This window comes from Inquilinus sp. CAU 1745, assembly GCF_039839375.1.
GTDB lineage: Bacteria > Pseudomonadota > Alphaproteobacteria > DSM-16000 > Inquilinaceae > JBDOQU01.
Genome location: NZ_JBDOQU010000011.1, coordinates 1 through 55373, shown reverse-complemented (window position 1 = coordinate 55373; position 55373 = coordinate 1). Strand labels below are relative to the sequence as shown.

The 55373-nt window shown below is 67.2% G+C and carries 58 protein-coding genes and 1 other RNA gene (1 of these 59 running past the window's edge); 42 read left to right on the top strand and 17 right to left on the bottom strand.

The window, feature by feature from the left end; translation table 11 throughout:
* Positions 1-1344 carry the 5' portion of an acetate--CoA ligase gene (acs, locus tag AAFN89_RS13805; protein ID WP_347539651.1) on the bottom strand. The gene continues 597 nt to the left of window position 1, outside the view, so only the first 1344 of its 1941 coding nucleotides appear in the window; its start codon is at positions 1342-1344; its stop codon lies off the left edge, out of view.
* Between the two features lie 235 nt (positions 1345-1579).
* Between acs and AAFN89_RS13800 the strand changes: the two genes are divergently transcribed.
* From AAFN89_RS13800 to AAFN89_RS13790, 3 genes are all read left to right on the top strand, one after another.
* Positions 1580-1816, top strand: a complete 237-nt coding sequence (locus AAFN89_RS13800; RefSeq protein WP_347539650.1) for a hypothetical protein — start codon at positions 1580-1582, stop codon at positions 1814-1816.
* Positions 1817-1941: 125 nt separating this feature from the next.
* Entirely contained in the window at positions 1942-3615 is a 1674-nt protein-coding gene (locus tag AAFN89_RS13795) for a HAMP domain-containing methyl-accepting chemotaxis protein (RefSeq protein ID WP_347539649.1), read from the top strand.
* 101 nt (positions 3616-3716) lie between these two features.
* Positions 3717-4277 (top strand): T6SS effector amidase Tae4 family protein, encoded by a 561-nt coding sequence (locus AAFN89_RS13790; RefSeq protein WP_347539648.1) that lies wholly within the window; start codon positions 3717-3719, stop codon positions 4275-4277.
* A 345-nt stretch (positions 4278-4622) separates the two neighbouring features.
* On the opposite strand, the gene AAFN89_RS13785 is transcribed toward AAFN89_RS13790, so the two are convergent.
* From AAFN89_RS13785 to AAFN89_RS13745, 9 genes are all read right to left on the bottom strand, one after another.
* Positions 4623-4952: a type II toxin-antitoxin system HicB family antitoxin gene (locus AAFN89_RS13785; RefSeq protein WP_347539647.1), complete on the bottom strand. Its 330-nt coding sequence runs from the start codon at positions 4950-4952 to the stop codon at positions 4623-4625.
* A gap of 72 nt (positions 4953-5024) precedes the next feature.
* A complete protein-coding gene (locus tag AAFN89_RS13780; protein WP_347539646.1) occupies positions 5025-6806 on the bottom strand; it encodes an SLC13 family permease in 1782 nt (593 codons plus the stop codon).
* 93 nt (positions 6807-6899) lie between these two features.
* On the bottom strand, positions 6900-7316 hold the full coding sequence (locus AAFN89_RS13775; protein ID WP_347539645.1) for an EVE domain-containing protein: 417 nt from the start codon (positions 7314-7316) through the stop codon (positions 6900-6902).
* A gap of 11 nt (positions 7317-7327) precedes the next feature.
* Positions 7328-7615: a YciI family protein gene (locus AAFN89_RS13770; protein WP_347539644.1), complete on the bottom strand. Its 288-nt coding sequence runs from the start codon at positions 7613-7615 to the stop codon at positions 7328-7330.
* Between the two features lie 49 nt (positions 7616-7664).
* Complete coding sequence (locus AAFN89_RS13765; protein ID WP_347539643.1) at positions 7665-8693, bottom strand: NAD(P)H-dependent glycerol-3-phosphate dehydrogenase; 1029 nt, start codon at positions 8691-8693, stop codon at positions 7665-7667.
* A 25-nt stretch (positions 8694-8718) separates the two neighbouring features.
* Entirely contained in the window at positions 8719-9777 is a 1059-nt protein-coding gene (gene tsaD, locus AAFN89_RS13760) for a tRNA (adenosine(37)-N6)-threonylcarbamoyltransferase complex transferase subunit TsaD (protein ID WP_347539642.1), read from the bottom strand.
* Positions 9778-9869: 92 nt separating this feature from the next.
* A complete protein-coding gene (locus tag AAFN89_RS13755) occupies positions 9870-10631 on the bottom strand; it encodes a hypothetical protein (protein WP_347539641.1) in 762 nt (253 codons plus the stop codon).
* On the bottom strand, positions 10628-11635 hold the full coding sequence (locus AAFN89_RS13750; RefSeq protein WP_347539640.1) for a hypothetical protein: 1008 nt from the start codon (positions 11633-11635) through the stop codon (positions 10628-10630). Before AAFN89_RS13750 ends, AAFN89_RS13755 begins: the two co-directional genes overlap by 4 nt.
* Before the next feature lie 82 nt (positions 11636-11717).
* Positions 11718-12050, bottom strand: coding sequence for a hypothetical protein (locus AAFN89_RS13745; RefSeq protein ID WP_347539639.1), 333 nt, complete (start codon positions 12048-12050; stop codon positions 11718-11720).
* Positions 12051-12318: 268 nt separating this feature from the next.
* Between AAFN89_RS13745 and hemC the strand changes: the two genes are divergently transcribed.
* From hemC to AAFN89_RS13700, 9 genes are all read left to right on the top strand, one after another.
* Positions 12319-13251 (top strand): hydroxymethylbilane synthase, encoded by a 933-nt coding sequence (gene hemC, locus AAFN89_RS13740; protein ID WP_347539638.1) that lies wholly within the window; start codon positions 12319-12321, stop codon positions 13249-13251.
* The gene (locus AAFN89_RS13735) at positions 13248-13970 is read left to right on the top strand and encodes a uroporphyrinogen-III synthase (protein ID WP_347539637.1); all 723 of its coding nucleotides are present in this window, start codon (positions 13248-13250) and stop codon (positions 13968-13970) included. Before hemC ends, AAFN89_RS13735 begins: the two co-directional genes overlap by 4 nt.
* A gap of 21 nt (positions 13971-13991) precedes the next feature.
* Positions 13992-15518 carry a mitofilin family membrane protein gene (locus AAFN89_RS13730; protein WP_347539636.1) on the top strand — a complete coding sequence of 509 codons (1527 nt, stop codon included), beginning with the start codon at positions 13992-13994 and terminating at the stop codon, positions 15516-15518.
* Positions 15518-16909: a heme biosynthesis HemY N-terminal domain-containing protein gene (locus tag AAFN89_RS13725; protein WP_347539635.1), complete on the top strand. Its 1392-nt coding sequence runs from the start codon at positions 15518-15520 to the stop codon at positions 16907-16909. Before AAFN89_RS13730 ends, AAFN89_RS13725 begins: the two co-directional genes overlap by 1 nt.
* Positions 16910-16962: 53 nt before the next feature.
* A complete protein-coding gene (locus AAFN89_RS13720; RefSeq protein ID WP_347539634.1) occupies positions 16963-17160 on the top strand; it encodes a hypothetical protein in 198 nt (65 codons plus the stop codon).
* A gap of 2 nt (positions 17161-17162) precedes the next feature.
* A complete protein-coding gene (gene zapA / locus AAFN89_RS13715; RefSeq protein ID WP_347539633.1) occupies positions 17163-17477 on the top strand; it encodes a cell division protein ZapA in 315 nt (104 codons plus the stop codon).
* 8 nt (positions 17478-17485) lie between these two features.
* Positions 17486-17645, top strand: a non-coding RNA gene (ssrS, locus tag AAFN89_RS13710) — 6S RNA.
* 12 nt (positions 17646-17657) lie between these two features.
* Positions 17658-18245: a 5-formyltetrahydrofolate cyclo-ligase gene (locus AAFN89_RS13705; RefSeq protein ID WP_347539632.1), complete on the top strand. Its 588-nt coding sequence runs from the start codon at positions 17658-17660 to the stop codon at positions 18243-18245.
* 4 nt (positions 18246-18249) lie between these two features.
* Positions 18250-19068, top strand: coding sequence for a TIGR00282 family metallophosphoesterase (locus AAFN89_RS13700; RefSeq protein WP_347539631.1), 819 nt, complete (start codon positions 18250-18252; stop codon positions 19066-19068).
* A gap of 240 nt (positions 19069-19308) precedes the next feature.
* Here AAFN89_RS13700 and AAFN89_RS13695 read toward each other — a convergent pair whose 3' ends face one another.
* The 3 genes from AAFN89_RS13695 to AAFN89_RS13685 all read right to left on the bottom strand — a co-directional run bounded on the left by AAFN89_RS13695 (position 19309) and on the right by AAFN89_RS13685 (position 20712).
* Positions 19309-19743, bottom strand: coding sequence for a hypothetical protein (locus AAFN89_RS13695; protein WP_347539630.1), 435 nt, complete (start codon positions 19741-19743; stop codon positions 19309-19311).
* Positions 19744-19819: 76 nt separating this feature from the next.
* Complete coding sequence (locus tag AAFN89_RS13690; protein WP_347539629.1) at positions 19820-20224, bottom strand: hypothetical protein; 405 nt, start codon at positions 20222-20224, stop codon at positions 19820-19822.
* Entirely contained in the window at positions 20221-20712 is a 492-nt protein-coding gene (locus tag AAFN89_RS13685; protein WP_347539628.1) for a hypothetical protein, read from the bottom strand. The genes AAFN89_RS13690 and AAFN89_RS13685 overlap by 4 nt, the downstream gene beginning before the upstream one ends.
* Positions 20713-20907: 195 nt before the next feature.
* Here AAFN89_RS13685 and AAFN89_RS13680 point away from each other — a divergent pair, with 195 nt between their 5' ends.
* The 17 genes from AAFN89_RS13680 (at position 20908) to AAFN89_RS13600 (ending at position 37391) form a co-directional block, all read left to right on the top strand.
* Positions 20908-21657: a YebC/PmpR family DNA-binding transcriptional regulator gene (locus AAFN89_RS13680; RefSeq protein WP_347539627.1), complete on the top strand. Its 750-nt coding sequence runs from the start codon at positions 20908-20910 to the stop codon at positions 21655-21657.
* Between the two features lie 28 nt (positions 21658-21685).
* The gene (ruvC, locus tag AAFN89_RS13675) at positions 21686-22189 is read left to right on the top strand and encodes a crossover junction endodeoxyribonuclease RuvC (RefSeq protein ID WP_347539626.1); all 504 of its coding nucleotides are present in this window, start codon (positions 21686-21688) and stop codon (positions 22187-22189) included.
* A gap of 118 nt (positions 22190-22307) precedes the next feature.
* Positions 22308-22916 (top strand): Holliday junction branch migration protein RuvA, encoded by a 609-nt coding sequence (gene ruvA / locus AAFN89_RS13670; protein WP_347539625.1) that lies wholly within the window; start codon positions 22308-22310, stop codon positions 22914-22916.
* An 11-nt stretch (positions 22917-22927) separates the two neighbouring features.
* The gene (gene ruvB / locus AAFN89_RS13665) at positions 22928-23965 is read left to right on the top strand and encodes a Holliday junction branch migration DNA helicase RuvB (RefSeq protein WP_347539726.1); all 1038 of its coding nucleotides are present in this window, start codon (positions 22928-22930) and stop codon (positions 23963-23965) included.
* Positions 23958-24419: a tol-pal system-associated acyl-CoA thioesterase gene (ybgC, locus tag AAFN89_RS13660; RefSeq protein WP_347539624.1), complete on the top strand. Its 462-nt coding sequence runs from the start codon at positions 23958-23960 to the stop codon at positions 24417-24419. Before ruvB ends, ybgC begins: the two co-directional genes overlap by 8 nt.
* 6 nt (positions 24420-24425) lie before the next feature.
* Complete coding sequence (tolQ, locus tag AAFN89_RS13655) at positions 24426-25166, top strand: protein TolQ (RefSeq protein WP_347539623.1); 741 nt, start codon at positions 24426-24428, stop codon at positions 25164-25166.
* Positions 25167-25169: 3 nt separating this feature from the next.
* Positions 25170-25628: a protein TolR gene (tolR, locus tag AAFN89_RS13650; RefSeq protein WP_347539622.1), complete on the top strand. Its 459-nt coding sequence runs from the start codon at positions 25170-25172 to the stop codon at positions 25626-25628.
* A 9-nt stretch (positions 25629-25637) separates the two neighbouring features.
* Positions 25638-26711, top strand: a complete 1074-nt coding sequence (locus AAFN89_RS13645; RefSeq protein ID WP_347539621.1) for a hypothetical protein — start codon at positions 25638-25640, stop codon at positions 26709-26711.
* Between the two features lie 81 nt (positions 26712-26792).
* The gene (gene tolB, locus AAFN89_RS13640; protein ID WP_347539620.1) at positions 26793-28142 is read left to right on the top strand and encodes a Tol-Pal system beta propeller repeat protein TolB; all 1350 of its coding nucleotides are present in this window, start codon (positions 26793-26795) and stop codon (positions 28140-28142) included.
* 153 nt (positions 28143-28295) lie between these two features.
* Positions 28296-28787: a peptidoglycan-associated lipoprotein Pal gene (pal, locus tag AAFN89_RS13635; protein WP_347539619.1), complete on the top strand. Its 492-nt coding sequence runs from the start codon at positions 28296-28298 to the stop codon at positions 28785-28787.
* A 244-nt stretch (positions 28788-29031) separates the two neighbouring features.
* Positions 29032-30039, top strand: a complete 1008-nt coding sequence (ybgF, locus tag AAFN89_RS13630) for a tol-pal system protein YbgF (RefSeq protein ID WP_347539618.1) — start codon at positions 29032-29034, stop codon at positions 30037-30039.
* Positions 30036-31328, top strand: a complete 1293-nt coding sequence (tilS, locus tag AAFN89_RS13625; RefSeq protein ID WP_347539617.1) for a tRNA lysidine(34) synthetase TilS — start codon at positions 30036-30038, stop codon at positions 31326-31328. The genes ybgF and tilS overlap by 4 nt, the downstream gene beginning before the upstream one ends.
* A gap of 110 nt (positions 31329-31438) precedes the next feature.
* Positions 31439-33364, top strand: coding sequence for an ATP-dependent zinc metalloprotease FtsH (gene ftsH / locus AAFN89_RS13620; protein ID WP_347539616.1), 1926 nt, complete (start codon positions 31439-31441; stop codon positions 33362-33364).
* Positions 33365-33430: 66 nt separating this feature from the next.
* Positions 33431-34288 (top strand): dihydropteroate synthase, encoded by an 858-nt coding sequence (folP, locus tag AAFN89_RS13615; RefSeq protein ID WP_347539615.1) that lies wholly within the window; start codon positions 33431-33433, stop codon positions 34286-34288.
* 45 nt (positions 34289-34333) lie between these two features.
* Entirely contained in the window at positions 34334-35722 is a 1389-nt protein-coding gene (glmM, locus tag AAFN89_RS13610) for a phosphoglucosamine mutase (protein ID WP_347539614.1), read from the top strand.
* Positions 35719-36546, top strand: a complete 828-nt coding sequence (locus AAFN89_RS13605; RefSeq protein ID WP_347539613.1) for a hydroxymethylpyrimidine/phosphomethylpyrimidine kinase — start codon at positions 35719-35721, stop codon at positions 36544-36546. Before glmM ends, AAFN89_RS13605 begins: the two co-directional genes overlap by 4 nt.
* A 638-nt stretch (positions 36547-37184) precedes the next feature.
* Complete coding sequence (locus AAFN89_RS13600; RefSeq protein WP_347539612.1) at positions 37185-37391, top strand: hypothetical protein; 207 nt, start codon at positions 37185-37187, stop codon at positions 37389-37391.
* Between the two features lie 149 nt (positions 37392-37540).
* On the opposite strand, the gene AAFN89_RS13595 is transcribed toward AAFN89_RS13600, so the two are convergent.
* A complete protein-coding gene (locus tag AAFN89_RS13595; RefSeq protein WP_347539611.1) occupies positions 37541-37765 on the bottom strand; it encodes a hypothetical protein in 225 nt (74 codons plus the stop codon).
* A 120-nt stretch (positions 37766-37885) separates the two neighbouring features.
* Here AAFN89_RS13595 and AAFN89_RS13590 point away from each other — a divergent pair, with 120 nt between their 5' ends.
* The 6 genes from AAFN89_RS13590 (at position 37886) to AAFN89_RS13565 (ending at position 44970) form a co-directional block, all read left to right on the top strand.
* The gene (locus AAFN89_RS13590) at positions 37886-38812 is read left to right on the top strand and encodes a PhzF family phenazine biosynthesis protein (RefSeq protein ID WP_347539610.1); all 927 of its coding nucleotides are present in this window, start codon (positions 37886-37888) and stop codon (positions 38810-38812) included.
* Positions 38809-39258 (top strand): MaoC family dehydratase, encoded by a 450-nt coding sequence (locus tag AAFN89_RS13585; protein ID WP_347539609.1) that lies wholly within the window; start codon positions 38809-38811, stop codon positions 39256-39258. Before AAFN89_RS13590 ends, AAFN89_RS13585 begins: the two co-directional genes overlap by 4 nt.
* A gap of 203 nt (positions 39259-39461) precedes the next feature.
* A complete protein-coding gene (locus AAFN89_RS13580) occupies positions 39462-39998 on the top strand; it encodes a GNAT family N-acetyltransferase (protein ID WP_347539608.1) in 537 nt (178 codons plus the stop codon).
* Positions 39999-40140: 142 nt separating this feature from the next.
* Positions 40141-41322 (top strand): phosphoserine transaminase, encoded by a 1182-nt coding sequence (locus tag AAFN89_RS13575; RefSeq protein WP_347539607.1) that lies wholly within the window; start codon positions 40141-40143, stop codon positions 41320-41322.
* 136 nt (positions 41323-41458) lie between these two features.
* Complete coding sequence (serA, locus tag AAFN89_RS13570) at positions 41459-43036, top strand: phosphoglycerate dehydrogenase (RefSeq protein ID WP_347539606.1); 1578 nt, start codon at positions 41459-41461, stop codon at positions 43034-43036.
* A gap of 185 nt (positions 43037-43221) precedes the next feature.
* A complete protein-coding gene (locus tag AAFN89_RS13565) occupies positions 43222-44970 on the top strand; it encodes a histidine kinase dimerization/phosphoacceptor domain -containing protein (RefSeq protein WP_347539605.1) in 1749 nt (582 codons plus the stop codon).
* A gap of 32 nt (positions 44971-45002) precedes the next feature.
* On the opposite strand, the gene AAFN89_RS13560 is transcribed toward AAFN89_RS13565, so the two are convergent.
* The 3 genes from AAFN89_RS13560 to AAFN89_RS13550 all read right to left on the bottom strand — a co-directional run bounded on the left by AAFN89_RS13560 (position 45003) and on the right by AAFN89_RS13550 (position 47003).
* The gene (locus tag AAFN89_RS13560; protein ID WP_347539604.1) at positions 45003-46058 is read right to left on the bottom strand and encodes a hypothetical protein; all 1056 of its coding nucleotides are present in this window, start codon (positions 46056-46058) and stop codon (positions 45003-45005) included.
* 248 nt (positions 46059-46306) lie between these two features.
* Positions 46307-46738, bottom strand: a complete 432-nt coding sequence (locus AAFN89_RS13555) for a hypothetical protein (protein WP_347539603.1) — start codon at positions 46736-46738, stop codon at positions 46307-46309.
* 103 nt (positions 46739-46841) lie between these two features.
* Entirely contained in the window at positions 46842-47003 is a 162-nt protein-coding gene (locus tag AAFN89_RS13550; RefSeq protein ID WP_347539602.1) for a hypothetical protein, read from the bottom strand.
* Between the two features lie 176 nt (positions 47004-47179).
* Here AAFN89_RS13550 and AAFN89_RS13545 point away from each other — a divergent pair, with 176 nt between their 5' ends.
* The 7 genes from AAFN89_RS13545 to AAFN89_RS13515 all read left to right on the top strand — a co-directional run bounded on the left by AAFN89_RS13545 (position 47180) and on the right by AAFN89_RS13515 (position 55117).
* Positions 47180-47812 carry a glutathione S-transferase family protein gene (locus AAFN89_RS13545; protein ID WP_347539601.1) on the top strand — a complete coding sequence of 211 codons (633 nt, stop codon included), beginning with the start codon at positions 47180-47182 and terminating at the stop codon, positions 47810-47812.
* Between the two features lie 89 nt (positions 47813-47901).
* Positions 47902-48252, top strand: coding sequence for a helix-turn-helix transcriptional regulator (locus AAFN89_RS13540; RefSeq protein WP_347539600.1), 351 nt, complete (start codon positions 47902-47904; stop codon positions 48250-48252).
* Positions 48242-49558, top strand: coding sequence for a HipA domain-containing protein (locus AAFN89_RS13535; protein WP_347539599.1), 1317 nt, complete (start codon positions 48242-48244; stop codon positions 49556-49558). Before AAFN89_RS13540 ends, AAFN89_RS13535 begins: the two co-directional genes overlap by 11 nt.
* An 86-nt stretch (positions 49559-49644) precedes the next feature.
* The gene (locus AAFN89_RS13530) at positions 49645-50823 is read left to right on the top strand and encodes an ATP phosphoribosyltransferase regulatory subunit (protein ID WP_347539598.1); all 1179 of its coding nucleotides are present in this window, start codon (positions 49645-49647) and stop codon (positions 50821-50823) included.
* Positions 50824-50830: 7 nt separating this feature from the next.
* The gene (locus AAFN89_RS13525; protein WP_347539597.1) at positions 50831-52123 is read left to right on the top strand and encodes an adenylosuccinate synthase; all 1293 of its coding nucleotides are present in this window, start codon (positions 50831-50833) and stop codon (positions 52121-52123) included.
* A gap of 335 nt (positions 52124-52458) precedes the next feature.
* Positions 52459-54594 carry a serine/threonine protein kinase gene (locus AAFN89_RS13520; RefSeq protein WP_347539596.1) on the top strand — a complete coding sequence of 712 codons (2136 nt, stop codon included), beginning with the start codon at positions 52459-52461 and terminating at the stop codon, positions 54592-54594.
* A gap of 4 nt (positions 54595-54598) precedes the next feature.
* Positions 54599-55117, top strand: a complete 519-nt coding sequence (locus AAFN89_RS13515) for a hypothetical protein (RefSeq protein WP_347539595.1) — start codon at positions 54599-54601, stop codon at positions 55115-55117.
* Positions 55118-55373 lie beyond the last annotated feature (256 nt).

The following is a 55373-nucleotide window of genomic DNA, read 5'->3' as shown; positions in this document are numbered from 1 at the left end:
ATTGTCCACCATCACCGGCCTGACGCCGAAAAAGGGGCGGGTCGCAGATCCGGGCTTCGTCGCCGTCGCGCCGGGCAGCGGGGTGATCATGATGCCCCCCGTCTCGGTCTGCCACCAGGTGTCCACGATCGGGCAGCGGCCGTCTCCCACGACATTGTGGTACCACAGCCACGCCTCGGGATTGATCGGCTCGCCGACCGATCCCAGCAGGCGCAGGCTCTCCCGGCCGGCCTTCTTCACCGGCCCGTCGCCTTCCCGCATCAGCGCGCGGATCGCCGTGGGCGCGGTATAGAAGATGTTGACCTTGTGCTTGTCGACGACCTGCCAGAAGCGGGACGTATCGGGATAGTTCGGCACGCCCTCGAACATCAGGCTGATGGCGCCGTTGGCCATCGGGCCATAGACGATGTAGCTGTGGCCGGTCACCCAGCCGACATCGGCCGTGCACCAGTAGACGTCCCCGTCATGATAGTCGAAGACATACTGATGGGTCATGGCGGTGAAGACCATGTACCCGCCGGTCGTGTGCAGCACGCCCTTCGGCTTGCCCGTCGAGCCGGAGGTGTAGAGGATGAACATCGGGTCTTCCGCGTCCATCTCCTCGCACGGGCAGTCGGCGGAAACCCTGGCGCATTCCTCATGGTACCAGAGGTCGCGGCCCTCGCTCCACTCGACCTCGCCGCCCGTCCGCTTCACCACCACGACCGTCGTCACCGACGGGCAGTGCTTGAGCGCCTGGTCGGCGTTCTTCTTCAGCGGCACCTTCCGGCCGCCCCGCAGCCCCTCGTCGGCGGTGATCAGGCAGTTGGAATCGCAGTCGATGATGCGGTCCTTCAGGCTGTCGGGGGAAAACCCGCCGAACACCACCGAATGGATCGCGCCGATTCGCGCGCAGGCCAGCATGGCGTAGGCCGCCTCCGGGATCATCGGCATGTAGATCGTGACCCGGTCGCCCTTCCTGATCCCGCGCGCTTTCAGCACGTTGGCCAGCCGGCTGACCTCCTCATGCACCTCCCGATAGGTGATGTTCTTGCTGTCCTTGGGATCGTCGCCTTCCCAGATCAGCGCGGTCTGGTCCCCGCGCGTCTCTAGGTGGCGGTCGACGCAGTTGAAGCAGGCGTTCAGCGTCCCGTCATGGAACCATTTGATCGACACGTCGCCGGTGAAGTCGACATCCTTGACCTTGCTGTAGGGCTTGACCCAGTCCAGCCGCTTTCCCTGCTCGCCCCAGAACCCTTCGGGGTCCTTGATCGACGCCTCGTACATGGAACGGTATTTGGCGTCGTCTATCCAGGCGCGTTCGGCCCAGGCGGCTGGCACGGGAAACTGCGTTGCGGTGGTCATCTTCTGGACGTCTCCCAGGGGTTGATTGTTTCGCGCAGGGGCGCTGAAATCCGCCCTCATATGCCATGCGCGCGATCTTTGAAGCGGCGATTATCCACACGAAGGCCGGGCGAAACAACCATCGGCCCGGCGGGTGCGTTCATCGGTCCTTAACCTTGCCCCGGCGATCATCGGAATGGAAGCCGCCCGACCCTTCGGGATGCGGGCGCGCAACGGTCTTGAGCGGAGAGGCGACATGGCGACGGAAACCCTGACCCGCGAAACGGCGGAAGACACCGCCATGCTGGCCGGCCGACTCTGCGAGATGAGCCACCGCACCAGCATGATGGCGCTCGACGCGCTGCTGAGCGCCGTCTCCGTCGATGGCGGACGGTCCGCGCCGGGCCGGGCGGAAACGGCCCTGGTCTCCAAGGCGCTGGCCGACCGGATGGTGCGCAGCCTGAACGAGGTGCAGTCGGCGGTGGCCGAATAGGGCAAGCGGCTGTTTTCCCGAACAAAATCCACGTCATTAAAGCTCTATTAAATTCCCCGGCGTCTTCTTCCTCCAAAGCCCTTCAAAAGGGCATTGGGATTTGGCTTACGCTACGGGGATTATGAATGACCTCCTCTGAATCTGTTCCGGCCGGCAAGGCCGGCCGGCGCGCCTTCTGGACTCTCGGCCGCCGTTTCGCGGCGCTGTTCGCCGGGGCGATGATCCTCGGCTTCGTCGCGATGGTCGGCGTCTCGATTTACCAGCAGCGCGGACAGCTCATCGACATCTCGCTTTCCGACGCCGCGGTGAAGACGGAGATGCTGGCCGTCGCCACCCGAATCGGCTTCTCCAGCCAGGACGGGCCCAGCATCGAGGCGGAGTTCGCGAAGCTCGCCGAGGCCGAGGACACCCAGCTCGCCACGGTCGTCGCGTTCGACGATGCCGGCCAGACCTTCTATTCCTTCTCCAACGAGGCGCTGCCGACGGCGGAGCTGGCGATCGCCCCGGAAGAAATCCTGGCCGCGATGGCGGGGAACGCCACCGATGCCGTCGTCCGCGACGGCCACATGATCGTGCTGACGCCGGTCCACAATCTTCGGGGGACGGAGGTCGAAGGGGCGCTGGGGGTGGCCTGGAGCCTCGATCGCCAGAATGATTCGATCGCCGCGATGGCCGGCAGCCAGACGCTGGTCGCCGGCATCGTGCTGGTCGTCCTGCTGACAATCCTGGTGTGGCTGATGGGGCGCGTCGTCTCCCGTCCGGTGCGCGCCATGGCCGGCGCCATGGGACGGCTGGCGCGGGGAGAGACCGACCTGTCGGTGCCCGGCGTGAACCGACGGGACGAGATCGGGTCGATGGCCGCGGCGGTGGAGGTCTTCCGCGAGCACGCGCTGGCCGTCGACGGCCTGGAGGCCGAGCGGCGCTCGGAAGCTGAACGCGCGGAAGCCGGCAAGCGGCAGGCTCTGGTGGCGCTGGCCGACCGGTTCGAACGGAGCGTCAGCGCGCTGGTCACCGATATCCAGGGCGCGGCCGCGCATTTGTCGAAGGCGGCCGGCGGCCTCTCCGGCATGACGGATGAAGCCAGCGCGCAGTCCGCCACGGCGGCGGCGGGCGCCCGGCAGGCCGAAGCGAATGTCCAGACGGTGGCCTCCGCGGCCAGTGAGCTGACCCAGTCGATCCAGGAGATCGCGTCCCAGGTCGCGAACTCCACCGACATCGCCAACCGCGCGGCGCACGATGCGGACCAGACCAACACCACCGTCCGCGGCCTCGCCACGGCGGCCGAGAAGATCGGCGAGGTGGTGAAGCTGATCAACGACATCGCCGACCAGACCAACCTGCTGGCGCTGAACGCGACGATCGAAGCCGCCCGTGCCGGGGAAGCCGGAAAGGGCTTCGCCGTCGTGGCGTCGGAGGTCAAGAACCTCGCCAACCAGACCGCCAGGGCGACGGAGGAGATCGCCACCCAGATCAGCGCCATGCAGGGCGTGACGGATGAGGCGGTGACAGCGATCGGCGCCATCGGCGGCACGATCGTCCAGATCAGGGAGACCATCGCCACGATCGCCGCGGCGGTGGAGCAGCAGAACGCCGCGACGGGAGAAATCGCGCGCGCCGTCAACCAGGCGGCGACCGGCACCGGCGACGTCAGCCGCGCCATCGGCGGCGCGACCTCCGCCGCCCAGGCGGCCGGCCGCTCGGCGGAGGAGGTGGCTGGCGCGACCTCCGGCCTCGACGACCGGTCGGCGACCCTGGCGCGGGAGGTCGCGGCCTTCCTGACCTCCGTCCGCGCGGGCTGATCTTTCCGGCAGGCGCTGTCTCAAAGATGGTATGCTGCCCTTGGACCGGCGGCCGTGCGACGGTCGCCGGTCCTTTGCTTTCCGGACGGGGAGGGCGACCGATGGCCGATTTCACGACGATGCTGTCCAACCGGTGCATGGTGCGGCCGGTCTGGCAACAGATGTTCCGCGCCTATAACGATTATCACGACGACAAGGCACCTTGCAAAGTCCCGGCGATCAGCAACCAGTGTGCGGTGCGGATGAGCGTCGCGCTCGAACGCTGCGGCTTCAGCCTCTCGGCGTTCGGACATAACGGCAATCACGGCAATCATCGCCGCGTCCACCGGAACCGCCGGGCCTGCCAATTGCCGGTCCCCCATCTGGTCGGCGCGCATGAACTGGCGGTCTATCTGGAGGATATCTGGGGGGCACCGACCCGCTACAGGGGTCGCACGCTCGACGACGCGCCCTCGGCGCTCGGGGGCTTGCGCGGGATCATCTACTTCAACAACTGCTTCACCCGCGAAGACCAGGAAACCCGTCGCGGCGACCATATCGATCTCTGGGACGGGCGGGAGTTCTGGAACATAAAGCTCGGCATCAGCGCCGGCGGCGGCGTCGCCTCCAACGCCCCCCTCTTCAATCTCGCCGACCAGGTCTGGTTCTTCCCGCTGCTTTGAGCCGGGCTGCTGATTATCCAATGAACGTCATTCCGGACTTGATTCAGGAATCCATAGGTCCTTGCCGGTCCACCGGCGGCGAAGGGCCGAGCGCGGTCCCGGCAGCCACCGACACCATATGGATGCTGGATCAAGTCCAGCATGACCTTGTTTTTGTTGGTCATTCCTGACTTGATCAGGAATCCATAGGCCACCACCGCTTCACCGGCGGCGAAGGACCGGGTGCGGTCCCTGCTTCCATCGACACGGCATGGATGCTGGATTAGTTCAGCATGACGACGATGGCGCTACCGCGCCCTGCTCATCCAGGGATTGACTATCTTGACCTTCTCGAAGCGTTCGAAATCACGGACGTTCCGTGTCGCCAAGGCCAGATCGTGGGCTTCCGCGGTCGCGGCGATCAGCGCGTCGGCAAGGGGCGCGGTGGGGCCAACCGTCAGCCGCGACGCCATCGCGGAAATCGGCGCTTGTCATGATGATTTCCAGATTGGAGGGGGCGGGGATTGTCTCGCCATCCTCGGCCATGCCCTCGATGTGGAAGGCCAGCGCCTCCTCAGCCATGGCGCGGGCCTCGTCCAGCGTGCTTCCCGCCGTCACGCAGCCGGGAAAATCCGGAAAGGACACGCCGAAATCGCTGTCGGCGTCCTTGTGAATGATGGCGATATAGTGGGTCATGGCGTCACCCGCGTAAAAGTACGCAATGCCTGACGATCGGGTCAACGGGTTGGGCGGCATCGCCGCACCTGCTCAGAACGGGAAGAAGACCGGGATCAGGAAGGTGGCGGCGATCCAGAAGATCAGGTTCAGCGGCACGCCGATCCTGACGAAATCCATGTAGCGGTAGCCGCCGGCCGCGTAGACCAGCGTGTTCGTCTGGTAGCCGATGGGCGTCGCGAAATCGGCCGAGGCGCCGAACATCACCGCGACGATAAAGGGCCGCGCGTCCACGCCCAGGCTGTCGGCGATGCCGATGGCGATCGGCGTCATCAGCACCGCCACCGCCCCGTTCGACAAGAGGCTCGTGAGCACCGATGTCGTCAGGTAGAACAGCGACAGGATGACCTGCGGGGAGGCGTCGCCGCCGATGTCGGCGATGGCCCCGGTGATCAGCGCCACGGCGCCGGTCTTGTCCATCGCCGTGCCCAGCGTCAGCATGCCCAGGATGATCATCAGCACGCGCCAGTCGATCGACCGGCCGGCCTCGTCGCGGTCGATGCAGCGGGTCGACAGCACGATCATCGTGGCGATCAGCGCCGCCCCGGCGATCGGTATAATTTCCAGGGAGGCCAGGACCACCACCCCCAGCACGGCGGCGATGGCGATCGGGGCTTTGCGCAGCCGGAAGGGTTTCTCCTGCGGTTCAGTCAGGTTGATCAGGTCGCCGGCCTCAATCAGCCGGGAGATGCCCTCCGGCGGCCCCTCCAGCAGTAGCGAATCGCCCACCTCCAGCCGCACCCGGTCGAACGGGTCGCGCAGATTCTCGCCCTGCCGATAGATGGCGAGCTTGTAGACGCCGTAGCGCCGGCGGATGTTGAGGTCCCGCATGCGGTGCCCCAGATAGCGCGACCGGGGGCCAACCACCCCCTCGACCAGCACCGTGCTGCGGGTCGTCACCTCCCGCAGTTCCTCCTCCGGATCGAGGACGACCCCCGCGCGCTCCCTGAGCGCCAGCAGGCCGGCCACCGCCGCCTCCACTATCAGCCGGTCGCCGTCCTGGAGTTGCAGGGTCGACAGGCTCCAGCGCAGCGAATCATCGACGCGGATGACGTCGATTACGCGGGCGTCCCGCAGGTTGGTCAGCCGGGCGTCGGCCAGCGTCTTCCCCGACAGCTGGCTGCCGGCCGTGACCACCAGTTCCGTCAGATAGCGGCGCGACGCCTGCCCCGACAGGGCCGACGACACGGTCGGCCGGTCGGGCAGCAGCCGGTCGCCCAGCAGCAGGACATAGAGGATGCCGATGCCGGCCATCACGATCCCCAACCCGCTGATGGCGAAGATGCCGAACGGCTCCTGCCCGAACTGTCGCGCCACGCCGTCGACCAGGATGTTGGTCGAGGTGCCGATCAGCGTGCAGGTGCCGCCGAAGATCGCGGCGTAGGAGAGGGGGATCAGCAGCTTGGAGGGGGAGACGCTGAGCTTCTGCGCCAGCTTCAGCGCAACCGGCGTCAGGATCACCACGATCGGCGTGTTGTTGATAAAGGCCGAGGAGACGACCGCCAGCACGACCAGCAGCGCCAGCCCCATGGCCGGCCGGCTGCCCACCGCCCGCACCGCCGCCGCGCCCAGCGCGTCGATGCATCCCGTCCGCTCCAGCGCGGCGGCCAGCACGAACATGCAGCCGATGGTGAAGGGCGCGCTGTTGGACAGCGACGCCAGCACCTCCGGCACGGCAAGCACGCCGGTCGCCAGCAGGATCACCGGCGTGCCCAGCGCCACCATCTCCTGCGGCAGCCGCTCCGACGCAAAGGCGATGAAGACGACGATAAGAAGCCCGAAGACGATCAGGAGATCGATATCGACGCCGCCCACAACCTTCCCCCCGCGCCCCCGCTCGCCGACATGGCGGCCGAAGGGTCAGTATGACCGTGGCGGCCGGTTATTTCGCAAGCGCAAACTGAACGGTCAGGAGGGGTCGGTTTCGCCCAGCCGGCAGATATAGCGCCATTGCTCGTCCGTCACCGGCTGCACCGACAGGCGCGACTGGCGGACCAGCGCGATCTCCTCCAATGCGGGGTCGGCCTTCACCTGCTCCAGCGTCACCGGCTTCCCGAACGGCCGCACCGCCTCGAAATCGACCATGCCGAACCGGCCCTTGGGATCTGAGGGGTCGGGATAGTATTCCTTCACCACCGTCACGATCCCGACGATCTCCTTGCCCTCGTTGGAGTGATAGAAGAAGGCCTTGTCGCCGATCTTCATCGCCTTGAGGTTGTTCGACGCCTGATAGTTGCGTACCCCGTCCCAATGGGTGCGCTTGTTCTTCACCTGTTGCTGCCAGGACCATTTGAACGGTTCGGACTTCACCAGCCAGTAAGCCATCTCGCGCGACCTCACGACGCCTTGGGATAGACCTGCTTCCAGGGCGTGACCGTCACGCTCCGGAACAGCCCGGCCCTGGCGTAGGGATCGTCCTCGCAGAATCGCTCCGCCGCCGCACGGTCGTTGAAATCCATGATCAGCAGGCTGCCGATCATGGCGCTGCCGTCCTCGTTCTGCAGCGGGCCGGCGGCCAGGATCTTCCCCGCATGAACCGCCAGATGGTCCAGATGGGCGGCGCGGTTGGCGGCGCGGATTTCGCCCTGGTCGGGCTTGTCGACGCAATGGATCACGAAATGCACGGGACGATGTCTCCAGCGGGTGTGAGATGAAGCGAAAAGGGAAGGGACGTTACCCCAGCCCGGCCGGACCTGTCAGCCCGCCGCCTTCCTCGGCCTTGAACGGCCGGTCCAGGAGCGCGCCGATAGCCTCCTCTATGGTCATCCCCCGGTTGAGGATACCATCGACGGCGGCGCAGACCGGCATGTCGATGCCGTGGCGGTCGGCCAGCGCCGTCACCGCGGCGGCGGTATGGACGCCCTCCGTCACCGACCGGCGCGCGCCCAATATGTCGGCGAGATCCTCCCCCCGGCCCAGCGCGTCGCCCAGCGAGGTGTTGCGGGAGGCGAGGCTGCCGGCGGTCAGCATCAGATCGCCCAGCCCCGACAGCCCCATCAGCGTTTTCGGCCGCGCGCCCAGCACAGCGCCCAGCCGCATCAGTTCGGCCAGGCCGCGCGTGATCAGCGCGGCGCGGGCGTTCTCCCCCAGCCCGCGCCCCATCACCACCCCCGACGCGATCGCCAGCACGTTCTTGACCGCGCCGCCGATCTGCACGCCGGTCAGATCGTCCACCCAATAGGGCCGGAAGGTCCGGTGGCCCAGCCCGTCGACCAGCGCCCGGCCCAGCGTCGGGTTGGCGCAAGCCAGCGTGACGGCGGTCGGCAGGCCGCGCGCCATCTCCGCCGCGAAGCTTGGGCCGGACAGCACCGCCAGCGGCGCGTCGGGCTGCGCCTCGGCCACAAGTTCGGTCATCAGCCGCCCCGTAGCGGCCTCGAAGCCCTTGGCCGCGATGACCAGCGGCCGGTCGGTTCGGGGCAGAGCGCTGGCGAGAGCCTTTGTGTGCTGCGCCGGCGCGGCCAGGATCAGCGCGTCGGCGTCGGCCGTCTCCGCAAGGTCGGTTGTCGCCTTCAGCGTCGGATCGAGCGCGATTCCCGGAAGATAGGCCGGGTTCGCCTGACGCTGGTTGATCGCGGCGGCGACATCGGCGCTCCGCGCCCACAGCACGGTCCGACGGCCGGCACGGATTGCTCCCTGCGCCAGGGCCGTTCCCCAGGCGCCGGCGCCCAGGACGGCGATGCGTTGGATCGATCGGTCGGTCAATTGGCGGCACTCACTTCGGGAAACCTCACGCCTTGACGCCCGCGCCGATCGCCGGCGCCGCGTCGGGATCCAGCGGCCAGCGCGGCCGGGGCGCGAAGTCCAGCGGGTCTGTAAGGCCCAGCTTCAGCCTCTCCAGCCCCGCCCAGGCGATCATCGCCGCATTGTCGGTGCAGAGCGGCAGGGGCGGCGCGACGAAGGGCAGGCTTGCCGTTTCGGCCAGCGCTGTCAGCCGGGATCTCAAGACCTTATTGGCCGCCACCCCGCCGGCGACCACCAGCGCGCCGCCCGCCGGGTGCCGTTCGCGGAACATCGCGACGCCGCGGCCTGTGCGGTCGGCCAGGCTGTCGGCCGCGGCCTGCTGGAAGCTGGCGGCGATGTCCGATACGTCGCGGTCCGTCAGCGGCCCCGGCGGCAGCGCGTGGACCGCCTGCCGCACGGCTGTCTTCAGGCCGGAGAAGGAGAAGTCGCAGCCCGGACGGCCCATCATCGGGCGGGGCAGCGGGAAGCGGGCCGGATCGCCGTCCAGCGCCGCCTGTTCGACCAGCGGCCCGCCGGGATAGCCCAGCCCCAGCAGCTTCGCCGTCTTGTCGAACGCCTCCCCGACCGCATCGTCGATCGTGGTGCCCAGCCGGCGATAGTCGCCGATTCCGGACACTTCCAGAAGCTGGGTATGGCCGCCGGAAACCAGCAGCAGCAGATAGGGGAAAGGCAGGTTGTCGGTCAGCCGCGCCGTCAGCGCATGGCCTTCCAGATGGTTGACGGCCAGGAAGGGCAGGGACCGCGCGGCGGCGATGGCCTTGGCCGTCATCACACCGACCATCACCCCGCCGATCAGGCCGGGGCCGGCGGTGGCGGCGACGCCATCCAACCTGTCGAGGCCCAGCCCGGCTTCGCTCAGCGCCTGCCGGATCAGCCCGTTCAGATGCTTCAGGTGCGCCCGCGCCGCGATCTCCGGCACCACCCCGCCATAGGGCCGGTGGTCCTCAAGCTGCGACAGGACGACATTCGCCAGAATGCGCCGGTCGTCGGCGACGATGGCGGCGGCTGTCTCGTCGCAGGATGTCTCGATGCCCAGAACGATCATGGCGCAGGGTCATAGCAGCCCCCTGCGCCATGCTCAATTGGCGAACCGCTGCCCTTGTGGCAGGGGCGAGGTCCGGCGATGGCTGTGTTGGCTTATGCGTCCGTCAACTTATAGGCGGATCTGAGCAGGGCAATCGCCTCATCGCGAGTGAACGGTACCTTGATTGCTTTGGGGTCGAGAGTTTCGTCAGCCGCAGCCAGGTCAAGAAAGCGGCGCATGTCCTCCTGAATTTGCTCGGGCAAACTGATTGCAGCGTCGCCGGGCAGGAGCTGTGTCAGGCGGAGCACGTCATTGCGGTGTTTCCTGATATTCTTGCCGTCGATCCTTTCTCCCGCTTCTGACCTGGCGCTCAGATCGAGAAAGGCCCGTGCCTTGAAGGGAATGAGGAGCGTTTCGTCGATGATGGTTACACCTTCGATCTTCCGTTTCGCGGACTGCAGCGCTTCGTAGTACCCATCGTCGAGCAATATGGCCGAAAGGCTGACAATGTCTTCCTCGACCGGGATCGGCGTGAGTTCGGCATTTCCCGGAAGGTCGAGCGTGCCGGGCTTTCGGGAAAACAGCTCGATCATATAGGGGAAGCTTTGGTCCGACGGCTTGTGGAAGCGGTAGAACTCCTTCTCGCCGGTGTTCCGTTCGCGTGCCCGGTAGCCGCCCGCATCCAGAAACGTCCTGAAAGCCGCGCCGAAGGCGGCATCGACCACCTCAACGCAGAGCACCATGTCGATATCCTTGGTGGCTCTGAAATCAAGGCCGGCTTCATCGAACAAGAGATCGCAGGCCGCGCCGCCGATGATGGCGTAGGAATCCTCATGGTCGGCGAAGTATTCTTGAAATTTGTCGATGCCGGTCACCAAGGCAGGCTCTCCAATAGCTGGTCCGCAGCCATGGCGACACGCTCGTCGCGATGGCTGCGGAATTGTGCGTATAAGGAAAGGGCGTCGACCGTCTGGCCGTCGGACAGCCCGGCTGGATCGTAGGACCACGTCTCGATAATGCAGTCGGCTTCGTCACGGTCGACTTCGATGAGGCCAACAGTTTGCGAGATCGCTTTCCAGCCGCTGGCGGCGACGGCGAAGGTGTCGATGCGGGGACGGGCCAGTTCCGTGAGATGAGACAGTGCGGTTTCCCCGGCCAGCTTCAGGAAGGCTCCAAAGTCGTTTCCGCGCACGAATTTGAGGGAGCGAACCGGACTGCGCAGAAGCGGTGTCGCGTCTTCCAGGAGTCGTCGTCGCTCCGCCTTGAAGCGGATATGTCGTTCTTTTCCATGTCGCGCGGTTTCAGCGAGGCCGGTGGAGACCAGATCATCGAACGCCCGGCCGATCGACATTGCCGAATAATGAAGGCGTTCGGCCAGGAGGGATGGCGTTGACCCGCTCCTGCCGGGATGCAGGATATGGTGGAAAAGAACGGCTTGGGCGGCAGGGGACAGGCCATCCGCCTGTCGGCGCCGAGGCGCGCGGAAATGCTCGCGCAGATCGATCGCGAGATCGGGCATATAGAGCTGGTTGCCGGGAATGATGAAGGGAACGTGCTGGCCGATGAGGCGCGACCGGTTATGCGCGCTGATGGTCATGGTGGCGAAAACCGCCAGCGCATTGGTGGCGTTGCGGACGATGTCGATGTGCTTGGCAATGTCGGCCGGAGTGCCTGCGCCCTCGATCCTGGCGACGATAATGCAGCGCCGACCTAGAATGTACGCTTCGTAGAGCGCGTAGGTGTGTCCGATAAAGGACGGCAAGCTGCGCGCGGCCTCGAATGGACGGACATCGATGCGTTCATGAAGCAGTTCCCCCAGATAGCGTTCCAGCGCATCGGAGAACTGGACATCCTGGCTACTGCCGTCTCTTTCTAACATGGCATCGCACACTAACGCTGATAACGTTAGTGTGCAATGCTGCCGTTAGTGATGGTCGAGGGCGACTGCCCGCACTTCCGCCTCAAACGTCCAGCAGGTCGGCGCACTCCTCGACGATGTCGTCGTTCTCGACGCCGTCTTCCTCCAGCGTCCCCACGAAGCGCGCGGCGATCTGCTCGCGGGCGTCACGCTCCTGCCAGCCGCTGATGTCGGTGGTGATGTTCTCCGCCGTCCGGTAGGCGGTCGCCCTGCCGGCGCATGCGGCGGCCAGCACCTGCAGCTTCGCCTCATGGACCGATGTTTCCATGGAACTGGTGGTCACGATCCAGCCGAAGCTGAAGGCGATGACCGGCGCCGCGATCAGGCCGATGACGATTCCGGTGATATAGGGTTTGATCTGTTCGAATTTGCTCATGTGAATACAAGCCTCCGTTCCAGTTGAACTCTTCGCCGGCGGAATCCCGATTCATTTTCGAAAAGTTATTTCGCCGACGATTCGTCGGTAAACGCGACGGTTGATCTTGTTGTTGTTTGCCCGGCGCTGAGGAACGATTACGTAGTGCTGTGACATAGAGGAGTCAACCACAGTGATAATATTAAGCTATACTTTCCATATATTCCCATGAACGTACGAGGCGATACGGATTGACGATCGCGGCGGACGCGGCCTACATGCTGCCCCCATGACCACCATCCTGCGTATCGGCACGAGGGGCAGCCCTCTGGCGCTGGCCCAGGCCCGCGAGACCGCGCGCCGCCTCGGCGCGGCCTTCCCCGAACTCGCCGCCGAGGGCGCGGTGGAGATCGTGGTCATCAAGACCACGGGCGACCGCGTCCAGGACCGGGCGCTGGCGGAGATCGGCGGCAAGGGCCTGTTCACCAAGGAGATCGAGGAGGCGCTGATCGACAGGTCGATCGATCTGGCCGTCCACTCGATGAAGGATGTCGCCACCTGGCTGCCGCCGGGGCTGGAGATAGCCTGCCTGTTGCCGCGCGAGGATCCGCGCGACGCCTTCTTCGCCCGCGACAGCATGGCCGGGCTGGACGATCTGCCGCCGGGCGCAATCGTCGGCACCGCCTCGCTGCGCCGTCAGGCGCAGGTGCTGGCGCGCCGGCCGGACGTGTCCGTCGTCACCTTCCGCGGCAATGTCGAGAGCCGGTTGCGCAAGCTGGCGGAGGGGCAGGTCGACGCCACGCTCCTGGCCGTCGCCGGTCTGCGGCGGCTGGACAAGGCCGACAGGATCACCGCCATCCTGCCGGAGGATCAGATGCTGCCCGCCGTCGCCCAGGGCGCCATCGGCATCGAATGCCGGTCCGACGACGATCGGGTGCTGGAATGCCTCGCGCCGCTGCATTGCGCCCGGACGGCGGAGCGGGTGGCGGCGGAGCGCGCGCTGCTCAAGGTGCTCGACGGCTCCTGCCGCACGCCGATCGCGGCGCTGGCGACGCTGGGGGAGGGCGGCCGGATCAGTCTCGACGGGCTGGTCGCCAAACCCGACGGCAGCGAAATCCACCGTCTTCGCCGGGAAGGGGCGGCCGCCGACGCCGCTGCTTTGGGGGCCGAGGCGGGAGCGGAGCTGAAGGCCCGGATCGGGCCGGACTTCCTGATCGCGTGACGGCCTGGCTGGTCACCCGTCCGGAGACGGATGCGCTTCCGGTCGCGAAGGCCCTGGAGGCGCGGGGGGCGACCGCCATCGTCGCGCCGCTGATGACGATCGTCGATCATGCGCCGCCCGGCTTCGACGGCGGGGACGCCACCGGCTTCCTGCTGACCAGCGCCAACGGCGCCCGGGCGCTCGCCCGCACCGCCGCCCGGCGCGACCTGCCGGTCTTCGCCGTGGGCGACGGGACGGCGGCGGCGGCGAGGGAGGGCGGTTTCCTTCATGTCGCCAGCGCCGGCGGCGCGGTGGAGGATCTGGCGTCGCTGGTCGCCTCCAGCCTGTCGCCCTCCTTTGGGCCGCTCCTCCATGTCGCGGGAACTCATCTGGCCGGCGATCTTGCGGCGCTTCTCGATGAACAAGGCTTCACCGTGCGCCGCGAGCGGTTCTATGAAGCCCGCGCCGTCGAAGCCCTGCCCGCCGCCGCCGTCGAGGCCTTGCGCGACCGCGCCGTAGAGGGCGTCCTGCTTTTTTCTCCACGAACGGCGGAGGTGTTTGTTACGCTGGTCGGAAGGGCCGGTCTCGGCGGCGCTCTCCAGCCGCTTTCCGCGCTCTGTCTCAGCGCCGCCGTGGCGCGACGGCTGGACGATCGGGCCTGGGGCCGGATCGCGATAGCGCCGCGCCCCGATATCGCCGGGATGCTCTCACTGGTCGATGCGCCGGCCATTCGTCCGTGACTGGAACAACAGCGACGGCCCATGGTTTCTGACAGCGATAAACCCAACGCGCCGCCAGGCGGTTCTGGGCCGGAGGATCCCGGACACGAAGCCGGGACCGGCTCGCCCGCCGAACGGGTCATCGCCGCCTTCGGCGGTATCCGGCCCATGGCGTCGAAGCTGGGCATTCCCGTCACCACGGTTCAGGGATGGAAGAAGCGGCAGGCTATACCGGTTTCCCGCCATGACGATATCCGCGCCGCCGCGATCGCCCACGTGGTCGTCCTGGACCGCGCGGACCTTGCCGCCTCGGCGGGGCCGGACGAATCCCCGACGAAAGAAGAAGACAAAGCAGGCCACGTGACAGACATCCCAACCGACCGGCCGGACGCGCCGGAACCGGAGAAAGCCCCTGAACCTCCCGAAACCGCCGACATCCGTCAGGAAGCAGCGGTCTCCGAGGCGAAGCAGGCCCGCGACGCCCGCTCCCTCGCCGGGATCGCGCTGGGGCTGGCAATCCTCGGCCTTCTCGCCATCCTGACCCAGCCGCTCTGGGGCCCCAGGCTCGCCGCCGTCATGGGGGCAGGGGAGAACGGTGCGGAGAATGGCGCAGAGGACAGCGCGGGTGCCGACCGTCTCGCGGCGATGGAGGGCAGGCTGGCGTCGCTGGACGAAAGCCTGCAATCGCTGGCCTCGCTGAACGACCGGCTGGCGGCGCTGGAGGCAGCCCCCGCCGGCACGGACGCCGAGGCGCTGGCCCCGCTCCAGTCCGCGATCTCCGCTCTGGGCGACCGTATCGAGGGGCTGGAATCCTCCCGGACGGCGCTCGACAGCCTGACCGGGCGCGTCGATCGCCTGGAGCAGACGATCGATCAGTCTTCGACGGAGCTGGAGCGCGTCTCCGCCGCCCTTGCGCGATCGGAGGCGACCGACAGCCGCACCCAGGCGATCGTGCTGGCGGTCGGCCAGATCGGCCAGGCTTTGGCCCAGGGCGGTTCCTTCGATTCCGGCCTCACGGCCCTCCGCTCCGTCGCCGCCGGCGACCCGGAGTTCCAGCAGGCGCTGGAGACGCTCGACGCCCACGGCGCGCAGGGGGTGGCCGGACGGGAGGAGCTTGAGCGGCGGTTCCCCGCCATGGCCGATGCGGTGCGGCAGGCCGAATCCCTTCCGGCCGACGCTTCCTGGGTCGACCAGATGCGCGCCTCGGTCGAGGGGCTGGTGACGATCCGACCCGCGCCCGGAGAGGTCGAGGGCGACGATCCCGACGCCATCCTGGCGCGGGCCGAAGGCCGGCTCCGGGACGGCGACCTCGCCGGCGCGGTGGAGGCGCTGGGCGCACTCCAGGGCGACGCCGCGGCGGCCGCCGAAGAATGGCTCGCCGCCGCCCGGGCCCGGCTGGAGGCCGAGCGCGCGGTCGAGGCGCTGAACGGCCTCGCGGTGCGCCGTCTGGCCGGATCGGCCGATGCGCCGCCGCCAGACGAGCCGGCGGCCGAGCCCGCGAGTCAGCCGGCCGAAGCGCGGCAGCCGCCCGCCGAATCATCGTCATCCACCGAATCCGGGACGCAGTGATGCGGGCCGTCTGGTGGATCATCAAGATCGCGATTCTGGTCGCGGTGGCGATCTGGCTGGCGAACCGGCCGGGCGCGGTCGCGGTCGAATGGCAGGGCTATGTCGTCGAGACGTCGGTCGGCGTGCTGATCGTCGCGGTCGCGGCGCTGATGCTGGTCGCCGCCTTCCTCTACCGCCTGTGGCGCGGGGCGGCGCGGACGCCCGGACGGTGGCGGAATTACCGCCAGCGGTCGAAGCGTGAGCGCGGCTATAAGGCGCTGACCTACGGCATGGTCGCGGTGGCGGCCGGCGATCCCCAGGCGGCGCGGCGCCAGGCCCGCAAGGCCGACGCGCTGCTGAACGAACCGCCGCTGACCATGCTTCTGTCCGCCCAGGCCGCCCAGCTCAACGGCGACGACAACGCCGCCCGGTCCTATTTCGAAGCGATGCTGAAACGGCCGGAGACGGAGTTCCTCGGCCTGCGCGGGCTGCTCAACCAGTCGCTGCGGCAGGACGATCCCACCCGCGCCCTGTCGCTCGCCCGCCGCGCCAAGGATCTGAGGCCGGAGACGCCCTGGGTCCAGCGCGCGGTGCTGGAGCTTGAGATCAGGCAGCGCCAGTGGGCGGAAGCCCAGGCCAGCCTGTCCTCCGCTCGCAAGTCGGGCGTGATCGATGAGCAGACGGCGCGCCGCTGGACCACCGCCATTCTCATGGAGCGCAGCCGGATCGACGAGGCCGGGGGCGATTCCCACGCTGCCCAGCGTCACGCCCACCGGGCGCTGAAGCTGTCGCCGGACTTCGTGCCCGCCGCTGTGCGGGAGGCGCGCCTCCTTGCCCGGACAGGCAAGGACCGGCAGGCGCAGAAGGTGATCGATGCCGCCTGGACGCGCGCCCCGCATCCCGATCTCATGGCCGCCTGGCTGGACCTCGCCCCGGCCGACGAAGCGCCGCTGGACCGGGTGAAGCGGGTCGAACGGCTGCACCGGCTGCAGCCGGATAACGCGGAAAGCCTGACTGCGCTCGCGGAGGCCGAACTGGCGGCGAAGCTGTGGGGCGCCGCGCGCGGCCATCTGCTGAAGGTGGAGCGGAAGGCGCCGACGCGCCGCGTTTATCATCTGCTCGCGGATCTTGAGCAGGCGGAGCACGGCGACACGGCTGCCGCCCGCGCCTGGCTCGCCAAGGCCAGCGATTCCCCGCCCGATCCGACCTGGGTCTGCGGCCAGTGCGGCACGACCGCGATCGCCTGGACGGCGCTTTGCGGGGCCTGCGGGGCCTTCGACACGCTCGCCTGGCGCTCGCCGACCGAAGGCCTCCACCTGCCGGCGGCGGGGGGCTCCGGCGCGCCATTGCTCACCGCGCCTGTCGCGCCGGGCGGTCGTCCTCTTGTTGACGGCGAAGGCAGCGCCGCATAGCATTGTTAAAGTTCCATACTTCCTGGATTCCTCAATCTCGGCGGCTTCATTGAATGTCACAGATCGCGGCCGAGCTTAAACGGCTCGAACAGGCCCTCGACAGTCTCGAACGGGGGATCGCGGCGCGTGAGGCCGAACGGCCCGCTGTTTCCGGGGCGGGGGGCAACGCAACCGTACCGGACGCGGATGCCGTGGCCGACCGGGTGGAACGCGCCATCCACCGGCTCGAATCCCTGCTGGAGACACCCTGACGATGGCCCGCGTCGACGTCATGATCAATGGCCGCACCTACCCGGTCGCCTGCGGCGACGGGCAGGAGGACCGGGTGCGGGAGATGGCGCGCTATGTCGAGGGGCGGGTGGCGGAGATCAAGACCGTCGCCGGATCGGCCAGCGACACCCACCTCTTGGTGATGGCCGCGCTCCTGCTGGCCGACGAACTCGCCGATTCGCGCGCGGCGGAAGCCCGCGCCGGCGGTGGCGGCGACAGGGACGGTGAGGTCGCGGCCGCGATCGGCCGTCTCGCCGGCCGGATGGAGGCTATTGCGGCGCGGTTGGAACGCGCCTAGATAAGCCGGTGAGGCTGCGGGGTGCGTCAGGTTCCTTTGTCCCTGGGGCCGATGCGAATCCTCTAGGGAGCTGTCCCTGCCGGGGCTGTGGTCCCGGCACACGGCGCCCACCTGCTAAAGCAGGGCCCATGAGGAGACGAAATGACCAACGGCCGCTGCGGCCTCACCGATTCCGGCGCCGTGACTTCCCTCTCTGAACCCAAACGTGAAGCGCGCGAACGCGCCCGCCAGCTCCGCGCCGCCGCCCATGCGGCGGGGCAGGGCAGGGCGGCGATGGAGGTGCGGGACCGTTTCCTCCGCCACGTTCCGGTGGAGTCCGGAACCGTGATTGCGGGCTACGTGCCGATCCGCGACGAACTCGACCCCAACCCGCTGCTCGACGCGCTGGCCTCGGCCGGCGCGACCTGCTGCCTGCCCGTCACCCTCGGCCGGGGGCAGCCGCTGCGCTTCCGCCTGTGGCGTCCGGGCGAAGCCCTCGTTCCCGGCCTCTTTGGCGTCCCTGCGCCGGCGGAGGAGGCGGCGGAGGTCGCGCCGACGCTCGTCCTCGTGCCCATGCTGGGCTTCGACCGGAAGGGCCACCGGCTCGGCTACGGGGCGGGCTTCTACGACCGCACGCTCGACCGGCTCCGCCGTCACGGCCGGGTGCTGGCCATAGGGCTGGCCTATGCCGGCCAGGAACTTCCCCTCATCCCCGCCGACCCTCACGACCAGCCGCTCGACTGGATCGTGACGGAGCGGGAGGCCTTCAAACCTTCAGCGATTTCCTGATCCCATGCGTCTGGCCTTCATCGGCGATGTCGTCGGCCGCTCCGGCCGCGCCGTCCTGCTTCATCACCTGCCCCGCCTGCGGGAATCCCTGGCGCTCGATTTCGTCGTGCTGAACGGCGAGAACGCGGCCGGCGGCTTCGGCATCACGCCGAAGATCGCGCAGGAGTTCCACGACGCCGGGGCGGACTGCATCACCACCGGCAACCATGTCTGGGACCAGAAGGATATCATCGGCTATATGGAGCGCGACCAGCGCATCCTGCGCCCCGCCAACTTCCCGGACGGCACCCCCGGCCGGGGGGCGACGATCCTGCAATCCCAGGATGGCGGCCGTCAGGTCATGATCGTCAATCTGATGGCCCGCCTGTTCATGGACCCGCTGGACGACCCGTTCGCCGCCATCGACCGGATTCTGGCCGATGTCGCGATGCCGCGCGACGTGGACGCCATCGTGCTGGATTTCCATGGCGAGGCGTCCAGCGAGAAGATGGCGATGGGCCATTATCTCGACGGCCGCGCGACCCTCGTGGTCGGCACCCACACCCATGTCCCGACGGCCGATCTCCAGATCCTGCCGGGCGGGACCGCCTACCAGACCGATGCCGGCATGTGCGGCGATTTCGACAGCGTCATCGGCATGAAGAAGGAAGCGGCCATCCACCGCTTCATCCGCAAGATGCCCGGTGAACGCCTCAGCCCGGCGGAAGACGCCGCGACCCTCTGCGGCCTGATCGTCGACACCGACGACCGCACCGGCCTCGCCCGCCGCGTCGCACCGTTGCGCATCGGCGGCCGTTTGGCTCCAGCTATTCCAGACTTTTAAGTTCGGCTTGTAATTTTTTGTTTTTAATAGTCATTCCGGACTTGATCCGGAATCCATAGGCCCCCGCCGCTTCGCCGCCGGCGAAGAACGAACGCCGTTCCGACTGCCGTCGACACCGTATGGATGCTGGATCAAGTCCAGCATGACATTGTTATTATTACTTATTGTTTTTAAAAGTCATTCCAGACTTGATCTGGAATCCATAGGCCCTCAAAGCAGGCAGCGGCGGCGAAGGACGACTCAATCCCCGCCGGCCAGAACCGCGTCGACCTCGCGGTCGTCGATGCGGTTGATCGGGACGATCTCGCTCTCGCGGAGAAGCTCGTTCAGCAGCGGCACCTTGTCGTCGTCGATGTTGCTGGTGATCTCCAGCGCCACCGTCTCGCGGACGATCTTCAGCCGCTTGGCGCCATGCACCGGGATGGGGATCTTCCGGGTGCCGCAATACATCAGAACCGCCGACAGCAGATCCTCGTTGCCGATCTTGAATTCGGATTTCCGGCCGGTCCGGTCCTCCACGACGTTGAACGACATCGTGTGCCCGCCGCCGGATTTTAGGTCGGATCCGATGATGCGCCCGTAGGGTATCTTCATCCCCGTCCGGTGTGCGTAGTCGGTGACGGCATAGGCCAGATCCTCGCGCCGGAGGATGATATGCCTGATCTCGATGGGCATTCCGTGCTTCCTTGTGCGCTGCCGGGGTTGCGCCCCGCCGGCTGCGTCTCCCGTCATGGGCGTGTTATCTCACGCCCTATCGATAGTGGGAAAGACCTATCAGGGCGGCGGCGCCGATTCCGACGATCAGCACGAACAGGAGCCCGATCCGGAGGATGCTGACGCCCTTCTTGGCGGTCCTGGCTTCCTCTTCCTTTCGGGCGCGGTCCTTGGTCCGCCATTCCTCCACCTCGCGCCTGACCTGGCCGCCGCGTTCCAGCGCGCCGGCATTGTGGTCGTCGACGGGCGATCCGCGGAAGACGATCCGGGTGGAGGTGGCGTTGCGGTTGGTGTCGTAGATCTCCTCCACCACCCGGACGGCGAGGGACGGGCGGGTCGAACGGAGGCGGCGGGCCTCCATCAGCGCCAGTTCCTTGTCGTCGAACATGGCCTGGATGACCCACTGCCCGCCGCTGTAGGTCTGGATCTCGTAGGCGATCACGGTGCGGACTCCGCAGACTCCCGGGACTCCTGGCGCTCCGCCGTCGCGCCGGCGGCCACCGCGCGCCCGTTGGCGACGATCAGGACATGGTCCAGCCGGACGCCGTCCTCCGACAGCGGCAGCAGGATGTAGCGGTAGAGGAACAGGCCCTGCCGCGCGACCATCTCGCCGCCCAGGCTGAGCGGAACCCTGCGGTCCAGCACCCAGTCCAGATTGGCCGCGGCCGCGCCCAGCAGGGTGTTGGCCGCGATCTCCCGCACTTCCAGGCCGGTCACCGGGTCGCCCTCCGGCATCAGTTCCGCGCCCACATAGGAGAACCGGCTGGAAGCCTGGTCGGCCCCCACCGCGACGACGGCGCAGCACCGCCAGTCCTCGCCGATCGCCTGCGGGTCGATGTCCGACAGGGCGGGCAGGGCGCGGTCGCCCTTGATGTCCGTCCAGCGGGCCAGCATCCGCATGACCAGGCGCCGTTCGTCGTATTTGACCATGTCTTCTTCCGGAGTCTCCAAACGCGTTCCGGTTCCGAAATAGAGGATTTCGGTTAACATTCGATAAAACCCGGCGCGAAAGCCGGACTTCCCGCCGATGCCCAAAAGCGGCATAGTGCGCGCCATTCGCCGCCCCGCCTCCGGGCGCGGCGCGCAACGTCAAGTCAGCAAATCGGGGAACGCCAGGGCGCACTCATGGCCGGTCATTCACAGTTCAAGAACATCATGCACCGCAAGGGCGCGCAGGACGCCAAGCGCGCCAAGGTCTTCACGAAGGTTCAGCGGGAAATCCTCGTCGCGGCCAGGGAGGGCCTGCCCGACCCGGCGATGAACCCGCGCCTGCGCGCGGCCATCCAGGCGGCGCGCGCCGTCAACATGCCCAAGGACAATGTCGAGCGCACGATCAAGAAGGCGACCGGCGGCGGCGACGGCGACGATTATTCGGAGATCCGCTACGAAGGCTACGGCCCGTCCGGCGTCGCCGTGATCGTCGAGGCGCTGACCGACAACCGCAACCGCACCGCGGCGGAGATCCGCTCCACCTTCTCCAAGCATGGCGGCTCGCTGGGCGAGACCAACTCCGTCAGCTTCATGTTCAACCGGGTGGGGGAGATCGTCTACCCGGCCTCCGTCGCCGGCCCCGACGCGGTGTTCGAAGCCGCGCTGGAAGCGGGCGCGGAGAATGTCGAAAGCACCGACGAAAGCCATGCCGTCACCTGCGCGGTCGACGATTTCTCCGCCGTCCGGGACGCGCTGGAAGCCCGTTTCGGCGATCCCGAATCGGCCGGCCTCGTCTGGCGGGCCTTGAACGGCGTCGCGGTTGACGAGGAGGCGGCCGCCACGCTGCTGAAGCTGCTCGACGCGCTGGACGACAATGACGACGTGCAGCGCGTGTCGGCGAACTTCGAGATCGCGGACGATGTGATGGCGCGGCTGACGGCGTGACGCCGCAGCGGCGGGGGGAGCCGGCATCGTGAGAATCATCGGGCTCGACCCAGGGCTTCGGCACACCGGCTGGGGCATCGTCGATGTCGCCGGCAACCGGATCGTCCATGTCGCGGACGGCGCGGTCCATTCCGACGACAAGGCGCCGCTCGCCGAACGGCTGGTGCAGCTCCATGACGGGCTGACGGCGGTCTTGAGCGAGCACCGGCCGGTCGAGGCGGCGGTGGAGGAGACGTTCGTCAACAAGAACCCCACCTCCACGCTCAAGCTAGGCCTCGCGCGCGGCGTGGTGCTTCTGGTCCCGGCGCTGGCCGGCCTGCCGGTCGCCGAATATGGCGCCAACCATGTCAAGAAATCAGTCGTCGGCGCGGGCCATGCGGCCAAGGAGCAGGTCCAGATGATGGTCCGCATGCTGCTGCCCGGCACCTCTTTCTCCTCCGCCGACGCCGCCGACGCCCTGGCCGTCGCCCTCTGCCACGCCCACCACCGCCAGACCCAGGCCGGCATGGCCCGCCTGGCTGCCGCCCGATGATGCCCGCTTTCCGGAATGCCCAACGGACTCCCTCTCCCCTCGTGGGAGAGGGTTGGGGTGAGGGGGCTGTTGGTAATTGGCTGGCTGGTGGCAAGGTCTTCCAGAAAGCCCCCACCCCATGATCGCCCGCCTGAAAGGTCTTGTGGATTCCGTCGCCGCGGAAGGCTGCGTGGTCGATGTCGGCGGGGTGGGTTATCTCGTCTTCTGCTCCCGCCGCACCGCCGGGCAACTGACGCCGGGAGAGGCGGTTGCGCTGCATGTCGAGACCCAGGTGCGCGAGGACCACATCCACCTCTTCGGCTTTGCGGAGAAGGCGGAGCGCGACTGGTTCCGCCTGCTGACGACCGTGCAGGGCGTCGGCGGCCGGGTCGCGCTGGCGATCCTCTCCGTGCTGGACCCCGACGCCCTGGCGACCGCCATCGCGGCGCAGGACAAGGCGGCGGTGACGCGGGCCGACGGGGTGGGGCCGAAGCTGGCGGCCCGCATCGTGTCGGAGCTGAAGGACAAGGCGGGGACCATCGGCATCGGCGCGCCCGTCGTCACAGCGGAGAAGGGCGGGGCCCCCGCCGGCGGCGGCGCGTCGGCCGACGCGGTGTCGGCGCTGGTCAATCTCGGCTATGGACGGTCCGAAGCCTTCGCCGCCGTCGCCGCCGCCTCCCGCTCGCTCGGCGGTGAGGCGACGGTCGGCGCGCTCATTCCCGCCGCGCTCAAGGAGCTGGCGCCGTGACAGACGCCCGAATGGTGACTCCCGATTCGCTGCCCGGCGACACCCAGGACGCCTCCTTGAGGCCCCTGTCGCTGGACGAATTCATCGGCCAGCGGCAGGCCCGCTCCAACCTCAAGATCTTCATCGAGGCGGCGCGGGCGCGGGGGGAGGCGCTGGACCATGTCCTGCTCCACGGCCCGCCGGGGCTGGGAAAGACCACGCTTTCCAACATTGTGAGCCGCGAGTTGGGGGTCGGTTTCCGCGCCACTTCGGGCCCGGTGATCGCGCGGGCCGGCGACCTGGCGGCGATTCTTACGAACCTGCAACCGCGCGATGTCCTTTTTATTGACGAAATTCACCGGCTCAATCCGGCGGTGGAGGAGATTCTCTATCCCGCGATGGAGGATTTTCAGCTCGACCTGATGATCGGGGAGGGGCCGGCCGCCCGGTCGGTCCGCATTGATCTGCCGCCCTTCACCCTGGTGGGGGCGACAACGCGGTCCGGGCTGATAACGACGCCGTTGCGGGAACGTTTCGGGATTCCCCTGCGCCTGAATTTCTACGAGCCGGACGAGTTGGAGCTCATCATCCGTCGCGCCGCCACCCTTCTGAACTGCCCGCTGACGCCAGACGGCGCGGCCGAGATCGCCAAGCGCGCGCGGGGCACGCCGCGCGTCGCCGGCCGCCTGCTGCGCCGGGTGCGCGATTTCGCAATCGTCGCCGGGACCGACCCGGTCGACGCCGCCGCCGCCGACGCCGCGCTCTCCCGGCTGGATGTCGATGCGATGGGGCTGGATGCCATGGACCGCCGCTACCTCCGCACGATCGCGGAAAATTACGGCGGAGGCCCCGTCGGGGTGGAGACGCTGGCTGCCGCTTTCTCCGAACAGCGCGACGTGCTGGAGGAGGTCATAGAGCCCTATCTGATCCAGAAGGGGCTGCTCCAGCGCACGCCGCGCGGCCGGATGCTGGCCGACAGGGGCTACCGCTATCTCGGCGTCCAGGCGCCGGCGCGCGAGGCGGGGCAACTCGACTTCCTGACCGATCCAGGGGAGCAGGCGGATGGCTGACGGCGCGACGGCGGGTGTCGATGCCGGCCATCTTCTGCCGGTCCGTGTCTATTGGGAAGATACCGACGGGTCGGGCATCGTCTACCATGCCGGCTACCTTCGCTTCGCCGAGCGCGCCCGGACGGAATTCCTGCGCGCGCTGGGCTTCGACCAGAGCACGCTTCTGAACGAGACCGGCATCGCCTTCGCGGTGCGGCGGATGGAGATCGATTTCCTGTCGCCGGCGCGGCTGGACGATCTGCTGGAGGTCGCGACCTCCGTCACCGACATCGGCGGCGCCAGCCTGTCGATGCGCCAGCGGGTCGAACGCGACGGCCGCGCGCTGGCCGATATGAACGTGAAGCTGGCCTGCATGGACCGCCGGGGGCGGCCGGTCCGCCTGCCGGCCGCCTTTCGGGCGGGTTTCGCGGGAACAATGAGCAACCAAAGGGCTGTAGGGCCGAGAGCGAGATAGAAGACCATGGAGCAATCCACGCTGAATTCGGCCCAGATGCTGGGCGCCCAGGCGGTCCAGACCGCTCACGACCTGTCGCTGTGGGGCCTGTTCCTGCAGGCCGACATCATCGTCAAGGGGGTGATGCTTCTGCTGCTCGCCGCCTCGGTCTGGTGCTGGGCGATCATCTTCGAGAAGGCGATCCGGCTGCGCCGGCTCAACCGTCATATCGACGCGTTCGAGGAGAATTTCTGGTCCGGCGGGTCGCTGGAGGATCTCTACGACCGGGTCGGCTCCGGGCCGGGCGATCCGATGGCCGCCATCTTCGTCTCCGGCATGAAGGAATGGCGTCACGCCGCCGACCACGGCCTGACCTCCACCAGCCAGATGCGCGCCGGCCTCCAGCAGCGCATCGACAGGGTGACGGGCGTCGCCCTGGCGCGGGAGATGTCGGTGCTGGAGAAGGGAATGACCGTGCTGGCCTCGGTCGGCTCCACCGCCCCGTTCATCGGCCTGTTCGGCACGGTCTGGGGGATCATGAATTCCTTCACTTCGATCGCGGCGTCGGACAACACCAGCCTCGCCGTGGTCGCGCCCGGCATCGCCGAGGCGCTGTTCGCCACCGCGCTCGGCCTCTTCGCGGCCATCCCGGCCAGCGCCTTCTACAACAAGTTCAGCAACGATCTGTCGAAGCTGGCCGACCGGCTGGAGAATTTCTCCGGCGAGTTCTCGGCCATCCTGTCCCGCTATCTCGAGGAACGGGGCTAGATCATGGGAGTCCAGCTCGGATCTCCCGGCCGGGGCAGGGGCCGCCGCTCGTCCTACCGGCCGATGGCGGAGATCAACGTCACGCCGTTCGTCGACGTGATGCTGGTGCTGCTGATCGTGTTCATGGTGACCGCACCCCTGCTGACCGTCGGCGTGCCGGTCGACCTGCCGCAGACCCGCGCCGAGAACATCAGCCAGGACAATGAGCCGCTGATCGTCTCGATCAATTCCGGCGGCCAGATCTACGTCATGGAGACGGCGGTCGAGCTGGAGAATGTCGGCGCGCTTCTGGTCGCGGTGACCGGCGCCAACCCCGAGGCGCGGATCTTCGTGCGCGGCGACCGGGCGATCAACTACGGACGCATCATGGAAGTGATGGGGGCGCTCAACAGCGCCGGGTTCCAGCATGTCGCCCTGGTGGCGGAGATGCCCTCCGGCCGGCCGCCCGCCGAAGGGCGGTAACGGTCGATCATGCCGCTCAGCCTTCTCGTCTCGATCGGCTTCCATCTCGCGGTCATCCTGCTGATGATCTTCGGGCTGCCCTGGTTCCAGCAGGAACGCGTGGAGCCCATGGGCGGGACGCCGGTGCAGGTGATCACCGAAGCCGAACTGGCGGAGATCACCGCCGCTTCGGAAGCCGTGCCCGACGCGCCGGAGCCGGAGCCCCGGCCTACCCCGACGGAGGAACCGCCGCCGCCGGAACTGCCGGAGCCCCTGCCGACACAGGCTCCTCCGCCGCCGGAGCCGACGGCCGTCCGGCCGCCGGAGCCGCCCGAACTCGTCCAGCTTCCCGAGGCCCGCGAGCCCGAGCCGGTGCCCGAACCGGAACCCGCGCCCGAACCCCCGCCGCCGCCCGAGCCCGAACCGGAGCCTGTCCCCGAGCCGGAACCCGAACCCGAGCCCATCCCGGAGCCCGAGCCGGAACCGATTCCTGAACCAGAGCCTGAACCTGAGCCAGAGCCCGAGCCCGAACCGGAGCCGGAACCGGAACCAGAGCCCGAACCGGAGCCCGAGCCCGAGCCGGAGACTCCGGACGTGCCGTCGCCGCAACGCCGCCCCGAACCGCCTCCGGAACCTGAGCCAGAGCCCGAACCCGAACCGGAGCCCGAGCCCGAGCCAGAACCTGAGCCGGAACCCGAGCCCGAGGGCGCGGTGGCGGATATCCTCGACAGGCTGAGGAACGAGGAGCAGCCGGAAGCACAATCCTCCGCGCCGGCGCAGACCGAATCGCTCACCCCCACAAGGCTGGCGGTGGGGGAGGAGAACGCGGTGCGCGACGCCATCCGACCCTGCTGGAACGTCGATCCCGCCGCGCTGGACGTGCCCGCCGTGCGCGTGAGGGTGGAGATGAACCAGGACGGGTCGGTGCGCTCGGCCGAACTGATGGACCCCGGCCGCACCGGCGATCCGGCCTACCGGTCGGCGGCCAGCCGCGCTCTCCGCGCCGCCCAGAACCCCGCCTGCCAGCCCTGGCCGTTGCCTGCCGAGAAATGGCCGCAATGGCGTGTCATCGAATTTACCTTCGACCCGGAGGACATTTTCTAAAATGCGGGATTTGTCCTTCGAGGCCGGCGATTGTTACCGTCGGCCTCCGTCGCCATGAGTTGTCTTGAGGAGCCGTCCCGCATGTTTGCCCCGAAGCGTTTCAGCCTGCCGCTCTTCGCGGTCCTGCTGATAGCCGCCGCCGCCCTGCTCCTGGCCGTCCATCCGGCCCGGTCGCAGGTCCAGATCGATATCACCCAGGGCGTGCAGGAGCCGCTTCCGATCGCCGTCACGGATTTCTACGGCGTGGGCGCGGAGGAAGCGCAGGCGGGCGTCGACATCGCCGGCGTCATCTCGGCCAACCTGTCGCGGTCGGGGCTGTTCCGGCCGATCGACAAGGCGGCCTTCATCCAGAGTTCGGCGGCGCTCCAGAACGGGCCGACCTTCTCCGAATGGCGGGTCATCAACGCCCAGGCGCTGGTTTCCGGCACGGTTCAGGTCCAGCAGGACGGCCGCTATCGGGTGGAGTTCCGGCTGTTCGACGTCATCAACGAGAATCAGATGGTCGGGCTGGCCTATTTCACGACACCGGACAACTGGCGGCGCGTGGCCCACAAGATTTCCGACCTGATCTACCAGACGATCACCGGCGAACAGGGCTATTTCGACACCCGCATCGTCTATATCGCCGAAAGCGGGCCGGCCAACGCGCGGGTGAAGCGGCTGGCGATCATGGACCAGGACGGGGCGAACCATCAGTACCTGACCGACGGCGAGACGCTGGTCCTGACCCCGCGCTTCTCCCCCTCGGCGCAGGAGATCACCTACCTCGCCTATTACAACGACCGGCCCAGGGTCTATCTGCTGAACATCGATTCCGGCCGTCAGGAGCTTCTGGGCGACTTCCCGGGCATGACCTTCGCCCCGCGCTTCTCGCCCGACGGAAACCGGGTCATCATGAGCATGGCGGAGGGCGGCAATACGGAGATCTACACCATGGATCTCCGCACCCGGCAGACCCAAAGGCTGACTAACAACCCGGCGATCGACACCTCGCCCTCCTTCTCTCCGGACGGGACCAGGGTGGTGTTCGAATCGGATCGCGGCGGTTCCCAGCAGCTTTATGTGATGAGCGCCAATGGCGGCGACGCCCAGCGAATCAGCTTCGGCGAGGGGCGCTACGCCAGCCCGGTCTGGTCTCCGCGCGGCGACCTGATCGCCTTCACCAAGCTGCACCAGGGGCGCTTCTTCATCGGGGTCATGCGCCCCGACGGCAGCGGCGAGCGCATCCTTGTCGACGCCTTCCATGTCGAAGGCCCGACATGGGCGCCGAACGGCCGCGTCCTCATGTATTTCTCTGAGCAGCCTTCGGGCGCGGGCGGGGAGGGACGATCGGTGAAGCTGTACACGGTCGACCTCACGGGCAGTAATAGATGGACCGTTCCGATACCCCAGGACGGGTCCGATCCGGCGTGGTCGCCCTTGCTTCCTTGAGGCTCGCGGATTATGTTCCGCCGGTTCGCGACGCATGGTAATATGATTTCCAGTGCGTCGTGACCGGAATGACCGAGGTGATGAACTCCGGCATTACTTCCGGTTGTCAATAAGTGTATGTGCGCAACACTCCTAATGTCGGGGGACATCGAGATGCGATTTAAGGTTCTTTCTCTCTTTGCCGCAGTGCTGCTTGTCGCGGCCTGCGGTTCCAACCGTGACGAATCGGCCATGGTCACCGGCGGGGGCGACACGACGTCGGCCACCACCGAGACCAGCACCGTGACTCCGGGCTCCCAGGAAGATTTCGTCGTCAATGTCGGCGACCGCGTCTTCTTCGGCTTCGACCGCTTCGACGTCAGCGCCGAGGCCCGCGCGACCCTGGACCGTCAGGCCGCGTGGCTGCAGCAGTATCCGAACACCAGCGTCACGATCGAAGGCCACGCCGATGAGCGCGGCACTCGTGAGTACAACCTGGCGCTCGGCGACCGCCGCGCCAACGCCGTGAAGAACTACCTGGTGGCGGCCGGCGTCCCGGCGAACCGGATCACCACCATCAGCTACGGCAAGGAGCGTCCGGCCGTCCTCGGCTCCAACGAGTCGGCCTGGGCCCAGAACCGTCGCGCGGTCACCGTCCTGAACTAAGGTTCGGCGACACCGCCACGCGCTTCGCGGCGCGGCCGCCCCGAAAGGGGCGCGCCGCGCCGCTTTGCGTTTCAGCCCCATTCCCATCCCCACGCCATACTTTCGCCGGGATGGCCGGACAGGCTTCTTTATTTCCTCGCCATCTTTTCCCTCGCCCCTCCGGGGAGAGGGAGGGGCCCGCGAAGCGGGAGGGTGAGGGGTCTTCGGCCCTCCCAGACCGAACGGAACCCATATGATGCGCCTCATGCCCACGACCCTCCTCAACGCCCGCGGCCTGCGCGCGGCGGGTGTCGGCATCCTGCTGGCGGTCGCCACAGCGCCGGCCTTCGCCCAGGACGCCGACATGCAGCAATTGCTGAACCGGCTGGGCCGGCTGGAGCGGGATATCCAGACCCTGTCGGCGGAGGTCTATCGCGGCGGCGGCGCGCCGTCGGCGGGCGGCGCATCCAATCTCAGCGGCGGCTACGCGACCCAGGTGGAGGCGCGGCTGCAATCGCTGGAACGCCAGATTCAGAACCTGACCGGCAATATCGAGGAGGTCCGCCACCAGACGCGGGAGGTCGGGGCCCGGCTGGACAGGGCGCTGGCCGATATCGAGTTCCGCCTGACGGAGCTTGAGGGCGGCGGCGCGGCGCTACCGCCCTCCACGACCGGGGCGGCGCCCTCCACGACCGGCTCGGCTCCCACGGAGACCGTCGGGCCTACCTTCGACAGCATCGCGGAAAGTGCGGGCGCGAGCGGCGCTGCGCCCACGGCCACCGCGTCGACCTCGGGCATCCTCGGCACCCTCCCGGCGGACTCCCTTCCGGCCGATCCGCCCGCCCCCGACGCCGCTGCCGGCGCGACCTCCGTCTCGCTCCCCTCCGGATCGGTCAACGATCAGTACAATTACGCCTACGGCCTCCTGGCGCAGGGCGACTATGCCCAAGCGGAACAGGCGCTGAGCCAGTTCCTGACAGCCCATCCGGACGAGCCGCTTTCCAGCAATGCCCAATATTGGCTGGGGGAGACCTATTACATCCGCGGCCAGTTCAACGACGCCGCCATCGCCTTCGCGGAGGGCTACCAGAAGTTCCCGGACGGGGCGAAGGCGGTCGACAGCCTGCTCAAGCTCGGCATGTCGCTCTCCGCCCTCGGCCAGACCCAGGACGCCTGCCTGACCTTCCAGCAGCTTCAGTCGGAATTCCCCACCGCCCCCGCCGGCATCTCCCGCCGCGCGGAACAGGAGCGTGACCGGCTGCAGTGCGGATGACGCTCGCCGCCGCCTTCGGGCGCGCGCTGGACCGGCTGGGGCCGTTCGGGGATCGTCCGCGCCTGGCGGTCGCGATCTCCGGCGGGTCCGATAGCCTCGCCCTCTGCCTGTTGGCCGATGAATGGGTGCGACGCCGGGGCGGCGAGGTCCTCGGCCTCACCGTGGATCACGGCCTGCGTCCCGATTCCGCCGCCGAGGCCGGCCGGGTCGGGGAATGGCTGGCCGCGCGCGGAATCGCCCACCGCATCCTGCGCTGGCCGCCGCCCCATCCCGCCGCCGGCCTTCAGGAAGCCGCCCGCGAGGCGCGCTATGGCCTGCTGGAGGATGCCTGCGCGGCCGACGGCATCCTGCATCTGCTGCTGGGGCACACCACAGACGACCAGGCGGAAACCTTCCTCCTCCGGCTCGCCGGGGGAAGCGGCGTGGATGGCCTCGCCGCCATGCCCGCCGTCCGCACCGGCCGCCGGGTCCGGCTGCTGCGGCCGCTGCTGGGGCTGTCGCGACAGGATCTGCGGGCGGAGCTTCGGGCGCGCGGGCAGGGTTGGATCGACGACCCGTCGAATGAAAACCCCGCTTTCGCCCGCGTTCGCCTGCGCGCCGCCGGAGAGGCGCTGGGCGCGGAAGGCATGACGCCCCGCCGCCTCGCGGAAACCGCCCGGCGCGCCGGGCTTGCCCGGAGGGCGCTGGAGACGGCGGCCGCGTCGCTCGCCGCCCGGGCCATGACGATCGATCCCGAAGGCTTCGCTCTCATCGACCCCCGGCCGCTGGCGCGGGCGGCGCGCGATCCGGCGTTGCGCGTGCTGGGCCGATGCATCGCCATCGTCGGCGGATCGCGGCGCCCGTCCGCCCCGGCGGCGCTGGAGGCGCTTCTCGACCATCTGTCGGAAGAGAAGATCGCCCGCCGGACGATCGGCGGCTGCCTCCTGGCCCCGGCGTCGGGCGGCGCGGTGCTGATCGCGCGGGAGCCCGGTCGCATTCCCGGTCCCGACACAGCCGTTCCCGGGGAAGGGCGATGGGACGGAAGGTTCCGCGTCATGCTGTCGCGTCGGCAGGCGGAAGGGGCTGAGATCGGGGCTCTGGGTCCCGCGCCGGCCGGCGCTCTCGGCCTGCCGCGCCGCCCTTCCTCGGTCGTCCGATCCTGGCCCGGCCTCTGGCGGGACGGAAAACTGATCGCCGTGCCGGAATTTGCGGCTCGGCAAGAGGACGGGCCTTGGGGTAGTCTGGAGACGTTCCAGGCGCAATTCGCCCCCCCGGCGCCTGCGTTCGGTCCAGGTTTCGCAGTTGTTTAACAATCGCGAAGCATTATCTAACGGGATGAGTTATAGGGCGATGCTGCCCGAAATGATGACGCCGCGAGGATTCAACGGGTTTTCCGCGGCTTGAGGAGAGGCGACCTTCCGTGAACAATTTCGGCAAGAACCTCGCCCTGTGGATCATTATCGGCCTTTTGCTGGTGGCTCTGTTCAACCTGTTTCAGAGTTCCGGCAGCCGTAGTCCGCAGGCGTCCGTGCCGTACAGCGATTTCGTGACCTCCGTCGAAAGCGGGCAGGTCTCCGATGTCGTCATCAAGGGCAACCAGATCACCGGCCATTATTCGGACGGCCGGCCGTTCTCCAGCTACGCGCCTCCCGACGCCCAGCTCGTTCCGCGGCTGACGGAAAGCGGCGTGCGCGTCTCAGCCCAGCCGGACGACAGCAATGTGCCGTCGCTCTTCTCGATCCTGCTCTCCTGGTTCCCGATGCTGCTGCTGATCGGCGTCTGGATCTTCTTCATGCGCCAGATGCAGTCCGGCGGCGGCAAGGCGATGGGCTTCGGCAAGTCCCGCGCCCGCCTGCTGACCGAACGCACGGGCCGCATTACCTTCGACGATGTCGCGGGAATCGAGGAGGCCAAGCAGGAGCTTGAGGAGGTTGTCGAGTTCCTGAAGGACCCGCAGCGTTTCCAGCGGCTGGGCGGCAAGATCCCCAAGGGCGTGCTGCTGGTCGGCCCTCCGGGCACCGGTAAGACGCTGACCGCCCGCGCCGTGGCGGGTGAGGCGAACGTGCCGTTCTTCACCATCTCCGGCTCCGATTTCGTTGAGATGTTCGTCGGCGTCGGCGCCAGCCGCGTTCGCGACATGTTCGAACAGGGCAAGAAGAACGCGCCCTGCATCATCTTCATCGATGAGATCGACGCCGTCGGCCGCCATCGCGGCGCCGGCCTGGGCGGCGGCAACGATGAGCGTGAGCAGACGCTGAACCAGCTTCTGGTGGAGATGGACGGGTTCGAGGCGAACGAGGGCGTGATCCTGATCGCCGCGACCAACCGTCCTGACGTGCTGGACCCGGCGCTGCTGCGTCCCGGCCGCTTCGACCGTCAGGTCGTGGTGCCCAACCCCGATGTGATCGGGCGGGAGAAGATCCTGAAGGTCCATATGCGCAAGGTGCCGCTGGCGCCGGACGTGGACGCCAAGATCATCGCCCGCGGCACACCCGGCTTCTCCGGCGCGGACCTCGCCAACCTGGTGAACGAGGCCGCCTTGCTGGCCGCCCGGCGCGGCCGCCGCGTCGTCGGCCAGTCGGAGTTCGAGGCCGCCAAGGACAAGGTCATGATGGGCGCGGAGCGCCGGTCGATGGTCATGTCGGAGGATGAGAAGAAGCTGACCGCCTATCACGAGGCCGGCCACGCCGTCGTCGCGATGCACGAACCGGCGTCCGATCCGGTCCACAAGGCGACGATCATCCCGCGCGGCCGCGCGCTGGGCATGGTCATGCGCCTGCCGGAAGGCGACCGCCTGTCGCTCCGCCGCGACAAGTGCAATGCCGATCTCGCCGTCGCCATGGGCGGCCGGATCGCGGAGGAACTGATCTTCGGCGCCGACAAGGTGACCTCCGGCGCGTCCGGCGACATCAAGATGGCGACCGACCTGTCGCGCCGCATGGTGACCGAATGGGGCATGAGCGATAAGCTCGGCATGCTCTCCTACGGCTCCAATTCGGAGGAGGTGTTCCTGGGCCATTCGGTGACCCAGCAGAAGAACATGTCCGACGCCACGGCGCGCACGGTCGATGAGGAAGTCCGGAATATCGTGGACACGGCCTATGCCCGCGCCAAGCAGTGCCTGACCGACAATATCGATGAACTGCACGCCGTCGCGAAGGGTCTCCTGGAGTTCGAGACGCTGTCCGGCGACGATATCCGCGCGCTCCTGCGCGGGGAGGAGATCGTGCGGACGGACCCGGAGGACATGGCCCCGCCGCCGCCGCGCAAGACCGGCAAGCGGGCCTCCGTACCCAGCGGCGGCTCCCAGGGCGGCCTCGGCCCCGCACCCCTGCCGGGCGCCTGACCCTTACCGAACCCCCGGCCTCAGCGCCGGGGGTTTCGATTAGAGGCCTCCCCGAATAGCCGACCAATGACGACAAAAGCCGACATAAGCCGACAAAAGCCCGCCGGCCTTCCCCTGCTGCCCGGCCTTCCGGCCGACCGGCCGCTCATCATGGGCATCGTCAATGTGACGCCGGACAGCTTCTCCGACGGCGGCGATTTCGCCGCGCCGGACCGCGCCATAGCCCATGGCCGCGCGCTGCTGGCGGCGGGGGCGGACATCCTCGATATCGGCGGCGAATCCACCCGCCCCGGCGCGGACCCTGTCTCGGTGGGGGAGGAGATCGCGCGCATAGCCCCGGTCGTCCGGGCGCTGGCGGGGGAGGGGGCGGTCGTCTCCATCGACACCCGCCACGCCGCCGTGATGCGCGCGGCCCTGAACGAAGGCGCGGCGATCCTGAACGACGTGACCGCCCTGACCGGCGATCCCGGCAGCCTCGCGCTCGCGTCGGAAAGCGGCGCGCCGGTGGTGCTGATGCACATGCTGGGCGATCCCCGGACGATGCAGGCCGACCCGCGCTATGACGACGTGGTCCGGGACGTCTACGATTTCCTGGCCCGGCGGGTCGCGGCCTGCGAGGCGGCCGGAATCCCGCGCGACCGGCTGATCGTCGATCCGGGCATCGGCTTCGGCAAGACCGTCGCCCATAATATCGAGCTGCTGCGCAGGCTGGACGCCTTCCACGGTCTCGGCTGCCCGATCCTCGTCGGCGTCTCGCGCAAGCGCTTCATCGGTTCGATCAGCCGGGACGAGCCGCCGAAGGAACGCGTCGCGGGGTCGCTGGCGGCGGGGCTCGCCGCGCTGGATCGCGGCGCGCGCATTCTCAGGGTCCACGATGTCGCCGAAACCGCGCAGGCGCTGGCGATGTGGATGATGCTTCGCTAATACATCGGTTTGCATTCCTGCCTTTCTTCGGCGTATGAACGGTTCATGACACGCAAGCTCTTCGGTACGGACGGCATCCGCGGCACGGCGAACAGCGAGCCGATGACCGCCGAGACGGCGCTGAAGGTCGCGATGGCGACCGCCGCGCAATTCCGCAACGGCGACCATCGCCATCTGGTGGTGATCGGCAAGGACACGCGGCTTTCCGGCTACATGATCGAACCGGCGCTGACCGCCGGCTTCATCTCCATGGGCATGGATGTGGTGCTGGTCGGCCCGATGCCGACGCCGGCCATCGCCATGCTTACCCGGTCGCTGCGCGCCGACATGGGCGTCATGATCTCAGCCTCCCACAACCCGTTCGAGGATAACGGCATCAAGCTGTTCGGGCCCGACGGCTACAAGCTATCGGACGAGGTCGAACTGGCGATCGAAGCGCGGATCGAAGCCGGGTTCGCCGACGACCTCTCGCCGCCGGGCAAGCTGGGCAAGGCGCGGCGGCTGGACGACGCGCAGGGCCGCTACATCGAATATGTCAAGAACACCTTCCCGCGCGGCCTGCGGCTGGACGGGCTGAAGATCGTCGTCGACTGCGCCCACGGCGCGGCCTACCAGGTCGCCCCCCGCGTCCTGTGGGAGCTTGGGGCGGAACTCGTGCCGATCGGGGTGGAACCGAATGGCACCAACATCAACAAGGATTGCGGCGCCACCGCCACGGCGCGGATGCGCCAGTCGGTCGTCGAGACGGGCGCCCATCTGGGGCTGGCGCTGGACGGCGACGCCGACCGGCTGATCATGGCGGATGAGAAGGGCGCCCAGATCGACGGCGACCAGCTCATGGCCGTGGTCGCCGGCCAGTGGGCCGATAACGGCCAGCTTCACGGCGGCGGCGTCGTCGCGACCGTGATGTCCAATCTGGGCATGGAACGCTACCTCGCCGGCCGGGGCCTCACCCTTCACCGCACCGCCGTCGGCGACCGCTATGTGGTGGAGGCGATGCGCGCCCACGGCTTCAATGTCGGCGGGGAGCAGTCGGGCCATATCGTGCTGGGCGACTACGCCACCACCGGCGACGGGCTGATCGCCGCCCTCCAGGTGCTGGCGGTGATCCAGCAGTCCGACCGCCCGGCCAGCGAGACCTGCCGCCCCTTCGATCCGGTGCCGCAGCTTCTGCGCAATGTCCGCTATAGGGCGGAGCCGGGACGGCCCGGCCCCGTCGACCATCCCATCGTCCGCAAGGCGATCCATGACGCCGAGGCGCGGCTGGGCGCAGAAGGCCGTCTGCTGATCCGCAAGTCCGGGACCGAACCGCTGATCCGCGTGATGGCGGAAGGCGATGACGCCGCACTGGTCGAGGATGTCGTCGGATCGGTCGTCGACGCGGTCGGCCGGGTGGGACAAGAGGCGGAACGGCCGATGGGGAAGGCGCTGTGAACGGGCGCATTCTCGTCATCGGCGGGTCGGACAACACCGGAAGCGCCGGCATCCAGGGCGATTTGAAGACGGCGACCGCGCTCGGCGGCTACGCATCCTCCGCGATCACCTGCATCACCATCCAGGATGGCGGCGGCATGCGGGACATGGTGGAACTGCCCGCCGACCTCGTCGGCCGCCAGATCGACGGCGTGATCGACGGGTTGGGCGTCGACGCCGTGAAGGTCGGCCTGCTGACCACCCCGGAAATGGTCGACGCCGTCGTCGACCGGCTGGAACGGGTGCCCGACGCGCCGGTCGTGGTCGACGCCGCCACCTCCAGCCGGGACCGCCGCGCGCTCACCGATTCCGACACCGTCGCCAATCTGAAGCGCCGGCTCATGGTCAGGGCGCGCATCCTGGTCGCCAGCGTCTCCGACGCCGAAGTGCTGGCCGGCGCGGCGATCCGGACGCTGGACGACAAGCGCCATGTCGCCGACATGCTGCGCACCATCGGCGTGGAAACCGTCGTACTGACGGACGAATCCGGAACCGGCGACACGGTCGTCGACTTCATCGCCGGCCCCGGCAGCGGGCTCGGCGAGGACGGGGAAAGGGTGGCGGACTATCCGCGCCCCCATGGCCGCAAAGTGCGAGGCGTCTCCGGCGCGCTGGCCACGGCCATCGCCACCTTCCTCGCACGGGGAAGCGACCCCGCCAGCGCCGTCGCCCACGCCCGCATGTACCTCGCCAGCGCCGTCGCCCACGCGCCGGAACTCGGCATGGAAATCGGCCCCATCCACCACGGCTACGCCTTCCTCTTCGACCCCCTGCAGCGGGGGTGATCTCTCTTTTGGTCATTCCGGACTTGATCCGGAATCCATAGGCCCTCGCCGTTTCACCGGCGGCGAAGACCGGACGCTTCTTGCCCAGCGCCGCCGCTCAATGGATGCCGGATCAAGTCCGGCATGACGACGATTTGAACCTCATCCTGAGCCCGTCGAAGGATGCGTGCCCACATGGTTCGACAGGCTCACCATGAGGTTGAGGGGAAACGGCCTCCCATGACCGTTAGGTTAAACCTGAAACTCAACCGCCCCATGTCTTGACCTGGCGGTCGACCGACCCCATTCTGATGATGCCGATTCGAAGTCCGCTTCGATCGGCCCTGTGGCCCTCAAGGGCTCGCGGCAATTTGACGGAAGCAGCTTGCGCCGCGTCACCAAACGCTAAAGCGCCACGAAGCGACTTCGTGGTTCCTGAACGTAAGAAAGGACCCACCCGTGATGATCCTCCCGATCGTCCTTCCCGCTTTCCCCGACGACCTTCGATGGCGCCAGCGAAAACAGCCGGCGTGTTGGCGAATGTGCCGGGGCGCTTCCTAGCGCCCATGCCCGTCCGGTTCCGTGGAACCCGACTCGCAGCATCTCCATTCATTCAGCCAGAACCAGTCCGCCGACCCTTGGCGGCCATCGGAGATTCCATGTCTTCCAACGCTTACGCGATCGAAGCCGCCGGCATCAGCGCCGGCATCGTGATCCATGAACGGGGCGGCTTCCGCTTCTACGCCGCCCATGAATCCTTCACCTCGATGGACGGCCAGATATTCAAGCGTCCCCGCGACGCGGAGAAGGCGGCCGAGAAGCTGGTCGCCGACCGTCCGGCCGACCGGCTGCGGCTGGCGGTCTGATCCGCCGCGGCGACACCGGCGCGGCCTCGACCACCATCAACGCCGTATGGATGCTGGATCAAGTCCAGCATGACCTTGTTTTTGTTGGTCATTCCCGACTTGATCGGGAATCCATGGGCCCTTGCCGCTTCACTGGCGGCGCGGGCCGGTCAGCCTCGTCGGCGCTGGCCGGCGACGATCATGATTCCGCCGACGACCAGCAGCGCGATTCCGGCATAGGTCGGGATGCCGATGGTCTTCTGCGTCTCGGCGGTGGCCTCGATGGGCCCGACCTGGAGGACCTGCTCCTCCGTGGTGTAGGAGATCGTGGGCACGACCAGCGCCGCGATGCCCAGGACGATCAGGACCAGGCCGATGATGGTGGGAATACGCAACGCTCTATTCCTTCGATAATGTTCCGGCTTGCCGGTGCGCAGGCGAAACGATCAGGATCGGGGAAGGTTGCACCGCCGCCGGCGATCGCGCAGGCAGGAAGAAGAAGGGCAGGGGAAAGCATGCATCTCGACTATGTAACGGCCGACGTCTTCACCGATCGGCCGCTGACCGGCAACCCGCTGGCGGTGGTGCTGGACGCCGACGGTCTGTCGGGCCGCGCCATGCAGCGCATCGCCGGAGAGTTCAACCTGTCGGAAACCGTCTTCGTGCTGAAGCCGCGCGATCCCGACGCCGCCGCGCGCCTGCGCATCTTCACCCCCGCCCGCGAACTGCCCTTCGCCGGCCACCCGACGGTCGGCGCGGCCGTCGTGCTGGCCGGAATCGGCGCGATCGAAGCCGACGCCGGGCGGGTCGACATCATCTTCGAGGAAGGGGTCGGGCCGGTCCCCGTCACGGTCGACGGCCGCGCCGGCTGGGCCCAGCTTTCCGTCGCCAGACTGCCGGAGGAAGGCCCGGCCCCGCCGGATCGCGCGGCGCTTGCCCGCATCCTCTCCCTGACGCCGGACGATTTCCCGGAGGGAGAGCCGGCGCGCTCCTTCTCCTGCGGCGCGGCCTTCCCCTTCGTCCCGGTCCGCGACCGGGAGGCGCTCGCCCGTGCGCGGATCGATTCGGCGGCCTGGTCGGAACTGATGGCCAACGACGCCGCGCCCGACCCCTACCTCTTCTGCCGCGATCCCGAACGCCTCGGCTCCCACATCCGCGCCCGTCTGTTCGCCCCGGCGATGGGCATTACGGAAGACCCCGCCACCGGCTCGGCCGCCGCCGCGCTCGCCGGATATCTGACGGCGCAGGACCGCTATCCGGACGGAACAGCCCGCTGGGTGGTCGAGCAGGGGTTCGAGATGGGCCGCCCCTCCATCCTGGAGGTCGAGGCCGATATCCATGCCGGCAAGGCAACCGCCGTCCGTGTCGGCGGCTCCGCCGTGATTATCGCGCGCGGCCAACTCACCATCCCCGACGATCTGGCGCGGGAGGGCGAGGCATGACCGATCTCTATTTCGAGGATTTCACCGTCGGCCGCATCTTCCGCTCCGCCGGCGCGACGCTGACGGAGGGCATGATCGTGGATTTCGCCCTGACCTACGACCCCCAGCCCTTCCATATCGATGGCGAGGCGGCGAAGGCGACGCCCTTCGGCGGCCTGATCGCCTCGGGCTTCCAGACCCTGGCGCTCACCTTCCGCCTGTTCGCCCAGACCGGGGCACTGGCGGCTGCCGGCATCGGCAGCGGGGGGCTGGACGAGCTGCGCTGGCTCCGCCCCGTCCGTCCGGGCGACACGCTCCGCATGGAGGCGGAGGTGGTGGAGCAGAAGCCGTCATCCTCCAAGCCCGATCGCGGCTCCGCCCGGCTCGCTTACCGGACCTTCAACCAGCATGGCGAACCCGTCATGACCTGCTTCTGCCACCACCTGCTGAAGCGGCGGCCCGCCTGATCCCGCCCGACGACATCCGCGCGCTGGAGGCGCTGTGCGCGCGCTCCTGGCCCGCCGCCTCCGCCGAGCATCTCAACGGCTGGCGGCTGGGCTACAGCGAAGGTTCTTCCAGGCGCGCCAACTCAGTCCTCCCGCTGGCCTGGGAAGGTGGCGACCTAGATTCCGCGCTGTCGGAGGCCGAGGATCGCTACCGCCGGCGCGAGTTGCGCCCCTGCTTCAAGATCACCGAAGCCGCGCTGCCCGCCGGGCTGGACGAAAGGCTGGAGGCGCGCGGCTACGCCGTCGAAGGCCGGTCGCTGGTCCTGACCGGAGGATTGGCCGAAGGGAAGACGGCCGGCGATATCGTGATCGCCCCCGTCGCCGACGCCGCATGGTGGCGGGTCGCCGCCCCGGCCGAATCGGGGGAGGCTGCCAGCCGGGAACGGCTGGGCATCGCTTCGAGGCTGCCCGCGCCCACCGGCTTCGCCGCCCCCCTGGTCGAAGGCGCGCCGGCCAGCGTCGCGCTCGCGACCGTCATCGACGGCTGGTGCTGCGTCTCCTCCGTCCGCACCGCGCCCGACCTCCGGAGGCAAGGCCTCGCCGCGCGGGTGATGATGGCGATCGCCGGCTGGGCGCGACAGAATGGCGCGCATTCCGCGTGCCTCCAGGTGGAGGCCGACAACGCCCCTGCCGTCGCCCTCTATGCCGCCGCCGGCCTGCGCCCAGCCTATGGCTACCATTATCGGACCCTTGCCGGATGATCGCGGGCGTGTACCCCTTCATTCGGGCATGGCAGCCAATATTTTTCCGATAGGACGTTGACGGTGGGGTTCCGGTCGCTATTCTCCGCGGCGGGCCACACCCCCCCAACGGGGTGCTACTATTCTGGAAGGAATAGCGACAATGAGCACGCTGAACGCCCCCAAACCGTCGGGGCGTCCGCGCCGTCCCGAATTTTCCTCGGGTCCCTGCGCGAAGCATCCCGGCTGGACGCTGGACGCCCTGAGCGACGCGATCCTCGGTCGTTCCCACAGATCGAAACCCGCCAAGGCCAGGCTGGCCGAAGTGATCGACCGCTCCCGCGCGATCCTCGGCATCCCGGCCGACTACCGCCTCGGCATCGTGCCGGCGTCGGACACCGGCGCGGTTGAGATGGCGCTCTGGTCGATGCTCGGCCAGCGCGGCGTCGACATGCTGGCCTGGGAAAGCTTTGGCGAGGCCTGGATCACCGATGTCGTCAAGCAGCTCAAGCTGGATGATGTCCGCACCTTCAAGGCCGGCTACGGCGAACTGCCCGATCTCGCGGCCGTCGATACCGACCGCGACGTGGTCTTCACCTGGAACGGGACGACCTCCGGCGTCCGGACGCCGAACGGCGACTGGATCAAGGACGACCGGCAGGGGCTGACCTTCTGCGACGCCACCTCCGCCGCCTACGCCATGGACCTGCCCTGGCCGAAGCTGGATGTCGTCACCTGGTCCTGGCAGAAGGTGCTGGGCGGGGAGGGCGCGCACGGCATGATCGCTCTCAGCCCGCGCGCCGTCGAACGACTCCAGGGCTTCGATCCCGACCGCCCGCTGCCCAAGATATTCCGCCTGATGTCCAAGGGCGCGCTGGCTGAAGGCGTGTTCAAGGGCGAAACCATCAACACCCCCTCCATGCTGGCGGTCGAGGACGCGCTGAGTGGCCTCCGCTGGGCCGAATCGGAAGGCGGGCTGAAGGCCCTCATCGGCCGGTCGGAAGCCAATCTCCGCATTGTCGCCGACTGGGTCGCGAAATCGGACTGGGCGGATTTCCTGGCCGTCGATCCTGCGACGCGGTCATCGACCTCCATCTGCCTGAAGATCGTCGATCCCCAGGTGCTGGCGCTCGACGCCAAGGGCCAGGCGGAGGCGCCGAAGCGCATCGCCGCGCTCCTGGAGGCCGAAAATGTCGCCTACGACATCACCGGCCATCGCGACGCCCCTCCGGGCCTGCGGATCTGGGGCGGCTCCACCGTCGAAACGTCCGATCTCCAGGCGCTCCTGCCCTGGCTGGATTGGGCGTTCGCCACGGTCTGCGCCGATCTCGCCAAGGCCGCCTGACCAAACACCCCTTGCCGCCACTACCCCTCTCCCCTTGTGGGAGAGGGAGGGGCCCATTGCATAAGCAATGGGAGGGTGAGGGGTGAGTTGTTTCCCTTATTCAGTTTCCGAACATCCGCATACGGAGTCCGTCCCGATGCCCAAAGTCCTCATTTCCGACAAGCTCAGCCCCGCCGCCGTCGAGATCTTCAAGGCCCGCGGCGTGGAGGTCGACGTCAAGACCGGCCTGACGCCGGACGAGCTGAAATCCATCATCGGCCAGTATGACGGCCTCGCCATCCGCTCGGCCACCAAGGTCACGAAGGATGTGCTGGCCGCCGCGACGAACCTCAAGGTCGTCGGCCGGGCCGGCATCGGCGTCGACAATGTCGACATCCCGGCGGCGACCCAGCGCGGCGTCGTCATCATGAACACGCCCTTCGGCAACTCCATCACCACGGCCGAACACGCCATCGCGATGATGTTCGCCCTGGCGCGGGAGATTCCGGAGGCCAACGCCTCCACCCATGCCGGCAAGTGGGAGAAGAACCGCTTCATGGGCGTGGAGCTGTTCGGCAAGACGCTGGGCATCATCGGCGCCGGCAATATCGGCTCCATCGTCGCCGACCGCGCGCTGGGCCTGAAGATGAAGGTCGTCGCCTACGACCCTTACCTGTCGGCCGAACGGGCGGTCGATCTGGGGGTGGAGAAGGTGACGCTGGACGAGCTGTTCGGCCGCGCCGACATCCTCACCCTGCACACGCCGCTGACGGACGCGACCCGCGGCATCGTCGGCCGGGAGGCGATCGCGAAGATGAAGCAGGGCGCGCGCATCATCAATTGCGCGCGCGGCGGACTGGTTGATGAGGAAGCGCTGCGGGAGGCGCTGGATTCCGGCCATCTCGCCGGGGCGGCGCTCGACGTGTTTTCCGAGGAGCCGGCCAAGGCGCACCCACTGTTCGGCCATCCCAAGGTCGTCTGCACGCCCCATCTGGGCGCCTCGACCTCCGAAGCGCAGGAGAACGTCGCCCTCCAGGTGGCGGAGCAGATTTCCGACTATCTGATGTCCGGCGCGGTCGTGAACGCGCTCAACATGCCGTCCATCTCGGCGGAGGACGCGCCGCGCCTGCGGCCTTATCTCAAGCTCGCCGAACAGCTCGGCTCCTTCGCCGGCCAGATAACCGAAACCGGCATCCAGTCCGTGACGGTGGAATATGAGGGCGAGGCGGCGGAGCTGAACGTCAAGCCGCTGACGGCGGTGATCCTGACGGGCCTGCTCTCGCCGCTGCTGGACAGCGTCAACATGGTCTCCGCCCCCGTCATCGCGCGGGAGAGGGACATCGACGTCTCGGAGACGAAGCACGACCGGGCGACCAACTACAACACGCTGGTCCGCGTGGTCGTCAAGACCGAGGCCCGCACGCGCTCCGTCGAAGGCTCGCTCTTCGGCGGCGACAAGCCGCGTCTGGTGGGCATCGAGGACGTGCCGCTGGAGGCGGAGGTGTCCGAACACATGCTGTTCGTCCGCAACGAGGACAAGCCCGGCCTGATCGGCAATCTCGGCACCATCCTCGGCAATGCCGGGATCAACATCGCCAGCTTCCATCTCGGCCGGAAGAGCGCGGGGGAGAACGCCATCGCGCTGGTCGCCGTCGATCAGCCGGTCGACGACAAGCTGTCCCGCGAAGTGGCGACCCTGCCCAGCGTCGTCAGCGTCAAGGCGCTTCGCTTCTGACGGGACGGGAGGGCAGGCGCACCCGGCCCTGCCGTCGGGGCCGGGTGCGCCTGTCACGCGAATATTTCAGGACCGAATGGATAAAATCCGTGCCGCTTCCTGTCCTATGTTAGGTACATTGACCGTCTTGCCATGGTGAAGTCCGCCCGGATCCCGTTTCGGGATGGGGTAGGGGAGGAACAGGAGTGAACATCCAGCAGCGTCTGCTGTTGCTGATCCTGATTGCTGCGTTTCCGGTATTGGCTGTCCTTGTTGCCGGCGAATTCGCCGAACGTCGCGCTGATCGCGGCAACGCCGCGCTTCAGGCCGTTCAGCTGGCGCGGACGATCGCGTCGGAACAGCAGGGCTATTTTGAGAATGCGCGGTATGTCTTCGCCACGCTGGCGCACCTGCCGGATCTGGTGACGGGCGACCGGGCGGCGTGCAACCGGCTTACGCGCAACATAACCACCTCGCTTCCCAGCTTCACCGATACAGCCGTCCTGTCCGCCGATGGCATGGTCCTCTGCTCCAGCGACGACGGCGCGGTCGGGACCGACCTTTCGGAACGCGACTTCTTCCGCACCGCGATGGCGACCGGCGTGATCGCCATCGGGCGCGTCACCGTCGATCCGGAGACGGGCAAGAAGATATTGCCGGTAGCCTATCCCGCCCTCGATCAGCGCGGCCGGGCGGAAATGGTTCTCCTCCTGGCGCTCGATCTCCAGTTCCTGGCCTCCTCCATCACGCTGCCGCCGCTGCCGCCGGGATCCGACGTCATGCTGGTCGACGGCGCGGGCACGATCCTCGCCCGCCAGCCCGATCCGGGCGAATGGATCGGACAGGTGATAACCGACGAACGGCTGCGGAATGCATTGCCGGAGGCCGGACGGACCACGGTCGCGGCGACAAGCGTGGAGGGGCGGAACAGCCTCTACGGGATCGCCCCGCTGCAGAAGTACAAGGGCCTCTTCGTGACGGTCGGCATCCCGCGGTCGTCGCTCTTCGCCGCCGCCGAACGGTCGTTCGAACGCCAGATGATGTCGATCGGCGCGATCTTCCTGGCCGTGCTCCTGCTGGCCCTCATCGTGTCGGAAGTCACGATCCGCCGCCCTCTCAAGACGCTCCAGCGGAAGGTGGCCGATTTCGGGGGCGGGCGGCTGGAGACACGCGCGGGGTTGAAAAGCTCGGTGCCCGAATTCACCGATCTGGGCCGCTCCTTCGACAAGATGGCCGACAGCCTTCAGCGTCATGACGAGGAGATGGTCCGGCTGAACGACAACCTGCAGGTGGCCCTGGACGAAAAGAACGTCCTTTTCCAGGAGCTTCACCACAGGGTGAAGAACAACCTCCAGATGATCGTCAGCCTGCTCAGCCTCCAGGCCTCGCGGAACAAGGACCCGGCGATCCAGACGGTGCTGCGGGAAAGCCTGCAGCGGATCATGGCGATGAGCGAGATCCACCAGATCCTCTATCAGTCCGAACAACTCGTCCGTCTGGACTTCTCCGCCGCCGTCCGGTCGCTTTGCGACCAGCTGGCCGTCGCCTATGCCCGCCCCAGCGGCGAGGTCGAGATGGAGGTGAAGACCGAACCGGTGGAGCTGGATATCAACAGCGCCATTCCGCTCGCCCTGCTACTGACGGAACTGGTGTCCAACGCCTTCAAGCACGCCTTTCCCTCCGGTACGCACGGCAGGATCACCGTGACGCTCCGGACCGTGGGCGAAATGGTCGAAATGACGGTCGCGGACAATGGCGTCGGCTTCGATGAACCGGCGGCGGGTGAGGCGCAGGACGGGCTGGGGCTGAGCCTCATCGACCGGCTGGCGGCGCAGGTCGGCGGATCGGCCGCGCGGCTGCCGGGGGCCGGCGCCGCCTATCGCGTGACCCTGGACCGATCGACCGCCGCCGGCGCCCCGGCGACGAATGAAGACGAGCCCGCCGCCCGTCGGTAATATTCAGTCCGCCGTGGCGTGTGGACTCCAATTCAACCTGCCGCAACCTCGAAATCTTCTTCGAGCTCCTCACGCTCCAGCCGGTTGTGATTGACTAGCAGCCTCTGGATTGTCATCTCAGATACTTGAAAATGCTCGGCCACGTCACGTTGGTTTTCCGTCGAATAGTCATCGGCAAGCATTTCATCCACAGCTTCGAACGGACTCAGAAATTCGGCAGCGAACGCTCGCTGCATTTTTTGCCGGTATGTATGACTGCGCGTGGCGGGAAAGAGACGATTTCCCCTTGGTGTGAGAATTCGATCGCCAAGAAGGCGCGCCAGATCGAAACGGCGGCCGGTATGCCATTTAGATCTCAATACCATGCGACCTCTCTCGCTACTCCCGTCGATCGCGAACGAGAGATCTGCAGTTCGGTTTGAATCGGAAAGCGCATCTACTGATGTCCCAGCCATGTCGGCAAGTGACTTGTCCGAGATCATCTCTCCGTTAAGGTGTTCCTGCTCTCGTAGCGCCGCGGCCGCCTTGGCCCCAAGCTTCCAGGCTGGAATATCGCCGCTTCGCCGGAGTCCCGATTGTGTGCGCAGACGGACCGAGTTCCTAGGAGCAACATCGTGACCACCCTGCTCAGCTATCTCCTTTAGTTGACCAATCCCATCTATTCTACCGCCATGGCCGCGATTGGCAGCGATCTCTTCAACGGCCTCGAAGGTAAATTCTTCCGCTTCAACGAGAAGACGCTCCAAGACATGCTGATCGGCCTCGTCTGGTTCAGCGCCGAGGAGTGCCTCAAGCTTCCTGCGGTGGGCAAGTTCTGGCGTACTACGCTCCTTTTCGAGGCATCGCCAGATGTCGTGAAAATTCGACGAATGAACGCCTTCCGATTCCAGTCGGTTCAGCACCTTGCCGAAGAACTCATCGAGCACAGTTTCGAACTGGTGCGCTGGGATTACTGAAGCAACGTCCGAAATGTATCGATATGGCGTGTGTGGTCGTTCGGCGGTTGGCATGGCGACGAGCGCAGTACGCTCACCATCCGAGAATATGGTGATGTCCGGCCAGATATATCCGGAGCCGATCGAGGTCATCCGATGCGATTGCGACCATTCGCTTGCCGGGGATCGCGGCTCCCATCGGAGTCGCCACCAATTCCACGCTGCCCACTCCGCCAAATGGTATGCCGATAAAAACGGCTTCTCCCGCAACCGGTTGGCCAGTGCGTCTCGACCCTCAGTTAACCACCGCTCATGTGCGCGGATGCCGAGGGCGGCGAAGCATGCACGTTCCTCCGCCGGTCCCGCGTCCAGCGATTCCCAATCAACTTCAATGGACCAACTTAGCGGCATCGTTTTTTCCACTCCGCCAATATATATCTACGGAAATCATCTTCCGCCTCAAGGGGATAGCCGTGGTAGGCACCCGATGCTCTGACATCTGTCTTTGCTTCATAGACAATTTCATCTTCGTCTACACACCAGATGAATTTCGGGAAGCCTTCTTTAGAGAGTCCGCTTACCATCCCCGCCTTGATGCCTGTTGCGAGTAGTTGCCAAGCCTGCTTAACGGTTATGGCTTTTACTAGGTCACATAGTGACTTGGTCGGCCGAGGATTTGTCCTTTCCAGCCCATAGTCGGCAGGATAGCGCTTGTGATGACCGCTGCCGGCATATGAAACTTTCGAGGCAAGTGCTTTCAACACCTGCTCATCGAGTGAGCTAGCGGGAGCGAGACGTCTCTTGGGATTGTTGCCTTGTCGCTTCACGATCAAATTGTGTTCAGATTCTAAGTTCCAACACGGCACCTTGCATGATCGCATAGTCATTCGGCTATTGGGAGGTGGTCGTCAACGCGTATTTTGGCGCTGGTATTGTTCAGCCCGTCGCGACGAAATGCGCCATCTGGTCCGCGTGCGCCTTCATGAAGGTCGGGCAGGCCGTGGCGCGCGCGACGTACCCGCGACAAGCGGGATAATTCGCCAGCCCGTCGAACCTATCGACGAGGCTCAGGACAGGTCGGCCATTCGGCGTCTCCATCCGTTGACGCCGAAGCGTGATCGCTTTCGCGTTCCGCAGAAAGAGGGAAGGGTTACCGACACCGGGTTGGAAACCTGAGTCACGGATAGTTTTTGCGACCCTCTGTCGGTTTGGAGATTCCTCCAGCGTCCTTCGTAAGCGACCACGCAATTTCAATGTCGGGAGAAGGGATCAGGATGATGAAACTGTATGGATTAGGTCCGACGCGTTCGCTCCGCGCTCTTTGGGCTCTTCAGGAACTCGACGCGGAATTCGAATTCGTGCCCGTCAACCTCCTGGCTGGCGAAGGCCGTCACCCCGACTTCCTGCGCCTCAACCCCGCCGGAAAGCTCCCGGTGCTGGTCGACGGTGACCTCGTGCTCACGGAATCCGCCGCGATCGTCCTGTATCTGGCGGAAAAGTATGGCGCGAAGGGGCTCATGCCCGCCGGCCTGACGGAGCGGGCGCAGGCATATCGCTGGATCATGTTCGCGGTGACCGAACTTGAACAGCCGCTGTGGCGGATCGCCAAGCACAGCTTCCTCTATCCCGAAGACAAGCGTCTGCCGGAAGATATTGCTCTGGCGAAAGAGGATTTCGTGGAGATGGCGGCGATACTTGACCGCCACATGGATGGGCGTGAGTTCATCGTCGGCGACGACATAACCATCGCCGACTGCGTCACCGCCTATGTGGTGGACTGGGGTGATGAAGCCGGGCTCATCGGCGGCTGCCCAAACCTCAAGGCGTACCTTGAGCGGATGTACGCGCGCCCCAAGGCGCCCCAGCGGATCGCCGAAGCCATGGCAAGCCTCCAGCCTGTTGCCTGACCGCACGGGTGGCAGGTGAATTGACGGGAGAAGGAATGCGCCATAATATGACCTGTGAATGATCCATATCAACACGATATGGACTATATATGATCCATATCACAGGCAAGTTGGTGATTTATAAACGCACATATTCGCGTTATGCGCTTGATGGGCTTGCATTGCTGGGCAAGGCAATCCGGCTTGGGCGCAAGCAGAAGCGGTTGACGGCGCAGAATCTCGCCCAACGGATTGGCGTCTCGCGCAGTACGCTGCAGCGGATCGAGAAGGGCGATCCCAAGGTGGAGATCGGGCTGGTGTTCGAGGCCGCCGCTATTGTCGGGATCAGGCTCTTTGACGCCGACGGCATCGCTGCGCTTTCCGACCGGACCGACAACCACATCGCGCTGCTGCCGAAGCACGTTTACAAGACCGGCAAGCAGGTCATCGATGAGTTCTAGGAGCTCCGGATACGACGAAGCCTATGTCTGGACCTGGCTGCCGGGCGCGACCGAGCCGGTAGTGGCCGGGCGGCTGCATGCCCATGACGGATTCCTCACGTTCAATTATGGACGCAGCTATCGCCAACGGCGCGACGCCACGCCGCTCTATCTCCCGGAACTTCCGCTCGAGGCGGGTGAACTTGCATTGCCGTCCGGTCTGAACATGCCCGGCTGCATCCGCGACGCCGCACCCGATGCCTGGGGCCGACGAGTAATCCTCAACCGCAAGTTTGGAGTGAAAGGCGATCAGTTTGCGCAGAACGATCTTTCCGAACTGACGTTCCTCCTTGAATCAGGATCGGACCGCATCGGGGCGCTGGATTTTCAGCCTTCGCCTACGGAGTACGTGCCGCGGTCGCCGGTCAATGCGACTCTGGAAGAGTTGATCTCGTCGGCGGAACGGGTGGAAAAGGGAATCCCCCTCTCGCCTGAACTCGATCAGGCGCTGTATCACGGCAGTTCGATCGGCGGCGCAAGGCCCAAGGCTTTGATCGAAGACGGCGTGGTCAAGCACATCGCCAAATTCTCCTCGTCATCTGACCTCTACAGCCTCGTCAAAGCGGAATTTGTCGCCATGCGGCTCGCCGCCTTGTGCGGCATAAGGGCGGCGCCGGTGTCGCTGGTCCGCGCGAGCGGCAAGGATGTGCTGCTGGTTGAGCGGTTCGACCGGGTGCATGCGGAGGGCGGCTGGCGGCGCAAGGCAATGGTCTCGGCGCTCACCATGCTGGAACTCGACGAGATGATGGCTCGCTACGCGAGCTATCAGGACCTCGCCGAAATCATCCGGCATCGCTTCACTGCGCCGACAGACACGCTGCGCGAGCTTTTCGCCCGCATGGTCTTCAACATCCTTTGTGGCAACACCGACGATCACGCGCGCAACCACGCCGCCTTTTGGGACGGGATGGCCCTCACCCTTACGCCCGCTTACGACATCTGCCCACAGGGTAGGGTAGGGCAGGAGGCGACTCAGGCGATGCTGATCAGCGGCAACAACCGCATGAGCCGTATCGCTTCCTGTCTTGAGGCCGCGCATCACTTCCTGCTTTCCGAGCCGGAGGCGATCCACATCGCCGAAACCCAGTTGCGCTGCATCGGCGCGAACTGGCGTACGATCTGCGAGGAGGCAGCGCTCAACGAGGTCGACCGCAATCTTTTCTGGGGGCGTCAGTTTCTCAACCCCTTCGCCTTCACGGCGCTGAGCGGGAGGGCGACTGTCCTTCGTGCCCTTGCTGACGAGGTACGGGGTGATGTCGCGGCCTGACTGCCGGGCCGGATTTCAAACTGACCCGCCATCCGCCCGTCTTCGAAGTTGATTCGATGGCCGGCTGGCCCTAGCTTGCCGCCGCCATGCCCGATCGCACTCCAGACGCCGAAACCTCCCTGCATCATGCGCTGCTGCCGGCCGGATTCCACGACATCCTGCCGCCGGACGCGGCGCGGGAGGCGGCGGTGGTGGAGCGGCTCATCTCGCTGGTCGCCGGCCATGGCTATGAACGGGTGAAGCCGCCGCTGGTGGAGTTCGAGGAAACGCTGCTGGGCGGCGTCGGCGCCGCGATGGCGCGGGAAACCTTCCGGCTGATGGACCCGATCAGCCAGCGCATGATGGGCGTGCGCGCCGACATGACCTTGCAGATCGCGCGCATCGCCGCCTCCAGGCTCAAGAACGCGCCCCGGCCGCTGCGTCTCGCCTATGCCGGGCAGGTGCTGCAGGTGAAGGGGACCCATCTGCGGCCGGAACGCCAGTTCACCCAGGTGGGGGCGGAACTGATCGGCTCCCATCTCACCTCGGCGGATGCCGAGGTCGCGGTCCTGGCGGCGCGGTCGCTGATGGCGATCGGCGTGGAGCGCCTCTCGATCGATCTCAACGCGCCGACCCTGGTGCCGGCCCTCCTGCGCGCCCATGGCGTCGCTCCGGACACCGCCGCCGCGCTGCGCCGCGCGCTGGACCGCAAGGATTCCTCGCGCGTGGAGGCGATGGGCGGGCCGGTGGCGAAAACGCTGTCGCTGCTGATGGCCGCTTCCGGCCCGGCGGCCCGCGCGCTCGACGCCGTCTCCGGTCTCTCCCTGCCGGCGGACGCCGACGCCGAACTCGCCCGGCTGGTCGAGGTCGTGACGCTGGTCGCCAAGGCCGCGCCCGATCTCGCTGTCACGGTCGATTTCGTGGAGCATCGGGGCTTCGAATATCATTCGGGCGTCAGCTTCACCCTGTTCGCCCGCGGCGTGCGCGGGGAACTGGGGCGCGGCGGGCGCTACCAGGCGGCCAACGGGGCCGCCAATGGCGAGCCGGCGACCGGCGTGACCCTGTTCATGGACAGTGTGCTGCGCGCCGTCCCCCCCGCCGCCCTGCCGCGCCGGCTCTACGCGCCCTTCGGCACGCCGGCGGAGGTCGCCGACGCGCTGCGGGCCGAAGGCTGGGTCGTGCTGGCCGGCCTCTCCGAAGTACAGGACATTGCCGCCGAGGCGCGGCGAATGGCGTGCGGTTTCGTGCTGCGCGCCGGTCTCCCCCATTCCGTGGAACAGGATTGATCGCAAAATGGCGAACGTCACAGTGGTCGGCTCCCAATGGGGCGACGAGGGCAAGGGCAAGATCGTCGATTGGCTGTCCAGCCGCGCCGACGTGGTGGTCCGCTACCAGGGCGGCCACAATGCCGGCCATACGCTGGTCGTCGGCAACCAGGTCTACAAGCTCAGCCTGCTGCCCTCCGGAATCGTCCGGTCGGGCAAGCTGTCGGTCATCGGCAACGGCGTCGTCGTCGATCCCTGGGCGCTGCTGAAGGAGATCGAGACGCTGCGCGGCATGGGCGTTGAGATCGGCCCCGACAATCTGCTGATCGCCGAGAACGCGGTGCTGATCCTTCCCATGCACGGCGTTGTCGATCGCGTGCGGGAGGAGGCTAGGGGGCCCCACAAGATCGGCACCACCGGGCGCGGCATCGGCCCGGCCTATGAGGACAAGGTCGCCCGCCGCGCCATCCGGCTCTGCGACCTGGCCGATCCCGACGTCCTGGATTACAAGCTCGACCAGCTCCTCCTGCACCACAACGCCTTCCTCCGGGGAATGGGCGCGCCGGAGGTCGATGGCGATGAGGTCAGGACGCGGCTGAAGGAGGTCGCGCCGAAGGTCCTGCCCTATGCCGGCGTCGTGTGGGAACGGCTGGACGAGCTGCGCCGCGCGGGCAAGCGCATCCTGTTCGAAGGCGCGCAGGGCATGATGCTGGATGTCGATCACGGCACCTATCCTTTCGTCACATCCTCCAACACCGTGGCCTCGCAGGCGGCGACCGGGGCCGGCCTCGCGCCGGGGGCGGTCGGCTTCGTGCTGGGAATCACCAAGGCCTACACCACCCGCGTCGGCGCGGGCCCGTTCCCGACGGAGCAGGCGAACGAGATCGGGGACAGGCTGGGCGAGCGGGGGCGGGAGTTCGGCACGGTCACCGGGCGCAAGCGCCGCTGCGGCTGGTTCGACGCCGTCCTGGTCCGCCAGGCGGTCAAGACCGGCGGGCTGAACGGCATCGCCTTCACCAAGCTGGACGTGCTGGACGGGTTCGAGGAGCTGAAGGTCTGCACCGGCTACCGCTATCAGGGCCAGGTGATCCAGCACCTGCCCGCGGGCCAGACGGCGCAGGCCTCCGTGGAGCCGGTCTACGAGACGCTTCAGGGATGGTCGGAAAGCACCCAGGGCGCGCGCTCCTGGGCGGACCTGCCGGCCGAGGCGGTGAAGTACATCCGCCGGGTGGAGGAGCTGATCGAGGCGCCGGTGACGCTCCTGTCGACCAGCCCGGAGCGCGACGACACGATCCTGATGCGCGACCCGTTCGAGGATTGACCGCTTCGCCGTCCGGGATGACATCGGTTTTGTCGGTCATTCCGGACTTGATCCGGAATCCATGGGACGTCGCCGCTTCACCGGCGGCAAAGGGCCGGGCACGGTCTTTCCTCCCTCGATACCGTATGGATGCTTGATCAAGTCAAGCATGACGACTTTGGGAGAACATCTTCATCCTGAGCCTGTCGAAGGATGCGGGCACACATGGTTCGACAAGCTCACCATGAGGGAGAGCGGCGTCGACGATTACGCCGGCCCGTTAAGGTTTCGTTTGCCGAGACGGGCGTACCGTCATCCGGTCGACAATCAGTGTACGCAATCTCGAACAGGGCCAGATGGCGCCTTCCGATCTCGCCAATTTCCTCGCCGGCGGCGCGCCGGGCGGAGAGAACGCCACATCGCCTTCCTTCGCGGCCGGTGACGATGATCCCGGCGGCGCGCCCGGCGTCCCATCGTTCGATCCCTCGGACCTGACGCCGGCCGATGGCGGGCCCGTCATTCTCAACGAAACGTTCGAGATCGCGGTGGATGAGGTTCTGCCCGAACTGTCGGGCATGACCGCCACCGCCTATGCGGCGCGGTCCCTCGCCCAGCCGGGGGACAAGTTCTTCGCGGCGGTGGTCCAGTCCGGCCTGCCGGTCCGCGCCGACATCATCGGCTCGCTGCGCGGCCTCGAACAGCCGTCGGTGATGCGGCTGGTGGATTGGGGAACGGTGTTCTTCCCGCCCTTGCAGGTCCATCAGCCGGTCGTGATCTTCGAACGCCCGGCCGGCGGCCGTCTGGTCAAATCCCTCGATCAGCGGCGCGCGCCGATGACCGAGGATCAGGTCACCCGCTTCGTGATCGCGCCTCTCCTGTCGGCGTTGCAGGATCTGAAGCTGCGCCGGGTCGGCCACGGCGCGATCAATCCCGGCAACCTGATGCTCCGCGACGGCGGGTCTGGCGTCCAGCTCGGCGATTGCGTCACCGGCCCCGCCGGCTACGCGCAGCCCGTGGTGTTCGAGACCATCGAACGCGGCATGGCCCAGCCCTCCGGACGCGGCGCGCCGACCACGGCGGACGATCTCTACGCGCTGGGCGTGACGCTCCTCCATCTTCTGCTCGGCCGCCGTCCCCTGGGCGACCTCGACGGCCGGCTGGTCATCGATGCGAAGGTGGAGAAGGGCAGCTTCTCGGCCCTGATCGGCGACGCCCGGCTGCCGCTTTCCGTCCTGGAGCCGTTGCGCGGCCTGCTGATGGACGATCCGGCCCAGCGCTGGACGCTCGACGATCTGGACCTCTGGGCCAGCGGCCGCCGCCTCAGCCCGAAGCAGTCGCCGCCGCCCCGGCGAGCGCCGCGCCCGGTCCATTTCAGCGGCCGCGACTATTGGGATTCGCGCACGCTGGCGATCGCCATGTCGGCGTCTCCCGGTCCCGCCGCCGCGATCGTGGAGAATGGCGATCTGGACACCTGGATCCGCCGCAGCCTCGATGACGAGCGCATGGCCGACAAGGTGGCCGACGGCGCGCGCGCATCGATGGACGGCCGGGGCGGCTCCGGTGAGGATCGCCGGATAACCCGCGTGACCATGGCGCTCGACCCGCCGGCGCCGATCCGCTATCGCGGCAAGGCCGTGCTGCCGGAAGGGGTGGGCGCGGCGCTGGCCGAGGCCGTCATGTCCGACAGCGGCGTCCAGGAGATGGCGGAGATCATCGCCGCCCAGCTACCGATGTCCTGGGTCAACGTCCAGGACACTTTCCGGCCGGAGCTGGTGCCGATCGTCAAGAAGTTCGACATGGTCCGCTCCTATCTCGACAAGGTCGCGCCGGGCTATGGCGTGGAGCGCTGCCTTTATGAGCTGAACCCGGCGATGCCGTGCCTGAGCCCGCTGCTGGCCGGCCGCTATATCCTGGATCTTCCCCAGATGCTGCGCGCGCTGGAGGAGATCGCCGACCGCGCCGATCGGCCGAACGACCCGATCGACCGCCACATCGCGGCCTTCATCGCCTCGCGCCATACCGGGCTGAACGACCGGGCGCTGTTCGCGCTGGCGGGCGAGGAGGGATCGCACCAGCGCGGCCTCGCGGTGCTCGACGTCCTGATGGAGGTGCAGCAGATCACCAAGGTCCGGCCGCTGCCGAACCTTTGCGGCTGGCTGGTGAAGCTCCTGGAGCCGGCGGTCGAGCAGTTCAACAGCCGCACCCTCCGTCAGCGCATGGCCGACGAGCTGTCCCGCCAGACGGAGACGGGGCTCTTCCGCAACCTGTTCGCGCTGGTCCGCAATTCCGGCCTGGTGAAGCGCGACCAGGCCGGCTTCCGGATGGCCCAGCGCCATCATTCGGCGGCGGAGACGGTGATCGCCGCGCGCGAGCGGGAACTGTCGAAGGCGTCGCTTGCCGGCGGGGAGATCGGCCGTCAGGTCGCCGCCGTCACCGCCAGCCTGATGTCGGCCGTCGTGCTGGTCGCCATCGTCTTGATCCAGGCAGGATAGTCAAATGGCTCCCCGACCTTCCCCCGCGGCCGCCGCGACCACCATCGCCCCGCCGCCCATGCCCCGCCGGGGCGGGCGCATGGCGTGGGTGATCTGCGTCTGCGCGCTGCCGCCGGCGCTGATGGCCCTGCCAACGGCCCTGATCCTGGTCGCCGGCATGGTGCCGACGCTGGTCGCGCTCCTGGTCGACCGCAATCCTGAGAAATACGCCGCCGTCACCGTCGGCAGCCTGAATTTCTGCGGCGTCGCGTCGGTGGTGATAACGCTGTGGCAGACGGGGCACTCCATCGACAACGCGTTCCGTCTGATGATCGACCCATTCTCATGGCTGATCATGCTGGGGTCGGCGGCGTTCGGATGGATGGTCTATGCCGGCATCCCGCCGGCGGTCGGCTTCGTGCTCAAGATGCGCTACGAAGCCGAGGTCGCGAAGCTGAAGGCGACCCAGAAGGAACTGGTCGAGGAATGGGGCGCGCGCGTCACGAACCCGAACGCCGCGCCGGAGAAGGAACCGGCGAAGTAGGGGAGGCGGCCTTCCGAAAAATCGTCATGCCGCACTTGATTCCATAGGCGCTAACTTTGATCGTCATTTCCCCCTCTCCTGCTCCGCGGGAGAGGGAGGGGCCCGCCGCGAAGCGGTGGGAGGGTGAGGGTTTTGGTCCGACCCGGATAGAGTCCTGACAGTTCTGTCCAGATACATTGCTGACAGTTAGTCCGGCCGGCAGGAGGGTCCTGCCGATGCCGTGGAAAGAGCTGTCAGTGATGGATGAGAAGTTGAT

Excerpts from the sequence above, each read along its gene's own strand:
- AAFN89_RS13800 (WP_347539650.1), top strand. The coding sequence starts at position 1,580 with ATGGCGACGGAAACCCTGACCCGCGAAACGGCGGAAGACACCGCCATG.
- AAFN89_RS13795 (WP_347539649.1), top strand. The coding sequence starts at position 1,942 with ATGACCTCCTCTGAATCTGTTCCGGCCGGCAAGGCCGGCCGGCGCGCC.
- AAFN89_RS13790 (WP_347539648.1), top strand. The coding sequence starts at position 3,717 with ATGGCCGATTTCACGACGATGCTGTCCAACCGGTGCATGGTGCGGCCG.
- AAFN89_RS13785 (WP_347539647.1), bottom strand. The coding sequence starts at position 4,952 with ATGACCCACTATATCGCCATCATTCACAAGGACGCCGACAGCGATTTC.
- AAFN89_RS13775 (WP_347539645.1), bottom strand. The coding sequence starts at position 7,316 with ATGGCTTACTGGCTGGTGAAGTCCGAACCGTTCAAATGGTCCTGGCAG.
- tsaD (WP_347539642.1), bottom strand. The coding sequence starts at position 9,777 with ATGATCGTTCTGGGCATCGAGACATCCTGCGACGAGACAGCCGCCGCC.
- AAFN89_RS13750 (WP_347539640.1), bottom strand. The coding sequence starts at position 11,635 with ATGTTAGAAAGAGACGGCAGTAGCCAGGATGTCCAGTTCTCCGATGCG.
- AAFN89_RS13745 (WP_347539639.1), bottom strand. The coding sequence starts at position 12,050 with ATGAGCAAATTCGAACAGATCAAACCCTATATCACCGGAATCGTCATC.
- hemC (WP_347539638.1), top strand. The coding sequence starts at position 12,319 with ATGACCACCATCCTGCGTATCGGCACGAGGGGCAGCCCTCTGGCGCTG.
- AAFN89_RS13730 (WP_347539636.1), top strand. The coding sequence starts at position 13,992 with ATGGTTTCTGACAGCGATAAACCCAACGCGCCGCCAGGCGGTTCTGGG.
- AAFN89_RS13725 (WP_347539635.1), top strand. The coding sequence starts at position 15,518 with ATGCGGGCCGTCTGGTGGATCATCAAGATCGCGATTCTGGTCGCGGTG.
- AAFN89_RS13720 (WP_347539634.1), top strand. The coding sequence starts at position 16,963 with ATGTCACAGATCGCGGCCGAGCTTAAACGGCTCGAACAGGCCCTCGAC.
- zapA (WP_347539633.1), top strand. The coding sequence starts at position 17,163 with ATGGCCCGCGTCGACGTCATGATCAATGGCCGCACCTACCCGGTCGCC.
- AAFN89_RS13700 (WP_347539631.1), top strand. The coding sequence starts at position 18,250 with ATGCGTCTGGCCTTCATCGGCGATGTCGTCGGCCGCTCCGGCCGCGCC.
- AAFN89_RS13695 (WP_347539630.1), bottom strand. The coding sequence starts at position 19,743 with ATGCCCATCGAGATCAGGCATATCATCCTCCGGCGCGAGGATCTGGCC.
- AAFN89_RS13685 (WP_347539628.1), bottom strand. The coding sequence starts at position 20,712 with ATGGTCAAATACGACGAACGGCGCCTGGTCATGCGGATGCTGGCCCGC.
- AAFN89_RS13680 (WP_347539627.1), top strand. The coding sequence starts at position 20,908 with ATGGCCGGTCATTCACAGTTCAAGAACATCATGCACCGCAAGGGCGCG.
- ruvA (WP_347539625.1), top strand. The coding sequence starts at position 22,308 with ATGATCGCCCGCCTGAAAGGTCTTGTGGATTCCGTCGCCGCGGAAGGC.
- ruvB (WP_347539726.1), top strand. The coding sequence starts at position 22,928 with ATGGTGACTCCCGATTCGCTGCCCGGCGACACCCAGGACGCCTCCTTG.
- ybgC (WP_347539624.1), top strand. The coding sequence starts at position 23,958 with ATGGCTGACGGCGCGACGGCGGGTGTCGATGCCGGCCATCTTCTGCCG.
- tolQ (WP_347539623.1), top strand. The coding sequence starts at position 24,426 with ATGGAGCAATCCACGCTGAATTCGGCCCAGATGCTGGGCGCCCAGGCG.
- tolR (WP_347539622.1), top strand. The coding sequence starts at position 25,170 with ATGGGAGTCCAGCTCGGATCTCCCGGCCGGGGCAGGGGCCGCCGCTCG.
- AAFN89_RS13645 (WP_347539621.1), top strand. The coding sequence starts at position 25,638 with ATGCCGCTCAGCCTTCTCGTCTCGATCGGCTTCCATCTCGCGGTCATC.
- tolB (WP_347539620.1), top strand. The coding sequence starts at position 26,793 with ATGTTTGCCCCGAAGCGTTTCAGCCTGCCGCTCTTCGCGGTCCTGCTG.
- pal (WP_347539619.1), top strand. The coding sequence starts at position 28,296 with ATGCGATTTAAGGTTCTTTCTCTCTTTGCCGCAGTGCTGCTTGTCGCG.
- ybgF (WP_347539618.1), top strand. The coding sequence starts at position 29,032 with ATGCCCACGACCCTCCTCAACGCCCGCGGCCTGCGCGCGGCGGGTGTC.
- tilS (WP_347539617.1), top strand. The coding sequence starts at position 30,036 with ATGACGCTCGCCGCCGCCTTCGGGCGCGCGCTGGACCGGCTGGGGCCG.
- folP (WP_347539615.1), top strand. The coding sequence starts at position 33,431 with ATGACGACAAAAGCCGACATAAGCCGACAAAAGCCCGCCGGCCTTCCC.
- glmM (WP_347539614.1), top strand. The coding sequence starts at position 34,334 with ATGACACGCAAGCTCTTCGGTACGGACGGCATCCGCGGCACGGCGAAC.
- AAFN89_RS13600 (WP_347539612.1), top strand. The coding sequence starts at position 37,185 with ATGTCTTCCAACGCTTACGCGATCGAAGCCGCCGGCATCAGCGCCGGC.
- AAFN89_RS13590 (WP_347539610.1), top strand. The coding sequence starts at position 37,886 with ATGCATCTCGACTATGTAACGGCCGACGTCTTCACCGATCGGCCGCTG.
- AAFN89_RS13585 (WP_347539609.1), top strand. The coding sequence starts at position 38,809 with ATGACCGATCTCTATTTCGAGGATTTCACCGTCGGCCGCATCTTCCGC.
- AAFN89_RS13575 (WP_347539607.1), top strand. The coding sequence starts at position 40,141 with ATGAGCACGCTGAACGCCCCCAAACCGTCGGGGCGTCCGCGCCGTCCC.
- serA (WP_347539606.1), top strand. The coding sequence starts at position 41,459 with ATGCCCAAAGTCCTCATTTCCGACAAGCTCAGCCCCGCCGCCGTCGAG.
- AAFN89_RS13560 (WP_347539604.1), bottom strand. The coding sequence starts at position 46,058 with ATGACCTCGATCGGCTCCGGATATATCTGGCCGGACATCACCATATTC.
- AAFN89_RS13550 (WP_347539602.1), bottom strand. The coding sequence starts at position 47,003 with ATGGAGACGCCGAATGGCCGACCTGTCCTGAGCCTCGTCGATAGGTTC.
- AAFN89_RS13545 (WP_347539601.1), top strand. The coding sequence starts at position 47,180 with ATGATGAAACTGTATGGATTAGGTCCGACGCGTTCGCTCCGCGCTCTT.
- AAFN89_RS13540 (WP_347539600.1), top strand. The coding sequence starts at position 47,902 with ATGATCCATATCACAGGCAAGTTGGTGATTTATAAACGCACATATTCG.
- AAFN89_RS13535 (WP_347539599.1), top strand. The coding sequence starts at position 48,242 with ATGAGTTCTAGGAGCTCCGGATACGACGAAGCCTATGTCTGGACCTGG.
- AAFN89_RS13530 (WP_347539598.1), top strand. The coding sequence starts at position 49,645 with ATGCCCGATCGCACTCCAGACGCCGAAACCTCCCTGCATCATGCGCTG.
- AAFN89_RS13525 (WP_347539597.1), top strand. The coding sequence starts at position 50,831 with ATGGCGAACGTCACAGTGGTCGGCTCCCAATGGGGCGACGAGGGCAAG.
- AAFN89_RS13520 (WP_347539596.1), top strand. The coding sequence starts at position 52,459 with ATGGCGCCTTCCGATCTCGCCAATTTCCTCGCCGGCGGCGCGCCGGGC.
- AAFN89_RS13515 (WP_347539595.1), top strand. The coding sequence starts at position 54,599 with ATGGCTCCCCGACCTTCCCCCGCGGCCGCCGCGACCACCATCGCCCCG.